Origin of the sequence: Acinetobacter sp. VT 511, assembly GCF_001077515.1 — a bacterium.
Lineage (GTDB): Bacteria > Pseudomonadota > Gammaproteobacteria > Pseudomonadales > Moraxellaceae > Acinetobacter > Acinetobacter schindleri.
In genome coordinates, this window is record NZ_LFRE01000052.1 from 57672 (window position 1) to 115342 (window position 57671).

General features: G+C 41.1%; 52 protein-coding genes and 1 pseudogene (1 of these 53 only partly in view). 37 read left to right on the top strand and 16 right to left on the bottom strand.

The features are described from left to right. The first annotated feature begins 586 nt into the window (after positions 1-586). The 3 genes from ACS72_RS05145 (at position 587) to ACS72_RS05155 (ending at position 5644) form a co-directional block, all read left to right on the top strand. Positions 587-1864, top strand: a complete 1278-nt coding sequence (locus ACS72_RS05145) for a sensor histidine kinase KdpD (protein ID WP_048881445.1) — start codon at positions 587-589, stop codon at positions 1862-1864. A gap of 78 nt (positions 1865-1942) precedes the next feature. After that, the gene (gene glnE / locus ACS72_RS05150) at positions 1943-4693 is read left to right on the top strand and encodes a bifunctional [glutamate--ammonia ligase]-adenylyl-L-tyrosine phosphorylase/[glutamate--ammonia-ligase] adenylyltransferase (RefSeq protein WP_048881446.1); all 2751 of its coding nucleotides are present in this window, start codon (positions 1943-1945) and stop codon (positions 4691-4693) included. A 24-nt stretch (positions 4694-4717) separates the two neighbouring features. Further along, entirely contained in the window at positions 4718-5644 is a 927-nt protein-coding gene (locus ACS72_RS05155) for a branched-chain amino acid transaminase (RefSeq protein WP_004813074.1), read from the top strand. A gap of 58 nt (positions 5645-5702) precedes the next feature. On the opposite strand, the gene ACS72_RS05160 is transcribed toward ACS72_RS05155, so the two are convergent. Together ACS72_RS05160 and ACS72_RS05165 are read right to left on the bottom strand one after the other, a co-directional pair. Next, positions 5703-6725, bottom strand: a complete 1023-nt coding sequence (locus tag ACS72_RS05160) for an NAD-dependent epimerase (protein ID WP_048881447.1) — start codon at positions 6723-6725, stop codon at positions 5703-5705. Beyond that, entirely contained in the window at positions 6722-7891 is a 1170-nt protein-coding gene (locus ACS72_RS05165) for a nucleotide sugar dehydrogenase (protein WP_048881448.1), read from the bottom strand. Before ACS72_RS05165 ends, ACS72_RS05160 begins: the two co-directional genes overlap by 4 nt. 183 nt (positions 7892-8074) lie before the next feature. Here ACS72_RS05165 and ACS72_RS05170 point away from each other — a divergent pair, with 183 nt between their 5' ends. From ACS72_RS05170 to ACS72_RS05185, 4 genes are read left to right on the top strand one after another with little or no spacing between them, the layout of a single operon-like run. After that, a complete protein-coding gene (locus ACS72_RS05170) occupies positions 8075-8848 on the top strand; it encodes a hypothetical protein (protein ID WP_048881486.1) in 774 nt (257 codons plus the stop codon). A gap of 54 nt (positions 8849-8902) precedes the next feature. Continuing rightward, the gene (locus tag ACS72_RS05175; RefSeq protein WP_048881449.1) at positions 8903-9877 is read left to right on the top strand and encodes a stealth family protein; all 975 of its coding nucleotides are present in this window, start codon (positions 8903-8905) and stop codon (positions 9875-9877) included. Positions 9878-9886: 9 nt separating this feature from the next. Then, positions 9887-10651 (top strand): glycosyltransferase family 25 protein, encoded by a 765-nt coding sequence (locus tag ACS72_RS05180; RefSeq protein ID WP_048881450.1) that lies wholly within the window; start codon positions 9887-9889, stop codon positions 10649-10651. Between the two features lie 10 nt (positions 10652-10661). Then, positions 10662-11438: a glycosyltransferase family 25 protein gene (locus tag ACS72_RS05185; protein ID WP_048881451.1), complete on the top strand. Its 777-nt coding sequence runs from the start codon at positions 10662-10664 to the stop codon at positions 11436-11438. Positions 11439-11480: 42 nt separating this feature from the next. Here ACS72_RS05185 and ACS72_RS05190 read toward each other — a convergent pair whose 3' ends face one another. After that, on the bottom strand, positions 11481-12371 hold the full coding sequence (locus ACS72_RS05190; protein ID WP_048881452.1) for a glycosyltransferase family 2 protein: 891 nt from the start codon (positions 12369-12371) through the stop codon (positions 11481-11483). Positions 12372-12680: 309 nt separating this feature from the next. Here ACS72_RS05190 and rfbB point away from each other — a divergent pair, with 309 nt between their 5' ends. From rfbB to ACS72_RS05230, 8 genes are all read left to right on the top strand, one after another. Continuing rightward, on the top strand, positions 12681-13748 hold the full coding sequence (rfbB, locus tag ACS72_RS05195; protein ID WP_048881453.1) for a dTDP-glucose 4,6-dehydratase: 1068 nt from the start codon (positions 12681-12683) through the stop codon (positions 13746-13748). Positions 13749-13751: 3 nt separating this feature from the next. Next, positions 13752-14645, top strand: coding sequence for a dTDP-4-dehydrorhamnose reductase (rfbD, locus tag ACS72_RS05200; protein ID WP_048881454.1), 894 nt, complete (start codon positions 13752-13754; stop codon positions 14643-14645). Further along, complete coding sequence (gene rfbA / locus ACS72_RS05205; protein ID WP_048881455.1) at positions 14642-15526, top strand: glucose-1-phosphate thymidylyltransferase RfbA; 885 nt, start codon at positions 14642-14644, stop codon at positions 15524-15526. Before rfbD ends, rfbA begins: the two co-directional genes overlap by 4 nt. Beyond that, the gene (gene rfbC, locus ACS72_RS05210) at positions 15523-16077 is read left to right on the top strand and encodes a dTDP-4-dehydrorhamnose 3,5-epimerase (RefSeq protein ID WP_048881456.1); all 555 of its coding nucleotides are present in this window, start codon (positions 15523-15525) and stop codon (positions 16075-16077) included. The genes rfbA and rfbC overlap by 4 nt, the downstream gene beginning before the upstream one ends. A 101-nt stretch (positions 16078-16178) precedes the next feature. Further along, the gene (locus ACS72_RS18980) at positions 16179-16583 is read left to right on the top strand and encodes an FdtA/QdtA family cupin domain-containing protein (protein WP_048881457.1); all 405 of its coding nucleotides are present in this window, start codon (positions 16179-16181) and stop codon (positions 16581-16583) included. Further along, positions 16580-17050 (top strand): acyltransferase, encoded by a 471-nt coding sequence (locus tag ACS72_RS18985; protein ID WP_048881458.1) that lies wholly within the window; start codon positions 16580-16582, stop codon positions 17048-17050. Before ACS72_RS18980 ends, ACS72_RS18985 begins: the two co-directional genes overlap by 4 nt. Beyond that, positions 17043-18158, top strand: a complete 1116-nt coding sequence (locus tag ACS72_RS05225; RefSeq protein WP_048881459.1) for a DegT/DnrJ/EryC1/StrS aminotransferase family protein — start codon at positions 17043-17045, stop codon at positions 18156-18158. The genes ACS72_RS18985 and ACS72_RS05225 overlap by 8 nt, the downstream gene beginning before the upstream one ends. Then, positions 18155-19111, top strand: coding sequence for a glycosyltransferase (locus ACS72_RS05230; protein ID WP_048881460.1), 957 nt, complete (start codon positions 18155-18157; stop codon positions 19109-19111). The genes ACS72_RS05225 and ACS72_RS05230 overlap by 4 nt, the downstream gene beginning before the upstream one ends. Positions 19112-19189: 78 nt before the next feature. Here the strand turns inward: ACS72_RS05230 and ACS72_RS05235 are convergent, their stop codons facing one another. The 5 genes and pseudogenes from ACS72_RS05235 to ACS72_RS05255 all read right to left on the bottom strand — a co-directional run bounded on the left by ACS72_RS05235 (position 19190) and on the right by ACS72_RS05255 (position 24630). Continuing rightward, on the bottom strand, positions 19190-20143 hold the full coding sequence (locus ACS72_RS05235; protein WP_048881461.1) for a glycosyltransferase family 2 protein: 954 nt from the start codon (positions 20141-20143) through the stop codon (positions 19190-19192). A gap of 299 nt (positions 20144-20442) precedes the next feature. Next, positions 20443-20661 (bottom strand): hypothetical protein, encoded by a 219-nt coding sequence (locus ACS72_RS05240; RefSeq protein WP_048881462.1) that lies wholly within the window; start codon positions 20659-20661, stop codon positions 20443-20445. A 114-nt stretch (positions 20662-20775) separates the two neighbouring features. After that, positions 20776-21643, bottom strand: a pseudogene (locus ACS72_RS05245) (lysophospholipid acyltransferase family protein). A 275-nt stretch (positions 21644-21918) separates the two neighbouring features. Next, positions 21919-23703, bottom strand: a complete 1785-nt coding sequence (gene aspS / locus ACS72_RS05250) for an aspartate--tRNA ligase (protein ID WP_048881463.1) — start codon at positions 23701-23703, stop codon at positions 21919-21921. A gap of 162 nt (positions 23704-23865) precedes the next feature. Next, positions 23866-24630, bottom strand: coding sequence for a DUF4184 family protein (locus ACS72_RS05255; RefSeq protein ID WP_044112820.1), 765 nt, complete (start codon positions 24628-24630; stop codon positions 23866-23868). Between the two features lie 140 nt (positions 24631-24770). Between ACS72_RS05255 and znuD the strand changes: the two genes are divergently transcribed. Both znuD and ACS72_RS05265 read left to right on the top strand, forming a co-directional pair. Then, on the top strand, positions 24771-26900 hold the full coding sequence (gene znuD, locus ACS72_RS05260) for a zinc piracy TonB-dependent receptor ZnuD (RefSeq protein WP_048881464.1): 2130 nt from the start codon (positions 24771-24773) through the stop codon (positions 26898-26900). 106 nt (positions 26901-27006) lie between these two features. Beyond that, positions 27007-28470 carry a phospholipase D-like domain-containing protein gene (locus ACS72_RS05265; RefSeq protein WP_048881465.1) on the top strand — a complete coding sequence of 488 codons (1464 nt, stop codon included), beginning with the start codon at positions 27007-27009 and terminating at the stop codon, positions 28468-28470. Positions 28471-28525: 55 nt separating this feature from the next. On the opposite strand, the gene ACS72_RS05270 is transcribed toward ACS72_RS05265, so the two are convergent. Continuing rightward, on the bottom strand, positions 28526-30166 hold the full coding sequence (locus ACS72_RS05270; RefSeq protein WP_048881466.1) for an acyl-CoA synthetase: 1641 nt from the start codon (positions 30164-30166) through the stop codon (positions 28526-28528). A gap of 481 nt (positions 30167-30647) precedes the next feature. Here ACS72_RS05270 and ACS72_RS05275 point away from each other — a divergent pair, with 481 nt between their 5' ends. The 5 genes from ACS72_RS05275 to ACS72_RS18145 all read left to right on the top strand — a co-directional run bounded on the left by ACS72_RS05275 (position 30648) and on the right by ACS72_RS18145 (position 36741). Further along, positions 30648-31928, top strand: coding sequence for a D-arabinono-1,4-lactone oxidase (locus tag ACS72_RS05275; protein WP_048881467.1), 1281 nt, complete (start codon positions 30648-30650; stop codon positions 31926-31928). A gap of 22 nt (positions 31929-31950) precedes the next feature. After that, on the top strand, positions 31951-33108 hold the full coding sequence (locus ACS72_RS05280; RefSeq protein ID WP_048881468.1) for an alanine racemase: 1158 nt from the start codon (positions 31951-31953) through the stop codon (positions 33106-33108). Positions 33109-33346: 238 nt separating this feature from the next. Further along, positions 33347-35269: a threonine--tRNA ligase gene (thrS, locus tag ACS72_RS05285; RefSeq protein WP_008303473.1), complete on the top strand. Its 1923-nt coding sequence runs from the start codon at positions 33347-33349 to the stop codon at positions 35267-35269. 5 nt (positions 35270-35274) lie between these two features. After that, positions 35275-35826 carry a translation initiation factor IF-3 gene (gene infC / locus ACS72_RS05290; protein WP_076753101.1) on the top strand — a complete coding sequence of 184 codons (552 nt, stop codon included), beginning with the start codon at positions 35275-35277 and terminating at the stop codon, positions 35824-35826. 243 nt (positions 35827-36069) lie between these two features. Continuing rightward, positions 36070-36741, top strand: a complete 672-nt coding sequence (locus ACS72_RS18145) for an HAD hydrolase-like protein (RefSeq protein WP_004813022.1) — start codon at positions 36070-36072, stop codon at positions 36739-36741. Between the two features lie 48 nt (positions 36742-36789). Here ACS72_RS18145 and ACS72_RS05300 read toward each other — a convergent pair whose 3' ends face one another. Beyond that, positions 36790-37263 carry an Hsp20 family protein gene (locus tag ACS72_RS05300; protein ID WP_004813021.1) on the bottom strand — a complete coding sequence of 158 codons (474 nt, stop codon included), beginning with the start codon at positions 37261-37263 and terminating at the stop codon, positions 36790-36792. 283 nt (positions 37264-37546) lie between these two features. On the opposite strand from ACS72_RS05300, the gene ACS72_RS05305 reads away from it, so the two are divergent. The 3 genes from ACS72_RS05305 (at position 37547) to ACS72_RS05315 (ending at position 38973) form a co-directional block, all read left to right on the top strand. Next, positions 37547-38167, top strand: a complete 621-nt coding sequence (locus tag ACS72_RS05305) for a glutathione S-transferase N-terminal domain-containing protein (RefSeq protein ID WP_048881469.1) — start codon at positions 37547-37549, stop codon at positions 38165-38167. Between the two features lie 75 nt (positions 38168-38242). Continuing rightward, positions 38243-38533 (top strand): hypothetical protein, encoded by a 291-nt coding sequence (locus tag ACS72_RS05310; RefSeq protein WP_048881470.1) that lies wholly within the window; start codon positions 38243-38245, stop codon positions 38531-38533. A 17-nt stretch (positions 38534-38550) separates the two neighbouring features. Next, positions 38551-38973 carry a YqaA family protein gene (locus ACS72_RS05315; RefSeq protein ID WP_048881471.1) on the top strand — a complete coding sequence of 141 codons (423 nt, stop codon included), beginning with the start codon at positions 38551-38553 and terminating at the stop codon, positions 38971-38973. 26 nt (positions 38974-38999) lie between these two features. Here the strand turns inward: ACS72_RS05315 and ACS72_RS05320 are convergent, their stop codons facing one another. Continuing rightward, positions 39000-39740, bottom strand: coding sequence for a TonB family protein (locus ACS72_RS05320; protein WP_048881472.1), 741 nt, complete (start codon positions 39738-39740; stop codon positions 39000-39002). Between the two features lie 411 nt (positions 39741-40151). On the opposite strand from ACS72_RS05320, the gene rpmI reads away from it, so the two are divergent. From rpmI to ACS72_RS05335, 3 genes are all read left to right on the top strand, one after another. Continuing rightward, the gene (gene rpmI / locus ACS72_RS05325; protein ID WP_004278281.1) at positions 40152-40346 is read left to right on the top strand and encodes a 50S ribosomal protein L35; all 195 of its coding nucleotides are present in this window, start codon (positions 40152-40154) and stop codon (positions 40344-40346) included. An 11-nt stretch (positions 40347-40357) separates the two neighbouring features. Continuing rightward, the gene (gene rplT / locus ACS72_RS05330; protein WP_004647525.1) at positions 40358-40717 is read left to right on the top strand and encodes a 50S ribosomal protein L20; all 360 of its coding nucleotides are present in this window, start codon (positions 40358-40360) and stop codon (positions 40715-40717) included. A gap of 78 nt (positions 40718-40795) precedes the next feature. Continuing rightward, positions 40796-41374 (top strand): adenylate kinase, encoded by a 579-nt coding sequence (locus ACS72_RS05335; RefSeq protein ID WP_048881473.1) that lies wholly within the window; start codon positions 40796-40798, stop codon positions 41372-41374. On the opposite strand, the gene ACS72_RS05340 is transcribed toward ACS72_RS05335, so the two are convergent. Further along, positions 41371-42393 carry a hypothetical protein gene (locus tag ACS72_RS05340; protein WP_048881474.1) on the bottom strand — a complete coding sequence of 341 codons (1023 nt, stop codon included), beginning with the start codon at positions 42391-42393 and terminating at the stop codon, positions 41371-41373. The two genes, ACS72_RS05335 and ACS72_RS05340, sit on opposite strands and share 4 nt — an antisense overlap. Before the next feature lie 160 nt (positions 42394-42553). Between ACS72_RS05340 and pheS the strand changes: the two genes are divergently transcribed. From pheS to ACS72_RS05355, 3 genes are all read left to right on the top strand, one after another. Next, the gene (gene pheS, locus ACS72_RS05345) at positions 42554-43534 is read left to right on the top strand and encodes a phenylalanine--tRNA ligase subunit alpha (RefSeq protein WP_004813006.1); all 981 of its coding nucleotides are present in this window, start codon (positions 42554-42556) and stop codon (positions 43532-43534) included. Positions 43535-43672: 138 nt separating this feature from the next. After that, positions 43673-46054 (top strand): phenylalanine--tRNA ligase subunit beta, encoded by a 2382-nt coding sequence (gene pheT, locus ACS72_RS05350; protein WP_048881475.1) that lies wholly within the window; start codon positions 43673-43675, stop codon positions 46052-46054. Continuing rightward, positions 46051-46347, top strand: coding sequence for an integration host factor subunit alpha (locus ACS72_RS05355; RefSeq protein ID WP_004813003.1), 297 nt, complete (start codon positions 46051-46053; stop codon positions 46345-46347). Before pheT ends, ACS72_RS05355 begins: the two co-directional genes overlap by 4 nt. Positions 46348-46451: 104 nt before the next feature. On the opposite strand, the gene ACS72_RS05360 is transcribed toward ACS72_RS05355, so the two are convergent. The 3 genes from ACS72_RS05360 to trxA form a co-directional block, all read right to left on the bottom strand. Further along, complete coding sequence (locus ACS72_RS05360) at positions 46452-46739, bottom strand: hypothetical protein (protein WP_004813000.1); 288 nt, start codon at positions 46737-46739, stop codon at positions 46452-46454. Positions 46740-47151: 412 nt separating this feature from the next. Then, positions 47152-48420, bottom strand: a complete 1269-nt coding sequence (gene rho / locus ACS72_RS05365) for a transcription termination factor Rho (protein WP_004812998.1) — start codon at positions 48418-48420, stop codon at positions 47152-47154. Positions 48421-48748: 328 nt separating this feature from the next. Continuing rightward, entirely contained in the window at positions 48749-49075 is a 327-nt protein-coding gene (gene trxA / locus ACS72_RS05370) for a thioredoxin (protein ID WP_004812997.1), read from the bottom strand. Between the two features lie 264 nt (positions 49076-49339). Between trxA and ppx the strand changes: the two genes are divergently transcribed. The 5 genes from ppx to ACS72_RS05395 are packed head-to-tail and all read left to right on the top strand — an operon-like array spanning position 49340 to position 54461. Next, positions 49340-50860 (top strand): exopolyphosphatase, encoded by a 1521-nt coding sequence (ppx, locus tag ACS72_RS05375; RefSeq protein ID WP_048881476.1) that lies wholly within the window; start codon positions 49340-49342, stop codon positions 50858-50860. Positions 50861-50890: 30 nt separating this feature from the next. Next, positions 50891-51715 carry an acetyl-CoA carboxylase carboxyltransferase subunit alpha gene (locus ACS72_RS05380; protein ID WP_004812992.1) on the top strand — a complete coding sequence of 275 codons (825 nt, stop codon included), beginning with the start codon at positions 50891-50893 and terminating at the stop codon, positions 51713-51715. After that, positions 51652-53025, top strand: a complete 1374-nt coding sequence (tilS, locus tag ACS72_RS05385; protein WP_081405830.1) for a tRNA lysidine(34) synthetase TilS — start codon at positions 51652-51654, stop codon at positions 53023-53025. The genes ACS72_RS05380 and tilS overlap by 64 nt, the downstream gene beginning before the upstream one ends. 2 nt (positions 53026-53027) lie before the next feature. Beyond that, positions 53028-53858 carry a pyrroline-5-carboxylate reductase gene (proC, locus tag ACS72_RS05390; protein WP_048881478.1) on the top strand — a complete coding sequence of 277 codons (831 nt, stop codon included), beginning with the start codon at positions 53028-53030 and terminating at the stop codon, positions 53856-53858. 33 nt (positions 53859-53891) lie between these two features. After that, positions 53892-54461, top strand: coding sequence for a YggT family protein (locus ACS72_RS05395; protein WP_004812988.1), 570 nt, complete (start codon positions 53892-53894; stop codon positions 54459-54461). A gap of 271 nt (positions 54462-54732) precedes the next feature. Here the strand turns inward: ACS72_RS05395 and polA are convergent, their stop codons facing one another. Beyond that, positions 54733-57489 (bottom strand): DNA polymerase I, encoded by a 2757-nt coding sequence (gene polA / locus ACS72_RS05400; protein ID WP_048881479.1) that lies wholly within the window; start codon positions 57487-57489, stop codon positions 54733-54735. Positions 57490-57650: 161 nt separating this feature from the next. Here polA and ACS72_RS05405 point away from each other — a divergent pair, with 161 nt between their 5' ends. Beyond that, positions 57651-57671 carry the 5' portion of a DUF2339 domain-containing protein gene (locus ACS72_RS05405; protein WP_048881480.1) on the top strand. 2682 nt of this gene lie beyond the right edge of the window, so 21 of the gene's 2703 nt are visible here — the first part of the coding sequence; its start codon is at positions 57651-57653; its stop codon lies beyond the right edge, outside the window.

The window sequence follows — 57671 nt, forward strand, 5'->3', positions numbered from 1 at the left end:
CATAACTTTTAAAGAAACAATTTATAAGAATTGTAGTGGCTGCTTACAATTAACAGTAAGGAAATCTCAGTCATTAACAAAAAGATTGGTACTTTATGCCAGTTTTATTGTGCGTGATTAACAAAAATTAGACATATCAAAGAATTAACTAAATTACATAGTTATTTAGAAGATTAATCATTTGAGCATTATGAAGCAAAAAAATAGGATATTTACTCGTAACGATTGGTTGGTGAAGAAATTCTTAACAATATTAATTTAAAGAATTTATTTTAGTGCTATTATTTTAAATTAAATTAATTATTTATAGGCTTGGCACTAGTATTTAGTTTAGGTGCATGTTACAAGTGGTGGTGAAAAAATAGACATTTCAGTGACATTATCAGGTTTGTTTATAGGTTTACAAATAACGGTTAATGTCAAATTTGTTTTACATTTTTTAAAGAAAAAATGAACGTATACGTAGTTAAATGTAATGAAATCAATTAATCTAGATGTTAGGAAATGTTGTTGAGACTGTTTAGATTCTTTGTTATTGATTGTATAAAATTGGTTGAATAAATAAACATAACCATGAGAGGCAGAGATGAAGCTTAACCTTCTGGAGATAGGTCAAAATACTGAACAGCTAAGCTCATGCCGCCTGTCTCTTATTTTGGGCGTAAATACTTCCAATAACCTAATTAATACATTTGCTCGAGTCGCACGTCGGCTACTCAAGACTGAAAAATGTTTACTGAGTTTTCATAAAGAACCTTATATCTGGTATTCCACTGCTTCAGAATTTTGGGGGTTCGAAACCCCGCACGAATTAAATTTGCTCAATTATCTTAAAAATGATGACTGTCTGGATCGTACGCATCCTGCCTATACAGAAATGTCAGAATATATTCGTAGTCTTGGCGTAGAGCATAAGCGCCTGATCTCCTTTAATCTGAAAGCCAGTGATACCCATTCAATTGGTCATGTGGTATTTTTTGATCAGGAAGAAGAGGGTTTTGATCAAGAAGATATTCGTCTGGTGCAGGAGTTTGCCGATGGGCTGGTCGGACGGATTCGCTTGCATGAAGACTATAATGAACTGAAGGAAATGTACGAGCAGCAATGCGCCATGAACTTCAGTAAGACGAAATTCTTCCAGATCATTGCCCATGACCTGCGTGCACCCTTTCATGGCTTACTTGGATTCTCGGAAGTATTGGCTGAAGAACGTCATACACTGGATGATTCAAGTGTTCAGAATATTGCCGATTATCTCTGTGAAAATGCCAAGTCAACCTATAACTTGCTGGAAAGCCTGCTGACTTGGGCAATGGCTGAGGGTGGACGTTTCGTTTACCATCCGATCAATTTTGAGCTAAAACAGTCCAGCAAAATTGTTTGCGATGTACTCAAAAGCTTAGCATTGAATAAAAAAATCGACCTGATTGACCGCATTCCTGAAGGAGTGAAAGTCAATGCGGATATCAACATGATTACTTCAGTGCTGCAAAACCTGGTCTCCAATGCACTGAAATTCACCCCAACCGATCAGCAGGGTCAGGTCATTTTGACTGCTGAAGCTGAAGACGAGCTGGTCAGAATCAGCGTGCAGGATGCCGGTCTGGGCATGACTGAAGAACAGATGCAAAATCTGTTTAAGCCAAATCTGACAGTAAGTGTGAAAGGCACAGATAATGAAAAAGGCGCGGGTCTTGGTCTGGTATTGTGTAAGCGATTTGTCGATCTGAATCATGGTCAAATTTATGTCGACTCTAAAGAAGGTCAGGGTACGACCTTTAGTGTATTGTTGCCAAAAGCCACCAATGAACATCAGGCACTGGCACTTGCTGAACCGGCAGGTGCATTAAAAGAAAAAAATTAATTTCCGTCCAAGGCATTCACAGGGCTGCCAGTCACCTGTTATAACTAGAAAAAATCTTGCAGGTGACAAGGACTGGAAATGAATGACGTACAATTGCAGAAAACTTTAAGGGCAAGCCAATATGCCGAGCAGGTATTGTCCAGACACGCTGCCTTGCTGCAGCAGGACTATGCAGTTGACCATTTTCAGCATGCTTTGAGTACTGAACAAATCAAGCAATCTGTCACAGATGCCCTTACCAATATTAGTGATGAAGAGCAATGGATGAGTACGTTACGTACTCTGCGTGCTCGCCTGATGTTTCGCTGGATCTGGCAGGATGCCAATCAACTTACTAATGTCATTACTCTCACTCGTGAACTTTCTGATTTTGCCGATGCCGCCATTTGTGCCGCCAAAGATTTTGCCCGTATTCCCTTGGTTGCAAAGTATGGCCAGCCGATTGGCTACAATGGAAAGGTGCAAGACTTAATTGTAATTGCTATGGGTAAGCTCGGTGCTCAGGAACTCAATCTTTCTAGCGATATTGATCTGATTTTTGCTTTTGACGAGCAAGGGGAAACCGATGGGCGAAAATGTATTGATGTGCAGCAGTTTTGCATTCTGTGGGGACAAAAGCTGATCTACCTGTTAGATCATATTACCTCAGATGGTTTTGTCTTCCGTGTCGATATGCGCCTGCGTCCTTGGGGGGATGGTTCACCATTAGCAATTAGCCATATCGCGCTGGAAAAATATCTCAGCCAGCATGGTCGTGAATGGGAACGTTATGCCTGGATCAAAGCGCGGATTGTTAATCCAACGTCTGAGGGTGATGAGTTACTGGAGATGACACGTCCATTCGTCTTCCGTCGCTATGTGGACTACAGTGCTTTCGCAGCTATGCGTGAAATGAAAGCAATGATCCAGCGCGAAGTGCAGCGCCGCAATATTGAAGATGATATCAAGCTTGGTGCTGGCGGAATTCGTGAAGTTGAATTCATTGTTCAGGTATATCAGCTGATTTATGGTGGCGCCAAGCTGGAATTACAGGATCGCCAATGTCTGGTCAGTCTCAAGCACTTGGTTACCGCTGAATTGCTGGATGAACAAGCAGTAGAAGATCTTGAGGATGCTTATTTATTCCTGCGCCGGGTTGAACATGCGATTCAGGCGCTGAATGACCAGCAAACTCAGTCATTACCAACCGAAGATGACCCTCGCCAGCGTATTGCTGATACTTTGGGCTTTACTGACTGGGCAGCATTTATGGATGTGTTGGATCAGAAGCGCGCCAAAGTGATTTACCAGTTTGAACATCTGATTAAAGAGAATGGTCCAGAAACTCAACTCTCAAGTTTTACCCAACTGGAACAGCAGTTAAATGCAGTACTAGATGTAAGTGCCCGAAATCTGGTGCATGAGTTCTGGAACAGTAATACTCTGAAAAAACTACCGGCCAAAGCCTTACAGCGTTTAAAAACGTTTTGGCCTTATCTGATTGAAGCAATTTTGCAATCAGATCAGCCGCAGACGGCTTTAGTACGTCTGATGCCATTGGTTGAATCAGTCATGCGCCGCACTGTGTACTTGGTCATGCTGATTGAAAGCAAAGGTGCACTTCAACGTCTGGTCAAGATGGCAACTGTCAGCCCATGGATTTGTGAGGAATTAACCCATTATCCAGTGTTACTGGATGAATTCCTGTCTATGGATTTTGAACTGCCGAAACGTCAAGATCTTGAAGATTCTCTACGTCAGCAGTTGCTGCGTATTGAACTTGATCAGGTGGAAGACCAGATGCGGGTATTGCGTCTGTTTAAAAAATCCAATGTGCTGGCTGTTGCTGCCAGTGATGTGTTGGCAGAAAGTCCTTTAATGAAAGTATCAGATGCTTTGACTGATATTGCTGAGGTGTCTGTAAATGCTGCCTTGCATTTGGCTTATCAAATTGTGGCCAAAAAGCATGGTTTCCCACTCGATGCCGAAGGGCAACGTTGTTCAGTCGATCATACTGCTTTTGCTGTGATTGGCTATGGCAAAGTGGGCGGGATTGAACTCGGTTATGGTTCGGACCTGGATTTGGTATTCATTCACTTTATGAATGAGCAGGCAGATACTGACGGACTGAAACCAATTAGTGGCTTCGAATTTGCCATGCGTGTGGCGCAAAAGCTGATGTCGCTGATGACTACACAAACCTTGGATGGGCGGGTTTATGAAGTTGATACCCGCTTACGTCCTTCAGGGGAAGCAGGTTTATTGGTTACCAGTCTGAAAGCTTTTGAACAGTATCAGTTTAAGAGCGCCTGGCTCTGGGAACATCAAGCCTTGGTACGTGCCCGTCCAATCGCAGGGGAAATGAGTTTACGTAAAAAATTCGAGATATTGCGCTGTGATATTTTGACCCAAAAACGGGATATCGGTCATGTGCGTGAAGAAGTATTAAAAATGCGTCAGAAAATGAAAGATCATCTGGGTTCTTCAAAAGAGCAAAAAAAAGATGGGATTTTTCATTTAAAACAAGATGCAGGTGGTATCGTTGATATCGAATTTATGGCACAGTATGCGGTGTTAGCTTGGAGTGGGACGAATAAAGATCTCGCCCATTACTCCGACAATGTACGAATCCTTGAGGATGCCGCAAAATCAGGTTGCTTATCCAGCGACGATGCGACTGCTCTGATTCAAGCTTATCTCCGTGAACGCGCCGAGAGCCACCGCTTAGCCCTTGCAAATCAATCCATGCAAGTGTCTGCAAGCGACTGGCACGATACCCGAAAGACCGTTTGCAAGTTATGGCAAAGACTGATTGATCCAAGTGCAGTATTTGCACTGGATAGTGAATAATTGTGAAAAATTGGAGTTTGTGGCATGAATTTGGCTGATCGTGATGGTTTCATTTGGCAAGACGGACAACTGGTAGATTGGCGTGAGGCAAAAACTCACGTATTAACACATACCTTGCACTACAGCATGGGGGTGTTTGAAGGTGTCCGTGCTTATGAAACCCCGAATGGAACGGCTATTTTCCGTCTGAAAGAACACACCAAACGTTTATTAAACTCTGCAAAAATCTATCAAATGAAAGTTCCATTTGATCAGGCAGCGTTAGAACAAGCTCAAATTGATGTCGTTCGTGAAAACAAATTAGCGTCTTGCTATTTACGTCCAATTATCTTTATTGGTTCTGAAAAACTAGGTATTGCCGCAACTGACAATACCATTCATGCAGTGGTTGCTGCGTGGAGCTGGGGCGCTTACCTGGGTGATGAAGCAATGGCGAAGGGTATTCGCGTAAAAACTTCTTCATTTACCCACCATCATCCTAACGTGACTATGTGTAAAGCCAAAGCATCAGGTAACTACACCTTATCTATCCTTGCACATCAAGAAGTAGCACATTCTGGTTATGACGAAGCAATGCTTCTAGATCCACAAGGTTATGTATGTCAAGGTTCAGGCGAAAACGTATTCCTGGTACGTGATGGCGTGATTCATACACCTGATATCGCAGGTGGTGCGCTTGATGGTATTACCCGTCAAACCATTATTACCATTGCCAAAGATCTTGGTTATGAAGTGGTTGAACGCCGTATTACCCGTGATGAATTCTATATTGCTGATGAAGCATTCTTCACCGGTACTGCTGCTGAAGTAACGCCTATCCGTGAATACGATGACCGTCAAATCGGTGAAGGCAAACGTGGTCCGATCACTGAGCAAATCCAGACTGCATTCTTCAATGCGGTTCAGGGTAAAGATCCTAAATATGCGCACTGGTTAACTTACGTAAAATAAGTTCAACAGATAAAAAAAGGACTCAAATGAGTCCTTTTTTTATGGCTAGAAGAATCTATTAAACCTGATAGAAATCCCGATACCAGTCAACAAACTGTTTTACGCCATCTTCAACAGAAACGGAAGGTTTGTAACCTACACTTTGTTCTAGTGCTGAGCTATCCGCGAAAGTATCTGGTACATCACCGGGTTGTAGTGGCAGTAGGTCCAGAATGGCTTCTTTGCCGACTGCTTTTTCAATGGCATGGATATATTCAATCAGTTTGACTGGCGAATTATTGCCGATGTTAAAGATCCGGAACGGGGCATTGCTGGTGGATGGATCAGGATTGTTGCTATCCCAGTCTGGATTTGGTGCAGCAATCTGGTCACTGGAACGGATCACGCCTTCAGCAATATCTGCAACAAAGGTGAAATCACGGGTATGGTTGCCGTGGTTAAAAACCGGAATAGATTTGCCTTCAATAATGTTCTTGGTGAACTTAAAGAGAGCCATATCCGGACGACCCCAAGGACCATAGACAGTAAAAAAGCGCAAGCCTGTGGTTGGCAGTTTGAAGAGGTGACTATAGCTATGTGCCATCAATTCATTAGCACGCTTTGTTGCTGCATAGAACTGAATTGGATGGTCGACACCATGTTTTTCGCTAAAAGGCATGGTGGTGTTGGCACCATACACGCTACTAGTACTGGCATAGGTCAGATGTGGTGTTTTGGCATAGCGGCAGGCTTCAATGATATTGGTAAAACCGACAATATTGCTTTCCACATAACTCATCGGATTTTCAAGCGAATAACGTACGCCTGCCTGTGCAGCAAGATGAATCACGCGATCAAATTGATGTTCCTGAAAACACTTGTCAACTGCGGCTTTATCTGCAAGGTTGGCATGATAAAAGTCGAACTGCCCCGACTGCTGTTCCGCGGTTTGAGTTAGCAGATCTACACGTGCCTGTTTTAAAGCTGGATAGTAGTAGTCATTCATGTTGTCAAAACCGACCACATCATCACCACGTTCTAAAAGCTTTTTGGAAACATGGAATCCAATAAAACCTGCTGCACCTGTTACCAGAATCTTCATTCATCGCCTCCAAAAATATCACGGGTATACACTTTATCTTCAACGTCACTCAGCTCTTTGGATTGACGATTGGTGATAATCACATCTGCCCGCTGTTTAAAGGCTTCTAAATCAGTAATCACTTCAGATTTAAAGAACTCGGTTTCTTTTAATGCCGGTTCATAAACAATGACTTCAACCCCCTTGGCTTTAAGGCGTTTCATTACTCCCTGAATGGCAGAGGCACGGAAATTATCTGAGCCACTTTTCATAACCAGTCGATAAATCCCGACCACCGACGGATTCCTTGCCAAAATAGAATCGGCAATAAAGTCTTTACGGGTACGGTTAGAATCCACAATAGCTTGAATCAGATTGCTAGGTACCTGACTATAGTTCGCCAATAGCTGCTTGGTATCTTTTGGCAGGCAGTAGCCCCCATAACCAAAGGAAGGGTTGTTATAGTGATTGCCAATTCGTTGGTCCAGACAGACACCTTCAATAATTTGCTGAGTATCTAAACCAAACGTTTGTGCATAGGTATCCAGTTCATTGAAGAAAGCTACGCGCATAGCCAGATAGGTATTGGCAAATAACTTGATTGCTTCTGCTTCGGTTGAGTCAGTGAACAGAACAGGACTGTCTTTTTTGATTGCACCTTCAATCAGCATATCTGCGAATTGTTGAGCACGTGCTGACTTCTCTCCAACAATAATACGTGATGGATAAAGGTTGTCATGTAAGGCTTTACCCTCACGCAAGAATTCTGGAGAGAAAATAATATTGTCTGTATGAAATTTCTCTTTAACCGTTTTGGTGAAGCCTACCGGAACCGTAGATTTAATAATCATGACTGCTTGAGGGTTAATCTCGGTCACATCACGAATAACGCTTTCGACGCTTTGGGTATTAAAATAATTGGTTTTGGTATCATAATCCGTCGGTGTCGCAATAATGACAAAATCAGCATTCTGATAAGCTTCATATTTGTCAGTTGTTGCACGGAAGTTTAGTGGCTTTTCACTTAAAAAAGTTGAAATGTCAGGATCCTGAATCGGAGAAATCTTCTGATTTAACATTTCAACTTTATTGTCAATAATATCTAATGCCACGACTTCATGATGTTGTGAGAAGATCATGGCATTGGAAAGGCCGACGTAACCGGTGCCTGCAACTGCTATTTTCATATCAACCTGATTATGTATTTTTAATAAGGGAGCCAGAGCCCAAGCCAATATTGGGGTTCTCAAGGCGGTTTCATATCATACCATAAAGTATTTTGAGTATTATGAAGGTGTTGAAAAGCGGGGGAGTAACTTTGCTTTAGAGATGGTATGATATGGCGCAGAATGCTGGTGGAAGATGAATACATGCAGGAAAACGTAAACGACTCACTGTCAGGTCAGGCTCATACACAGTCTGAACAGAATATTGTGCTATGCATGAAGTGGGGCACCAAATATGGGGCAGAGTACGTCAATCGTTTATACAACATGGTCAAGCGTCATACTACGGTTGACTTTAAAATGGTGTGTCTGACAGACCGTACCGAGGGTATTGATCCTGCTGTTGAATGTTTTCCTATTCCGCCATTGGCCTTGCCAGCAGGTAGTCCTGAACGTGGCTGGAATAAGTTATCGACCTTTGAACCTGATTTATATGGTTTAAAAGGAAATGCACTTTTCCTCGATTTAGATGTTGTGATTGTCGATAATATCGATAGTTTCTTTACCTATCCAGGTGATTTCCTGATTATTCATGACTGGAAACGTCCATGGCGTATTACTGGAAATAGCTCGGTTTATCGTTTCAAGCTAGGAGCTTTTCCTGGTTTGATGCCATATTTCCGTGAACATTTTGATGAAATCCGTCAGAAGTTTCGTAATGAGCAGGCTTATTTATCCTGGTATATTGATCAGGAAAAGAAACTGAGTTACTGGCCGGATTCCTGGTGCAAGAGCTATAAATATCACTGTCTGCAAAAAATTCCAATGGCTTATTTCAAGCCGCCTGTGAAGCCGGAAGGTGTCAAAATTATTATTTTCCATGGTGAAATCAATCCACCTGACGCAATTAACGGCGGCGGGGGTAAATGGTACCGTTATGTTCTGCCATCGCAATGGATCAAGGATGCGTGGCAATAATTATTAAGTGTAGTAATTAAGCAATCCGGTACCTATTTTAAAGTGATGAAGTAAATGCAGCAGCAAATTGATATTGTAATTGCCTGGGTGGATGGCAATGATCTGGAATTAAAAAAGAAACGGCATAAATATCTGACTGGTGAAGATGCATCCGATGCAGTCAGTGATACCCGCTTCGCCAGTAATAATGAAATCTACTACAACATTGCTTCAATCCTGAAATATGTACCTTTTTGCCGCAATATTTTTGTAGTGACCGATAACCAGCGCCCAGAATTTATCGATGAATTTGCTGCACAAGGCCTGTGTACTGCCGATAAAATTCGTGTAGTGGATCATCGGGAAATTTTTAGAGGTTATGAGCAGCATTTGCCCACTTTTAATACCCGATCCATTGAAAGTATGCTCTGGAACATTGAAGGATTATCAGACTACTTTATTTATTTGAATGATGACTTTTTCTTTAATTCAACTGCACAGCCAGAAGATTTTCTAAACGGTAATCATTTGGTGATCTATGGCCACTGGCAAAGCAGTTTTGCGTTGAAAACAAAGTTAAAATATCGCCAATTTTTGCAGCGTCAATTTGGCAAGCCGATTCAGCCGAAGCACATGATTGCACAAATGTTAGGGGCTGATATCCTGGGTTTTAAAAAGTTTTTCGAGATCCATCACTATCCACATATTGTTGATCGTCATGTTTTGAAAGATTATTTATTGGCACATCCGCAGCTACTGGAAACCCAGATTAAATACAAGTTCCGCAGTGTAGAGCAGCTTAATCCCATTTCACTGATGAATCATATCAAGATTCAAAAGCAGCAAGCTGAGCTGAAGCCGGATATTGAACTGGCTTATCTAAAAAATGAAGATAGCCTCGACAGTTTTATTTCAGCTTTAGATAATCCTGCAATAAAATATGGTTGTATGCAGAGTCTGGATCAATTGAAGCCAGCAGATGCAAAGCAAATCGGTAATGCCATGCAGCAAAAACTGGCTGGTTATTTACCAAATTCAATTTTAGCTTAGAGGTTCATGATGAAAGTAATTACTTATCTGATTAATCTGGATGGTAGTCATGAACGACTTGAACGGGCGACTCAGCAACTAGATGCAGTGCACTGGCCTTTTGAGCGTTTCTCTGCAGTCGATGGCCGCGGCAAGGCTTTAACTGAATTTACCAACTATGATGATCAAGGTGCGCAACAGATTCTTGGACGTAGCCTGATGAACTCGGAATTGGGGTGTTATCTGAGTCATTATGGTTGCGCAAAGAAGTTTCTGAATACTGATGCAGATTATCTGGTTGTACTTGAAGATGATATGAAAATTAATCCAGACTTTAAAACAAAGCTGGATGGTATATTAAAATATCTAGACCAGCATAAAGATTTAGATTGGTACTTAATCAATATTGCAGCCAAAAAGAAAAAGCTGGCGAAAGATATTACCCAGATTGAAGATATGAGCATGTGGCATGCTTTTTATTTTCCAATTCGCGGATTAGGTTTGATCTGGTCACGCCAAGGTGCTCAAGCATTTTTAGAAGCTGGTAAGTATATAAATATGCCTGTCGATATTTTCTTCCAGACCTGGCTGAGTAAAAATGGAAAGGGATTAGGTGTGTGGCCAGCCTTGGTTCGACCTGTAGGCTTAGACAGTGATATTTTAGGAACAGTCGCTTCCCAAGGGGTATCACGTAAACAAAAAGAAAATCGTGGGGTGTCCCATGGTTTGAAAAAGCAAAAGCGGATGTGGCGTGATCGCTATTACGCACTTAAACACTTGATGGCTTCAAAGTAAGTAAATCTGTATGAAAAACATTGTAATTAGCCTAAAAACAGCAACTGCACGTCGTGAACATATTCAAAAAGAATTTGGTAAACAGAATATCGGTTTTGAATTTTTTGATGCATTGACACCAGATTTAGCTAAACCGCTGGCTGAAAAAATGGCACTGCAGGTGCACGAAGATTTTCTGACTTCTGGCGAGTTAGCTTGTTTTATAAGTCATGTATCTATCTGGCAAAAAATAGTAGATGAGCAGATTCCGCATTTGGCAATTTTTGAAGATGATGTATATTTGGGAAAAAATGCTGACTATTTTCTGAGTCAGGATGACTGGATTCAAAATGACTGGGATATTATCAAACTTGAAGCATTTGCTAAAAAAATTCTGCATGTCCCACAGGGAATGCCTGTAGGAAAAGATCGTAGTTTGTTTAAGCTAAAAGGACGACACGTGGGCGCTGCCGGTTATATTTTGAGTTTAAAAGCTGCTCAATACCTTATAAAACTATTGAAGCAAAATTTGATCACAGAACCATTAGATCATATTTTATTTGATCCTAAATACCATCAACAGAATATGAGCTTGTATCAAATGAAACCGGCTTTATGTATACAAAGCTATTTATATGAGCAGGCTCAGGAAAATCAATTTGGTAGCATGCTGGAAGACCAGCGTGTACAGCGTCGCCAGACTGAAAGTCAGGCACGTACATTTGGTGAAAAAATTAGTCGAGAGTGGCAGCGTCTAAAACACCAAATACATACATCAAAGTATAAAAAAACCATTGAATTTAAATAGAAAAAACCGCAGATATTGCTGCGGTTTTTTCTATTTAAATTATTAATTATTTAAAAAAAGCCATTGAATTGATTCATTTTTTGTTTTTTGCACACAGTCCAGCATAGCCTTCCATTTATCTTTTCTCGATTGATACTTTTTAATACCAGTTATTGCCACGATGCTATAGAGTCGTGTCTTGTCTTTTGCCTTATTTTCTATCTGATTTAAAATTTGATTAAATATGTTGGTAGGATAGTGTTTATGAGCAAATAAAATTTTTGATTTAAACCAGCGATGGTAAAAAGCGTAATTATGATAAGGCTCACTTGAACCACCTTTATGATAAATAGCTAATTCATTAATTTTTATTAAAGGAAGTCCTGTCTTTTTAATTCGTACACTTAAATCTTCATCTTCACAGTACATAAAAAAATCAGGATCAAAGCCGTTGATTTGATCAAATACAGATTTTTTAATTAACAGAAGGGCTCCACAGAACCAGTTGGTCGATTGACCATCGATCAAGTTTTCATGAAATTCATAATTTTTATATTCTGAAGTATCTTTATTATCGTCATTAAGCTGTCGAGTTGTAATCAGACCATAATTTTCTGACTGTTTTGAATAGGTAAGTAATTGTTCTAAATAATCAGTTTGCATCATACGAAGATCAGGATTGGCGATCAGTAATTCTTTCCCTTGAGCATGTTCAGCACCTAGATTCATAGCGCGGCCAAAACCTACATTGCGTTCAGAATCGATAATTCTGATATTTAAACCGTTTAGCTCATGACTCTGTTCAATAACTTCATTAAGATGTTTATTTTGAACGTTATTTACTAAAATAACTTCAAAATTCTTATGTGAAAGAGTTTGACTTTTTAAATCAAGCAGAAAGCTTTTAATAAAAGATTCAGTATTATAGTTAACAACAAGAATTGAAAGTTGCATAGGAAAAATTATGTGAGAAAAAATTACTGAATCAAGTATACAAGGGTTAGCTGAAAAATTATTTATCTATTATTAAATTTTAGACTATAAATTCATTGGAATTAGGTAATAAAAAATATTCCTGCTTTATCTCTAAAATTTAATTGTAAAAAAATTGTGATTGCAATCATCTCTTGATAGTTCAATTTGATTGGTCCATCGGTAAATATAGAATTAATGTATGAAACTATCAGAGCAAAGATAGGTAAAGATGACATATATGGTAAAATCCCGAAAAATTTAATATCGAAAGATATATCTGGAGGGCCCTTGAGAATTCTTGTAACTGGTGGAGCTGGATTTATTGGATCAGCAGTTATTCGCCACATTATTCAAAATACTGAGCACCATGTTCTAAATATTGATAAATTGACTTATGCAGGAAATCTTGAATCTCTTGCACTTGTTGAAAATAATAAAAGATATCAATTCAGTCATACTGACATTTGTGATCGTTTAACACTTGATCGCATCTTCACTGAATATCAGCCTGATGCAGTAATGCACCTTGCTGCAGAATCGCATGTAGACCGTTCGATCTCAGGCCCTTTTACTTTTATAGAAACCAATATTATTGGGACTTATCAGCTACTTGAAGCTGCTAGAAATTATTGGTCAAATCTGTCTAAAGAATTAAAAAATAAATTCCGTTTTCATCATATTTCAACTGATGAAGTTTATGGTGATCTGGAAGGAACCACAGATCTGTTTACTGAAACAACATCTTATTCACCAAGCTCGCCGTATTCGGCATCTAAAGCAAGTTCAGATCATCTAGTAAGAGCCTGGCATCGTACTTATGGACTGCCAGTTGTAGTCACGAATTGCTCCAATAATTATGGACCTTATCATTTCCCGGAAAAGTTAATTCCTTTAATGATCTTAAATGCGTTACAAGGTAAATCTTTACCAGTATATGGAAATGGTCAACAAATCCGTGACTGGCTATTTGTGGAAGATCATGCTCGTGCCTTATATAAAGTCGTAACAGAAGGTATGGTAGGTGAAACCTATAATATTGGTGGTCATAATGAAAAAGCCAATATTGAAGTAGTACATAGTATTTGTGCTTTACTTGAAGAGCTAGCCCCGAACAAACCACAAGGTATACAGCAGTATACCGACCTGATTACCTATGTTACAGATCGCCCAGGGCATGATGTACGTTATGCTATTGATGCTTCTAAAATTAAAGAAGAATTAGGATGGGTTCCTGAAGAATCATTTGAAACCGGCCTGCGTAAAACAGTTGAATGGTATTTGAATAATCAGGAATGGATTTCACATGTACAAAGTGGTGAGTATAAATCCTGGCTAGAAAAACAATACCAAGGTTAAACCATGAAAATCTTATTACTAGGAAAAAATGGTCAGGTAGGCTGGGAGCTGCAACGTGCTTTAGCTCCATTAGGAGAGGTTATTGCACTTGACCGCAATGGCATGAACCAATGGTCTGGAGATTTAACTCAGCCGGACCAGATTTATCAAACAATCTTAGAGTTGTCCCCCGATGTTGTAGTGAATGCGAGTGCTTATACTGCGGTAGATATAGCTGAAAGCGATCAGGAAACGGCTGATCTGGTCAATCATCAGGCTGTTAAAAAAATTGCCAATGCATGTGCTGAAACTGGTGCACTCTTTGTGCATTATTCTACCGACTATGTATTTAATGGTGCGGGCCAGCTCGCATTTAATGAAGCAGATGTAGTTGAACCACTTAATGTATATGGCAAAACCAAAGCCTTGGGTGAACAGGTAATTCAGAATTCTAAATGTCATCACCTGATTTTTAGAACCTCTTGGGTATTTGCACAGAAAGGTAAAAACTTCCTGAAAACAATGCTTGCTCTAGCGCAGCAGCGTGAAGAGTTATCCATTATTGATGATCAGATTGGTGCACCTACTTCAGCCGAGTTAATTGCTGATGTCAGTGCTCATGCGATTATTCAAACTTTGCAGGATCCAACTAAAATAGGTATTTATCATTTAGTAGCCAGTGGAGAAACTTCGTGGTTTGAATATGCAAGTTATGTATTTGAACAGGCAAAGAGCTTAGGTGCTGAGCTGGCTATTCAAAAAGTGAATCCAATCTCAACAACTGCATATCCTACACCAGCAAAACGGCCACATAATTCAAGATTAAATAATCAAAAAATTCAGCAGGCTTTCCAAATTAGCTTACCAGATTGGAAACTACATGTACAAAGAACAGTGATAGAGGTACTGGGGAAATGAGTTTAAAACGTAAAGGTATTATATTGGCAGGTGGTTCAGGAACCCGATTGCACCCGATTACCAAAGGTGTATCGAAGCAGCTCTTACCAATTTATGACAAACCGATGATCTATTATCCTCTATCGGTGTTAATGCTGGCTGGTATCCGTGAAGTACTGATTATTTCAACTCCTGAAGATTTACCAAATTTTGAGAAATTATTAGGAAATGGCTCACAATTTGGGATTGAACTTAGTTATAAAGTGCAGCCTTCGCCTGATGGCTTGGCACAGGCATTTTTAATTGGTGAAGAGTTTATTGGTGAAGATCATGTTTGCCTGATTTTAGGTGATAATATCTACTATGGACAAAACTTCAGTAAGCAGTTGAAAGCAGCGAGTGAAGTTGAAAATGGTGCCACTGTTTTCGGCTATCATGTGACAGATCCAGAACGTTTTGGTGTGGTTGAATTTGATCCTTCTGGTAAGGTGTTGAGTATTGAAGAAAAACCAGCTCAACCGAAATCTCCTTATGCTGTAACAGGTCTGTATTTTTACGATAATCGCGTGGTTGATTTTGCTAAGCAGGTTAAACCTTCGGCACGTGGTGAACTTGAAATTACAGATATTAATAATGCTTATTTGCAAGACGGTTCCCTAAACGTAGAGCTCCTGGGGCGTGGCTTTGCTTGGCTAGATACCGGTACACATGAATCTTTGTTAGAAGCCGGCCAATTTGTTTATACCATTGAAAAACGTCAGTCTCTCAAAGTTGCATGTCTTGAAGAAATCGGTTTTCAACAAGGTTGGATTTCGAGAGAGCAGCTTACTGAAAGTGCAAATGCTCTAAAGAAAACAGAATACGGTCAATATTTATTTAAGTTGCTGGAAGAGTCGAAGTGAAAGTTGAAACAACGAAAATTGAAGGTCTAGTCATCATACACCCAAATGTATTTGGAGATGATCGTGGCTGGTTTATGGAAAGTTTCAATCAGCAACGATTTGAAGCAGCTCTTAAAGAGTTGAATTTACCGATCCCGAATTTTGTTCAGGATAACCATTCTTTATCGCAAAAGGGTGTGTTACGTGGTCTACATTATCAAAATGCTCCTTATGCACAAGGTAAGCTTGTACGTGTAGTGCAGGGTAAAGTATGGGATGTAGCTGTAGATATTCGTCCTGAATCAAAAACCTATGGTCAATGGGTAGGTACCGAGCTGAGTGCAGAAAATAAAACCATGTTCTGGATTCCAGAAGGATTCGCACATGGCTTTATTGCACTGGAAGATAATACTCAGTTTCTTTATAAAACTACCAATTATTATAATAAAGAAAGCGAAGGGGTGATTATCTGGAATGATCCAGCACTTGCAATTGAATGGCCTTTAGATGAAGTAGGGGAAGTCTTGTTGAATAAAAAGGATGAGTTGGCAGCTTCTTTTTCAAATATTTAAGTTATATTTCCTTAGGAACTTTTTATATGTATTTCAATAAGTAAAAATACATAGTTAGTTTATTATTAAATCATTTTATATAGCATTTATATGTAGGTTTTATGCAGATCAAACTTATACCTTTACAAGCACATGGTGATGATCGTGGATCATTAATAGCTTTAGAGCAAGATAAAAATATTCCTTTTCCAATCAAACGAGTGTATTACATTTTTGACACACAAGAAGGTGTAACACGTGGTTTTCATGCACATAAAGAATTAAAACAGGTTGCTATTGCGGTAAAAGGCTCTTGTCGTTTTCTTTTAGATGATGGCAAAGAAAAAGTATCTTTTTTATTAGATAATGCTGCACAAGGATTGCTAATAGAGTCTTGTATATGGCGAGAAATGTCTGATTTTTCTGAAGATTGTGTTTTAATGGTTTTAGCAGATAATTTTTATGATGAGTCGGATTATATCCGTGATTATGATGAATTTTTAAAAACTATAAAGGATAAAAAATGAGTTTTTTTATTCATCCATTGAGTGATGTAAGTTCAGAAAAGATTGGTGACAATACACGTATATGGCAGTTTTCCGTTATATTAGAGCAGGCAATAATCGGGGAAAATTGTAATATTTGTGCTCATACATTAATTGAAAATGACGTCATTATTGGAAACAATGTGACTATTAAATCTGGAGTTTTTCTTTGGGATGGAATCACCATAGAGGATGATGTATTTATTGGACCAAATGCAACATTTACTAATGACAAAAAACCTAAATCAAAACAGTATCCTGATCATTTTTTATCAACATTAGTAGAAAAAGGCGCATCTATTGGTGCTAATGCTACTATTTTACCAGGTTTAAAGATTGGTCGATATAGCTTAGTCGGTGCTGGTGCTGTAGTAACAAAAGATGTAGCTGAGTTTTCAATTGTAGCTGGTAACCCTGCAAAAGTTATAGGACAAGTTCAACGTGATTAACTTTCTAGATTTAAAAAAAATTAATGCTCAGTATCGTGAAGAGCTAATCACAGCTTGTACACGTGTAATTGATTCAGGTTGGTATATTAATGGCAATGAATTGAGCCAGTTTGAAAATAATTTTGCAAATTATTGTGGTACCAAACATGCTATAGGGGTTGCAAATGGCTTGGATGCTTTAACTTTAGTTCTTCGCGCATGGAAAGAGCTTGGAAAGTTAAATGATGGGGATGAAGTTATTGTTCCTGCTAATACATATATTGCAAGTATCTTAGCAATTTCTGCGAACAATCTAAAGCCTGTTTTAGTCGAACCAGATATTAATACATATAATTTGGATCCTAAGTTAATTGAGCAAAAAATAACTTCAAAAACTAAAGTTATACTTGCTGTTCATTTATATGGTCAATTGGCAGATATGCCAAGTATTACTCGACTTGCTAAAAAATATAATTTATTAGTTTTAGAAGATTCAGCTCAAGCTCATGGTGCTGAAATTGAAGGTAAACGAGCTGGTAATTGGGGTGATGCATCTGGTTTTAGTTTTTATCCAGGTAAAAACTTAGGTGCGTTAGGTGATGGTGGTGCAGTTACAACAAATGATGATCAACTAGCAGAACTTTTGAACGCTTTGAGAAATTACGGTTCACATGAGAAATATGTGAATAAGTATAAAGGTGTGAATAGTCGCTTAGATGAGATTCAGGCTGCATGTTTGAATATAAAATTAAAATATCTTGACAATACTATTAAGGCAAGACGTAATATTGCTCATATATATCAAACGAATTTACAAGATATTAGTAGTCTGATATTACCAAAAGTTGAAGATATTACTAATAACTTAAATCATGTTTGGCATCTCTATGTCATTCGCTGTAAACAACGTAAAAAATTCCATCAATATTTAAGTCAAAATAATATTCAAACATTAGTTCATTATCCTATACCCCCCCATCAACAATATGCTTATAGTGAATGGAATAATTTAAGATTTCCAATAACTGAGAAAATCCACAATGAAGTTTTAAGTTTACCAATTTCACCATTTTTGAATGAAAATGAAGCAATGTTTGTGTGTGAAAAAATTACGAGTTTTTGTAAATGATGGATATTCAATATAAGCGTTCAGCTCCCTCTGTAACAATGGTACTCATTTGCTATAACCAAGAAAAATATATAAAAGAAGCAGTTCTATCTATATTAAATCAAGATTATAGTCCTCTGAAAATCATTATTTCAGATGATTGTTCAAAAGATAAAACTGTTTCGATCATTGAGGAAATTTTAGAAACATATGATGGACCTCATGAAGTTTTTTTTAATAAGAATCTTATAAATCAAGGGTTAATCAAACATATTAATCTTTTAAATAATTTGGTTGATACAGAACTTCTTGTAATTGCTGCTGGTGATGATATTTCTCATTTTAATCGTGTGACTGAAACAATAGAAGCGTATAGGTTAGCTGAACACCAGCCAACATCTGTTTACTCTTCTGTAAATAAGATAACTCCTGATGGAGAGCTGCTTGATATTTTTATTCCACCTATAGAGCAATTAGGGCATGCTGTTTCAGATTGTGCACTAAGTAGAAGTTTAATTATTGGTGCATCTCATGCTTGGCATAAATCTTTATTCACAGTATTTGGTGAAATAAAAGAGTTAAGTGCATATGAAGATCTTATTTTAGCCTACCGCAGTGCTATTTTAAATGGCTTACTATATATAGATAAACCTTTAGTAGATTATCGAATAGATATCGGTATATCTAATGTCATACAGCATAAAGATTTAAGTAAAGCTCAAAAATTAGAAAAATCACTGAAAATTATGAAGCCAGTATTGCTACAACGTCTATTAGATTCAAATTTTATTCAAGATGATAGCTTAAAAAAAGCTGTAATCCAAAAAATAAAAGTAAAATTATTAAAAATGGATCTCGAATATGCTTTTGTGAAAGGTGAAAAAACTTGTCCTTTACTCCTTCAAGCTATAAGAACATCTACGTTACCATTATTTTTTAAATATTTAGGTAAACGTTTTAGAGGAAAAATTTAATAATGAATTAAATACATCCTACTCTTAATAGTTATAGAGATAAGCCCTTAAACTCTATGGTTTATCTCTATGATAGAGCTAACAATATTTTTTCAATTTTGATATATAAAATTTTATTTTAAACCAAGAAATTTTACCTCTTTTTTGACTTTTTATATATATATCAAATATTTCCTTCTCGATTTGAATTAATCTATGCAAAAATTCTTCTTTTTCATGTTGATTAAGGATATCAAATTTTTTATTTATATTTTTTAATAACTTATATGTCTTTTTAAGGGTTTTGTCATAATATTCAAAAAATAAAGATTCTTTATTATAATTGTTTCTTATAAAATCTAATAAAATTAAATCTCCCGTTATAAAATCAACTAAATTTGGGCGAAGCTTTCTTGTCAAAGCATTGGCATTATCTATTCTATAATAAAAATTTGTATCACAAAAAATTATTTTTTTTGATTTAAAATAAAAAATTCTTGTTGTTATTTCATCCCCAATGAAGTAAGAATCATCAAAACCAATTTCTCGGAGTAATTCTATTTTTCTTAAACTAAATCCATGTATTTTCCAATCTAAAGATAATTCGAAAGCTTCTGATCCATTTAAGTAATAATTATAGTCATTATTAGGTGGCAATATTATATTATTTTTTCCTTCCTCTTTAAACCAAATCATATTTGGTATAACAGCATCTGCATTTGACTCTTTTATTTTTTTATACAGTTTCTCAAGAAAATCTCTATCAAAGAAATCATCTTGTGATAAGTAAAAAAAATATTTACCTTTACAATATGGCAAAATATATTTCATAGCTGAAACAGCATTCCCGCTTTTTTTATCTCTACGAATTAGTTTAAATCGAATATCATTTTGTACTTTTTTTTCTAAAAATTCATAACTTCCATCAGTAGAAAAATCATCTATTAATAAAATTTCTAAGTTTTTAAAAGTCGAATCTAAAAGACAATTTACTAATTTTTCAAGATATTGAATACCATTGTAAATAGGAACAACAACAGAAATTTCTACCATTAATATAAACCATAATTTATTTTTAAACTTTTGGAATATATCATATAAGACTTTATAAATTTTAGAAAGATACTGTATACATTAAATAAAATGAACTAATCGTATTTAGTGGATTTCTCATAGGTTAAGCAAATGACATAATATTGATTCTTAGCTAAAAGCTTAAACAATAGGTTGGAAGATAACTCATTTTGTCATAAAAAGGTAATTATATGACTGCTGCTTTAGTAAAATTTTGAATGAAACTCAGTAATAACTTTAAAAATTTTTTAAGCCATATATAAATAGTTGCAAAAGATTTAATCCTTCTCAGGATTCCCTTTCAACACCATATAAATCAAACCCACAAAAATCAGAAATGCACCAATGATACTGCTAAGGCAGAAGTAGACAATACGATCATTGGTGTCTAAAGAGAAAAGATTATTGGCAAGGATATAGCGCATAAATAGCCATTGAACGACTGAGAATACAATCAGCATGATGCCACGGTTACGGACAGCAGGACGCATCGCCATGGGAGACAATCCACATCTTAAAAGAATAACAAGATTATGCCATTATTAGGCCTGAATCTCAATTTATTCTATTTTTCTAAAATTATACATTAGTTAGAAATTACCTAGGGAAATTTAAGCTTTATATGGGTTATGATTACCATAGCAGTTTCTGAAGCGTTTATATGACCAAATATATTGTGCAGGTATTGTTGCAATCATTTGTTCCATATGTTGATTCAGGCAAAGTACGCTGGTTTGTAGATCCTTAGACATAATATTATTCGATATAGAACTACAGTGAATATCAAAACAGCTGTGTCGATTGGTACGAATACAGCTTATGACTACCACATTACATTGTGTTTTTTGAGCTAATTTGGGAACAATAGTTCCTGAAAGAACGTTTTGTTTAAAAAAATCTGCATAGATGCCGCCCGAAGGCTTAGGAATATGATCTGGCAAAATAACAGTAAGACCACCTTGTTTTAAATGTTTATATATAGCTCTTATACCAGTTTCATCTGCAGGGACTAAAATAGCATTCGTTTTCTGGCGAGCCTGCAAAATATAGCGATTGATGTCTTTATTTCTATTCGGTTTATACATGATCATGGGTTGTGTTTGTGAGCAAAGCCATGCATTTAGTAATTCCCAGCTTCCCAAATGTGGAACTACGACAATCACACCTTTTTTCTCATTGATGGCATGGTTGAAATGTTCAATGCCATAAATTTGATTGATACGTGAAAGGTTGTAATCAGTAGACATTCCCCAAAACTTGATACATTCTAAGTAACTTAAACATTGGCTTTGAATACTTTTTCTAATGGTTTTTTTGTTGTTGTTTACCATTTAGTTCAGGATAAGCAAGTTGAATATTAATATGCGTGATACGGTGAATAGATGAATTAGTTTGATATAAAAACCAAGCAATGATGTACCCGAATAATTGTAAAATGCGTAAAGGTAATATAGCTAAAAAAGTTAATAGAAAATACATATTTTAAAAAAGACTCTTTAATAGGCGGGTTTAATCTTGAAAATTATATAAGTTCCTAAAAATCTAAGAGATTATCAAAAATAGCAAAGCAACTTAATAGTTAATATAAAATATTGTGAAAAATAGCTTAAAAAAATTTATCTATATTTTCATACTGAGAGGATAAGATTTTTTTATACTCAAAGCCCTAGTTAAAAATATAAAAAATGAGTCGCTAACATAGTGATAAAAAAGCCCTGCACAGAGCAGGGCTTTTTTACTTAAATCTTCAAGAATTATTCTTGAGATTCAGCTTTTGGTTTTTCGCGTAAACGAATACCAAGGTCACGCAGTTGATTTGATTCAACTGGCGCTGGCGCTTGAGTCAATGGACATTCAGCCGTTTTAGTTTTCGGGAATGCAATCACGTCACGAATAGATGATGCACCTGTCATAAGCATCACTAAACGGTCAAGACCAAATGCCAAACCACCGTGAGGAGGCGCACCGTATTTCAAGGCATTTAACAAGAAGCTGAATTTCTCTTCTGCTTCTTCTTCAGAAATACCAAGTGCTTCAAAGATCGCTTTTTGCATTTCTAGGTTGTAAATACGTAGTGAACCACCACCGATTTCAGTACCGTTAAGCACCATATCGTAAGCAACAGAAAGCGCTGCGCCTGGGTTGTTCTTCACTTCTTCAACGCTAGATTTTGGTAACGTGAATGGGTGGTGAACAGAGGTCCATTTGCCATCATCAGTTTCTTCGAACATTGGGAAATCAACAACCCAAAGTGGCGCCCACTCACAAGTTGAAAGTTTCATGTCATGACCAATTTTCACACGAAGTGCACCCATGGCATCGTTTACAACTTTCGCTTTATCTGCACCGAAGAATACGATGTCGCCATTTTCAGCGCCAACACGTTTCAATAGATCCAGCACGATTGGCTCGATGAATTTTACGATTGGAGATTGAAGACCTTCAATGCCTTTTTCAAGTTCGTTGACTTTAATGTAAGCCAAACCGCGTGCGCCGTAGATGCCAACAAATTTAGTGTATTCATCAATTGCACTACGTGGCAGTGAACCAGCGCCTGGTACGCGAAGCGCAACGATACGACCTTTAGGATCTTTTGCAGGACCTGCAAATACTTTGAACTCAACGTCTTGCATGAGGTCTGCAACGTCAACTAGTTTCAAAGGAATACGTAAGTCTGGCTTATCAGATGCATAGTCACGCATTGCATCTGCGTAGGTCATACGTGGGAATTTTTCGAATTGAACGTCTAGAAGTTCTTTGAACATCTTGATCGTCAATGTTTCCATCAAATCCATAATGTCATCGTCACTCATGAACGATGTTTCAACGTCGATCTGGGTGAATTCTGGCTGACGGTCAGCACGCAAGTCTTCATCACGGAAACATTTTGCGATTTGGTAATAACGATCGATACCGCCCACCATCAACAACTGTTTGAACAGCTGTGGAGATTGTGGAAGCGCATAGAAGCTACCGTTAGAAACACGACTTGGTACTAGATAGTCACGTGCACCTTCAGGAGTCGCGCGAGTTAAGATCGGAGTTTCAACGTCTAAGAAACCATTTTCTTCGAAGTAGTTACGAATCAGGTTAGTCAGTTTAGAACGGAAACGTAAACGGTCTAACATTTCAGGGCGACGGATGTCCAGGAAACGGTACTTTAAACGTACTTCTTCAGAAATGTTGGTATTTTCGTCATTCAATGGGAATGGCGGAGTTTCTGACGCAGCAAGAACTTCAATTTCTTTACCAAGAACTTCGATTTGACCGCTGGTGATATTTGCGTTTTCAGTCCCTGCATAACGACGACGTACGCGGCCTGTAATTTTTAATACAAATTCTGAACGTGATTTATCGGCAGTTGCGAATGCTTCAGGAGTATCTGGGTCAATAACCACTTGAACAAGACCGTCACGGTCACGCATGTCAAGGAAGATTACACCACCGTGGTCACGGCGACGGTGAACCCAACCGCATAATGTTACGGTTTGGTCAATTTGAGCTTCGGTTAATGAACCGCAGTAATGAGTTCGCATCATAGCGTTAAAAATCCAACTATATGGTTTAAGGTCAGCGAATACGTAAACAGCGTACCGCTTTTCGTAAAGGTAGGATTATGCCTCTTTGGGCATGTAGTCACAAGAACCTGGGTCAAAAACAATATCATTTTAAAGTGAATAGACGAAAAGCCAGCGCTTTATCTAACCCATCCTGCGACCTCTGTCCAAAAATAAAAACAGTAAACAGCCTAGGCTGCATGTGATTAGGAAGCCCTGACTAAATTCATTAATAGATCGTCCAGTAAAATAATAGAGGTCCGATTGCCAGACCTCTGTAGAGATATAACGTGCATAATCCCAAACAGAAAATAGGCCGGTGAATATCGAAAAGAGCAATAAGCCCCAAGCAAAAGACTTGATTTTTAGGCTGACTGCGAGATATTGGCGATGCTTTTTATAGTAATGCACACTCATCCACAGTATAAAAGGTAAGGCTAGAAAAGAGGTGCCAATCTGTAAAATCCGGTGCAGCGGATAAATTTGTCCAAATAACTGAAACTGTTGCGCTAAGATTTCATGGAAGGCAAAAGTCCGAAAATCGACATGGGTCAGACCATCCCAGATTAAATGAGTGGCTGTGCCGATGATCAGTGCTAGACACATCGCCAAGATGAATCTTAAAGCTGAAAGGATGCTGTAAATATTTAAATCATGCTGAATGCCGATGAAACGGTAAGTTACTGGCCGGTAAACCAGATACCAGATGCTACAGAAAGCCAGCCCAATCCAGAGGTCTGGATGAATCAGCGAAGACCATAAATGCGTGATATTTGAATTGCTCGAAGTAAACAGTCGATGTAAATCGGGCACCATACAGCCAATCGCTAACGCAGCAACAGGTAGCCTATTACCGCTTAAACGTGAAATAGGTGGAGCAAGCACAGCATGCGATAAGGTAAAGGGCATAAAAATAATGTTTTAATGTAATAAAAAATATTCAAAGAGCATTCTAATAAAATATATCACTGGTTATCGTAAACGATTGCAAAAATAATGAAATGTTATATTATAACATTATTCTATTTTAGTCATTTTGAGCTTGGGTCATGTCTTTTCATAAGAATTTAATAACACTCTCTATTTTTGCGGTTATTACGCCATCAGCATTCGCACAACAAGAAGAAGCGACAGTAGCTGTACAAACGCTGGAAACCATCCAGGTTCAGGCCCATCCATTGATACAAACCGCAGCAGATTTTGCGGTTGCGGATCATGTGGTGGATCAAAAAGCATTATCTGAGCGTGCGACGACTATTGGTGATGCACTGGCAGATGAATTGGGTGTCTATTCAAATCAGTTTGGTACAGGTGCAAGTCGTCCGGTCATTCGAGGTCAGGATGGCCCACGTGTGAAAGTGTTGCAGCATGCTTCAGAAACTGCTGATGTTTCGACCTTGTCTCCGGATCATGCTGTCACCGTCGATCCGATTCTGGCGAAGCAGGTAGAAGTGATTAGCGGTCCATCTACATTACTTTACGGTGCCGGTACAGTCGGTGGGTTGGTGAATGTCACCGATCAAAAAATTCCGACCCAGATGCCTGAAGATGGTTTGGAAGGTACAGTCGGCCTGCGTTATAACTCAGGTAGTGACGAAAAACTGGCAAGTGCTGGTGTGACAGCGGGTATTGGTGAAAATTTTGCTTTGCGTGTAGAAGGCTCAAAGCGTAAAGCCAATGATTATATTGCGCCGGATTATGTGGTCGAAGAGCCGCATGGAGATCACTCCCACTTTCATAAAGAACGCCGTGTAGATAATACTTTTGCAGAAGGACAAACAGTCAATATTGGCGGATCATGGATTCATGATCGTGGTTTTGTTGGTCTATCTTATAGTAACCGTCAGGATCAGTATGGCTTGCCCGGTCATAGTCATGAATATCATGGCTGTGTCTTACATGGTGATCATTTTCATGGTTGTCCAACACCTGATGATTCAGATGCACCAGCCCATGAAGAGCATGGTGGACCATGGGTAGATTTAAAATCTGAACGTTATGAAGTACGCACCGAGCTGGAACAGCCTTTTGCGGGTTTTGAGAAATTACGTGCCCATGCCAGCTTCACTGATTATGAACATGATGAGCTAGAAGAAAATGAAGTCATCAGTAACTTTAAAAGCAAAGGTTATGACGGTCGTTTAGAATTGGTGCATGTGCCAGTTGCAGGCTGGGAAGGTGTAATTGGAACCCAGATTTCACAGCAAAAAATTAATCTTGCCGCTTCAGAGCATGACCATCATGAAGATGGCGATGAAGATGATGAAGAACATCATGTTCATGGTTCAGGTGTGGTAATGCCGGACACAAGAACTCAAAAATACAGCTTATTTGCTTTGGAACATAAACAACTTGGCGATGTGCATGTTGAACTTGGTGCGCGTGTCGATCATCAAAAAGTGAAAATAGATTCAGAACAGAAAGATTATTCTGGAACAGGCGTATCTGCTTCAGCAGCAGCAAATTGGGAGTTTGCTCCGAACTATAAATTTTCAATCGTAGGTTCACACCAACAGCGTTTACCTTTAGCTCAGGAGCTCTATGCTGATGGCTTACATTTTGCCACCAATACCTACGAACTCGGTAATCCTGATCTTGATAAAGAAACTTCAAATAATCTCGAATTAGGTCTGCATTATGAAGGGGATAAACTGGATTACCATGTGCATGTCTATCACAACTGGTTTGATGATTATATCTATGGCGAAACGGTAGCGCAGAAAGGTAATTTACGTGGCGTGCAATATACCCAAGACAAAGCCAGATTCTATGGTACAGAAGCACAAGCCGGTTATCAGATCAATGATATGTATAAAGTCAGCGTCTTTGGGGACTATGTGCGTGGCAAGATTGAAGCTGAGAATGCACCACGTGTACCTGCAGGTCGCTTAGGCACCAAAGTAGAAGCAGACTTTGCCGATGGCTGGTCAGGTTTGGCTGAGTATTATCATGTCTTTAACCAGGACAAGATTGCCAGCTATGAAGATGAAACTCAGGGCTATAATATGGTGAATGTTGGCTTAAGCTATGCCAATAGCCTTGCAGATAATAATGCGTATCGCGTGTATTTCAAAGCCAATAACCTGCTGGATGATCAGGTCTATTCACATACCTCATTCCTGTCCAATATTCCGCAAGTCGGTCGCAACTTTACTGTCGGCGTGCAGTATGATTTCTAACAGGTCTACGAAAATAATCGACCAAATCATCTAGATCTCACTGAAATCTACTTGAAAAATCATAAGATTAAACCTAGCCTGAGCCTATTGGGTTAGGTTTTTTCTTATGCGTATCTTTCAACGAATTCACAATAAATTGAACTGGTCGAATCGCCGTTATGCGGCTTTGATCATTAGTATGCTGGCTGTGGGTTATCTAGCTTCGGCGATCTACCACACGTATAAGCCGTTGCCGGAAGGTCTGAATTACACAGGCAAGCTTCGCCATGCCGAAGTCAAGTTTCTGGCCGATCAGACTTATCTGGATGCCGAAGGAAAACAGCATCTGGATCATCGCATTTTTAATGAAATACTGAAAATGATTGAAGAAGCCAAATCGCTGATTGTGCTGGATATGTTTTTATTTAATCAGCAAACAGGGGCATCTACGCAGGAACATCAGGCATTAAGTCAACAACTGACGGATGCTTTAATCAGTAAACGTCTGTTGCAACCTGAAGTCGAAATCAAGTTTATTACCGATCCGATTAATTCGGTCTATGGCGGAATCCGATCCGAGCAGTATCGAGCCCTACGTCAGCACGGTGTTGATGTGATTGAAACCAATCTGACGCCATTGCGGGCTTCCAATCCAGGCTGGTCCGGCTTCTGGTATATCTGTTGCCAGGGCATTGGCAATAATCCGGAAACAGGCTGGTTGCCGAATCCATTTGGAACAGAAAAAATTACCCTGCGCAGTTATTTTGAGCTGTTTAACTTTAAAGCCAATCATCGTAAAACCATGGTGGTGGATACCGATCAAGGCTGGAAAGCACTGGTCACATCCATGAATCCGCATGATGGCAGTTCACGCCATTCCAATATCGGTTTATTGGTCTGGGGTAGCACCGCTGTGGATATCCTGAAAACCGAGCAATCTGTCGGCATGATGTCACAAGCCAATATGCCTGCCATTGTCGCCGGGGATTTTCAGGCAGACAGCAGCCAGCCACAAGTTCAGGTGCTAACTGAAAAAGCTATTTATGATGCGATTTTGAATCTCATTCAGACCGCCAAAGCCAATGAGCAGATTGATCTGGCGATGTTTTATCTGTCTGAGCGCAAAATTATTAAAAGCCTGATCGCGGCACATGAGCGTGGTGTCAAAGTCCGGGTTTTACTCGATCCAAATAAAGATGCTTTTGGCCGTGAGAAAAACGGAATTCCAAACCGGCAAGTGGCTTGGGAACTGCATAAAGCAGGTATTGATGTGCGCTGGTGCCGTACTCAGGGTGAGCAATGTCATAGCAAAATACTGATGAAGCGCAATGCTCAGCAAGCTGAAATGATTTTAGGCTCGGCTAATTTTACCGTACGGAATCTGAAAAACTATAATCTGGAAACTAATATGCGCGTGCTGGGGCTGCCTCAGGCCGAAGTGTTCAAGGATGCCCAGCAATATTTTGACGGTGCATGGTCAAATCTGAATGGTCGTTCCATGAGCGTGGACTATACGCAATATGCAGAAGATTCGTTCTTTAAATACTGGCTATACCGTTTTATGGAATGGAGTGGCTGGTCGACGTTCTAGATCAGAAATCAAAAGGAAGTCGAGATGACTTCCTTTTTTATTGCATAACAATGGATTAACTAAACTCACCAGTTGAGCGTTCTTTGGCCCATTCACGCAGGACAAATTTTTGTAGCTTGCCAGTCGAAGTTTTTGGAATCTCAGTAATCACCACATCTTTTGGCACTTTGAAACGCGCCAAATGTTCACGGCAGAATTCAATAATTTCTTCTGGTGTAACTTCGAAGCCCTGTTTGAGTTCAATAAAGGCACACGGCACTTCCTGCCAGCGTGGATCTGGTTTGGCGACTACCGCTGCAGTCAGAATCGCAGGGTGCTGATACAGCACTTCCTCTACTTCTAGCGAAGAAATATTTTCACCACCTGAAATGATGACATCTTTAGAGCGGTCAGTGATTTTGGCATAACCGTCTGGCTGGCAAACAGCAAGGTCACCGGTATGGAACCAGCCACCGGCAAAGGCTTCTGCCGTAGCTTCCGGATTTTTCAGATAACCTTTCATGACGATGTTACCGCGGAACATGATCTCGCCCAGCGTTTTACCATTATGTGGCACTTCCTGCATGGTTTCAGGATCAAGTACTTTCATACCATCCTGCAATGGATATGGTACACCTTGACGTGAGTGCAACTGGGCCTGTTCCTGGATGGTGAGATCGGACCAGCCAGCTTGAGATGCACATAGGGCAGAAGGGCCATACGTCTCGGTTAAACCATAAACGTGCGTTACATTGATACCAATATTGCGCATACCTTCAATGATGGCTGCTGGAGGCGCAGCACCTGCCACCATAACTTCTACACGGTGATCAAATTTGGTTCTTTTCTCTTCCGGTGTGTTGATGAGCATCGACAGGACAATTGGTGCACCACAGAAATAATCGACTTTATGTGTGGCAATCAGCTGGAAGATCAGTTCAGGATCAACTTTTCGTAAGCAGACATTGGTTCCGCCGTTGGCCGCCATGGTCCAGGCAAAACACCAGCCATTACAGTGGAATAATGGCAGGGTCCAGAGATAGGTTGCACGTGGCATCATGCCACAGGCAATGATGTTACTGGCTGCGTTGATATACGCGCCGCGATGATGATAAACCACGCCTTTCGGGTTGCCAGTTGTACCTGAAGTATAGTTCAGGCTGATTGCGTCCCATTCATCTTGTGGCAGGTGCCATTCAAAATTGGCATCGCCTTGAGCCAGCCAGCTTTCATATTCAATCTGACCAATACGATCAGCAGCTTCTTCATAGTTCTCATCTGCTACATCGATGATATAAATATCCTGCTTGATCAGTGCCAGCGCTTCCTGCGCCACAGCAGTAAATTCAGGATCGACGAGCAGAACTTTAGTTTCCGCGTGTTCTAGCATAAAAGCCAAAGTCTTGGCATCTAAACGGGTATTTAAGGTATTCAGTACAGCACCTGCCATCGGAACAGCGAAGTGCGCCTCGATCATGGCTGGGACGTTAGGTAAAAGGACAGATATGGTATCATTTTTGCCTACACCAAGCTGTTGCAACTGGTGAGCGAACCGACGACAGCGCTGATAAGTGTCACGCCAGGTAATTTCACGCTGGCCATGAATAATGGCATTCTGGTTGGGATAGATATAGGCCGCACGTTCTAGATAGCGTAAAGGTGAAAGCGCTACAAAGTTTGCTGGTGTGCGTGGTAATTCATCATATGCACTGACCATTGTTCTACTCCATGAATAAATAATTATTATGTAATTACTCTAAATCTAGCAATTTTTAGTGATTGTGACATTTATGCTTTAGTCGAGCGTGAATGAAAGATCAAGCTTTTAATATCTATATTTTTGTTTTTATTAAACTTTAATAAATAAAATGAACTGTTACTTTCCATGTCTGTCATCATAATAAACAGAATACAGTTGGCTCAAATAGAATCCGGTGTGCAATTTAGCTTCCAAGACCAGTGCAAATAGATAAAATGACTGGCTTTTATTTTTGTGGATTAGTGACTGATAAAATCAAATTATTTTGCAAGTATTTATAAAAAAACGAGTTTTACAAATTTACATAGACTTTAAAATTGACTTGTTTCTCTAAATGACTGCATGATGATTTCTAAATAGAAAGATATTCATAACAACAAAAATAAGAGCAATTATGTCCGGGTTTTATTGACTTAAAACCAGGTAAAAGGAAGCCGCTATGGAGATAGCACGTGCAGAGATGTGGGCCAACTGGTCAGGTTCCCAGCGATCCAGTCCCAGTATTTTTCATCCTTACAGCATTGAGATGCTGCAGGGGCTTGTGCGTGTCTATCCAAAATTACGTGTTGTGGGTGCAGGCCATTCCTTTAGTGCCTTGGCAAAAACCAGCGACGTGCTGGTTTGTCTGGATCAGCTTAAAGGGATGTGTGACTATGATCGAGAACAGTGTCGCAGTACCTTTTGGGCCGGGACCCGTTTGTATGATGTAGGCGAGAAGTTGGCCACCATTGATCAGGCATTGGCAAACCAGGGGGATATTGACCGGCAAAGTCTGGCAGGTGCCATTGCTACAGGTACGCATGGAACCGGGGTGGAGTTACCTTGTCTTTCTGCTCTGGTTTCTGAATTTGAATTGCTGACTGCGGACGGTCACTTGCTATGCTGTAACTCTGAGCAGCATGCAGATATCTTTGCTGCAGGACGGGTGGCATGTGGCAGTCTGGGCATTATGACCCGTATCCAGCTACAAAACCGGCCTATGTACCGGTTGCAGGAGCAGATTCGACTTTGCTCACTCACCGACCTATATGCAAACATCGACAAATGGAAGCATCAGCACCGGCATATAGAGTTTTGGGCCTTTACCCATAGTGATAATGTCATTCTAAAAAGTCTGGACGAGACCCAGGAAGAAGCACAGGCGAAGCCAGATGGGTGGCTGGATGAAGACTTCATGTTGAACATGTGCTGTGAGCTGAATCGAATTTGGCCAGGACTCAATCCCTGGTTACAGCGTCTGTTAAATATAGCGATCCGGCCATCGAAAGCAGTGGACTGGTCCAGCCGTATTTTTCCTAGTGTACGTAATACCCGTTTTAATGAAATGGAATATCAGTTGCCGGTGAAACAGGGACTGGCCTGTTTTGAGGAGGTTATGGAAGTACTACAGCAACAGAAAGCGCCGGTATTTTTTCCAATTGAATTTCGTTATGTACGTGGGGACGATATCTGGCTAAGTCCATTTTATCAGCAAGATTCAGTTTCGATCTCGGTACATCAATTTTACAAGCAAGATTATCAGGTGATTTTTGATCTGGTAGAACCGATTTTCAGAAAATACGGAGGACGCCCGCACTGGGGCAAGCTGCATTCGCTGGAAGCCCGACAGCTTTGTGAACTCTATCCGAAATGGGATGAGTTTATGCAGTTACGAAAATCCCTTGATCCACAGGATAAATGGCTCAATCCTTATCTGGAGCGCCTGTTCATTCCATCTTGAATGAGCTGAGGAGGAATACAGTATGCTATATCTTGACTACTTTCAGGAACTCCAGAAAACTCTGCATGAGCAAGGAAATGGACAACCTCAATTGATTCTGGATCTGTCTAAGCTAGAACAGAATGTTGACTGGTTGCAGTATAAGATGCCGATCCATCTGAAACCGCGTCTGGTGGTGAAATCATTAGCGAATTCAATGTTGCTAAAACGAATTGCTAAAGCCTTTAATACCCAGTCTTTTATGGTGTTCCATCTTCCGCATGCGATCCATATCCTGCAAGCCTATACGCAAGCAGATATTCTGATGGGCAAGCCAGTACCTTTGCAATGTCTGAAAAGCTTTATCGCAGATCAGGCTGAGCATCTGCCGAAAGTGCAGTGGCTGATTGATTCAGCTGAGCGTCTGAAAAATTATCTGGCATATGCCAAGGAGCGGAATCTACAGCTGCGGATCAATCTTGAAATTGATATTGGCCTTCATCGTGGTGGGCTGTCAGATCTAGAGCAGTTTATGCACTGCCTGGCGATTATCAAAAGCCATTCGGAATATCTGAGTTTAAGTGGTCTGATGGGTTACGATGCTCATGTTTCTAAGTTGCCTAGTGCATTATTTCCTCCCATCCAGAGCTATCAGAAATCTCAACAGTGTTATATGAACTTCATTAATGTCATGTGCCAGATGCTGCCTGAACTGGATCTGTCTGCTCTTTGTTTGAATGGAGCGGGAAGTGGCACCTTGCATCACCACTTTATCCAGACGGTCTGTAATGATGTGTCCTTCGGTTCGATGCTGCTCAAGCCAACTGATTTTGATCTGGAAGGCCTAGAGCCCATGCAACCGGCTTTATGGATTGCTGCACCAGTATTGAAAGTGCTGGACCAAATTCAGTTACCTGGATTAGAGCGATTAAAACGATTTCAACCACGGCAACGGGCGGTATGTATTTATGGTGGCTACTGGCGCGGGAAATGCATCTATCCACCAGGTACGAAACCGCATTTACTGTATGGGCGCAGTAGTAATCAGGAATTGTTGCAGATTCCATCTGGTTGCCGGATTCAGGTCGATGATTATGTATTTTTCCGACCAGCCCAAAGTGAATCGATTCTGCCACAATTTGCTTCGCTGTATGCTTATGAGCAGGGACAATATCAAAAGTGGGAGAATTTTAGGGAATAACAGGATAGATCATGGTGGTTATCTTCCAAGTCATCCTGAACATACTGCAAAGGATTGGCAGCAAAGCATGTTTTCAGCCGAGAAAAAAGGATTAACGGTTTATTAAATGGCCCGAGACGTGTAAAATTCTAGGCGATTTTTTATTTATCCACCGTTTTTATCTTTTGAGGTTCTCCTCGATCATAATCTCGCGGTGACATGCTCCATTGTACGGGGCATCACTCCTTAAGGATTTCATATGCCAATTATCACTTTGCCAAATGGCGATCAAAAACAGTTTGATCAAGCCGTATCTGTGATGGAAGTTGCTCAAAGCATCGGTCCTGGTCTAGCAAAAAATACTGTTGCAGGTCGTGTGAACGATCGTTTAGTAGACGCTTGCGATCTTATTACTGAAGACGCAACCTTACAGATTATTACGCCGAAAGACGAAGATGGTGTGCATATCATTCGTCACTCTTGCGCACACCTAGTGGGTCATGCTGTTAAGCAATTGTTCCCAGAAGCAAAAATGGTAATTGGTCCAGTCATTGAAGAAGGTTTCTACTATGACATCTGGATGCCACGTCCATTTACTCTAGACGACATGGCAGCGATTGAAGAGCGTATGAAAAAGCTCATCGACCAAGACTACGATGTCATCAAAAAAATGACACCACGTGATGAAGTGATCAAAGAATTTACTGCACGTGGCGAAGAATACAAACTCCGCCTGATCGAAGACATGCCTGAAGAAACGCAAATGGGCCTGTACTACCATCAAGACTATCTGGATATGTGCCGTGGTCCGCACGTTCCAAATACTAAATTCTTAAAATCGTTCAAGCTGACTAAAATCTCGGGTGCTTACTGGCGCGGTGATGCGAAAAACGAACAGCTGCAACGTATTTACGGTACAGCCTGGGCAGACAAGAAGCAGTTAGCGGCTTATATCAAACGTATTGAAGAAGCAGAAAAACGTGATCACCGTAAAATCGGTAAAGCGCTAGACTTGTTCCATATGCAGGAAGAAGCACCGGGTATGGTGTTCTGGCATCCGAATGGCTGGACCATTTACCAGGTTCTTGAACAGTATATGCGTAAAGTTCAGCAGGACAATGGCTACGAAGAAATCCGCACACCACAGGTGGTTGATTTCACGTTATGGGAAAAATCAGGCCATGCTGCCAACTATGCAGACAACATGTTTACGACTCATTCTGAAAACCGTAACTATGCGGTGAAGCCAATGAACTGTCCTTGTCACGTACAAGTGTTCAACCAAGGCTTAAAGTCATACCGTGATCTTCCGGTACGTCTGGCAGAATTCGGGTCATGTCACCGTAACGAACCATCCGGTTCTTTACATGGGATTATGCGTGTTCGCGGCTTTACCCAAGATGATGCACATATTTTCTGTACCAAAGAACAAATTGGTACTGAAGTTGCAGACTTTATCAAATTGACACTCGATGTATACAAAGACTTTGGCTTCGAAGAAGTACAAATGAAGTTGTCGACTCGTCCTGAAAAACGTGTTGGTGATGATACACTTTGGGATATGGCAGAAAAATCTTTGGCGGATGCCTTAGATGCTGCTGGTCTGGAGTGGGAATTGCAGCCAGGTGAGGGTGCGTTCTACGGTCCGAAGATCGAATTCTCATTGAAAGACTGCTTGGGTCGTGTATGGCAATGCGGTACCATTCAATGTGACTTCAACCTTCCAGAACGTCTAGATGCATCTTACGTGACCGAAGACAACGACCGTGATCAGCCAGTAATGTTGCACCGTGCAATTCTTGGCAGTTTCGAGCGTTTTATTGGTATACTTATTGAACACTACGCAGGCTTTATGCCACCTTGGTTATCACCAATTCAGGCGTGTGTCATGAATATTACCGATTCTCAAGCTGAGGCTTGTGAGTCAGTCGTCGCAAAACTTAAAGAAAGCGGTATCCGCGCGATTTCCGACTTGAGAAATGAGAAAATCGGCTTTAAGATTCGTGAACGTACTTTAGAGCGTATTCCTTATCTACTGGTACTTGGGGACCGTGAAGTAGAGGAAGGTACGGTAAATGTCCGTACCCGCTCAGGAACAAATTTGGGTACCATGTCAATCGATGCTTTCGTTGATCTGGTAAAAACAGCCGTTGCCGAACGCGGCCGGTACATTGTGGAGTAACAGCGATTAAACAGCCTGACCGTAATCAACAGGGCGGTAACAAATCAAACCGTCCTGCGTTGAATGATGAAATTCGTGCAAAAGAAGTCCGTCTTGTAGACGAAAATGGTGAGCAAAAAGGTATCGTAAGCTTAACTGAAGCTTTACGTGCAGCAGAAAGCGTAGAGCTTGATCTTGTAGAGATCGTAGCAAATGCTGAGCCACCTGTTTGTAAAATCATGGACTTTAACAAGCATTTGTTTGATCTTAAACAAAAGCAGAAAGAAGCGAAGAAAAAACAACATCAAGTACAGGTGAAAGAAATCAAGCTACGCCCTGGTACTGATGTAGGTGATTACAACGTAAAACTACGTGCAATTATCAAGTTCCTTGAAGAAGGCAACAAGGTAAAAATCACGCTTCGTTTCCGTGGTCGTGAGATGGCTCACCAACAGTTGGGTCTGGCTCAATTACAAAAAATTGAAGCTGATGTAGCGGAAATTGGTGTAGTTGAACAGTCTCCAAAAATGGAAGGCCGTCAAATGGGTATGCTGCTTGGTCCTAAAAAGAAAAAGTAAGCATTCATTGAGCGAAAAAAGCCCTGCACTTGCAGGGCTTTTTTATTTTATAGCCATAAAATAGACAATCTAGTTTCTGCTATCGGTTTCAAGCCTAAAAAATAACTCAACTATAATGCACATTATTTGTGCCGAAATAATTTTGATCAGGATTACAGTTATAAACATCACAAATATGAGTGAATATGAGTAGAGGAAAGATATACTTTTAAAACTTGGTATAAATTGCTGGATGACTGGCTTATGGCTTTTTTAAATAATCGCGTTGTACCGTATCAACTGGTCATTTTTGATATAGATGGTACTCTGGTTGATTCCTTTGAACAGTTTATCGAATTGCTGAATTGCTTTGCCGGTAAATATCGCTATGCATTGATGCATAAAGATCAGGTCGAGCATTTAAGAGCTTTACCACCACGACAGATCCGTCAGGCACTCAACCTGTCAATATTTCAGACCTTTCGCTTAATGTATGACTGTAAACGGGAGATGCGTCGTAGTGGCAAGACTCCAGAATTATTTGAAGGCATTGCGGATCTACTTCACCATCTCAAACAGCAGGGAGTTCGCCTGGCAATTGTCACCTCAAATACTCCGAATAATTGCCGAAAGTATCTAGGTGCGGAACTGTTTCAGCTATTTGAGTGGGTCGAAAGCAATGCTTCAATTTATAGCAAAGCCAAACAGATTAGAAAAATTGTGCAGCAATCCAAATCGCATCCAGAACAGGTCATCTATATTGGTGACCAGATCATTGATATAGAATCAGCTCATCAGAATGGAATTGCTGTCGCTGCGGTGACTTGGGGTTTTAATAGTGAATCTGCATTGGTGGCTCATCAGCCACATTACTTGATTCATAGCGTTCAGCAGTTAGAAAGTCTGTTATTAACTCCACAATCCAGATTGGCCTAAAAACAAAAAAAGGCCCCGAAGGGCCTTTTTAGAACATTTTATATATACTTATTCCGCATTGACAGTTTTTTCAGTGACTTCTTCCGGATTTTCCAGCAACAACTTTTTGCCAATCGGAATTTGTCTTGGCAATTTTTCTTCCGGAATTACACGCTGCAGGTCAATTACGAGTAGACCGTTAGCATAATCTGCCTGCTGTACTTCAATGTGTTCGTCTAAACGCAGTGATAGTTTGAAGGCACGACGGGCTATACCTTTATGTAGATACTCAGTACCTTCAACCTGAACAGCTTCAGGTTTTCCAGAAATTGTCAGCAAGCGATTTTCAAGAGAAATACTCAACTCTTCCTGGTTAAAACCGGCGGTGGCTACGACAATTCGGTAACGGTTTTCACCATGTTTTTCGATATTGTATGGCGGATAATTTGGCGCATCGCTTTGCATGGCATAATCAATGAAATCATTGAGGCGATCAAAGCCAATGCTGCGGCGGAATAATGGATGAAGATTGATATTACTCATTATTAGAACCTCCTGAGGTCAGCAAAGTTTTAAAAATAAGAAAACACCGCTGTCATGATGATCATCGACAGGGCAAAAGATGCATGGACCATCCTTATGCAGAAATAAATATGTGTTCAGGCCAGGAATTTTCAAGAAATTTAAGTGAAATTTTTTTAAAAAATTAATTAATTTATTGAAATTACATTAAAAAATTATTTTATTAAGCATTGCTTGTTGTTTTTGACCAGATCCATTATTTTGTTGGAACACCATAATAAAGGTGTATGGAGTATAGGCACGAATGATTGATTTATATTACTGGGGTACACCCAACGGTCATAAGATTACAATCGCATTAGAAGAAATGGGGCTATCTTATCAGATCCTTCCAGTCAATATTCTGGAAAATGACCAGTTTCAGCCAGACTTTCTGGCAATCTCACCGAACAATAAAATTCCAGCTATTGTCGATCAGGATGGACCAGATCATCGGTCGATTTCAATCTTTGAATCGGGTGCCATCTTGCAGTATTTGGGACGTAAAACCGGACTGTTTTATCCGACCGATGAGATTAAGCGGATTCAGGTGGAACAATGGTTGATGTGGCAAATGGGTGGGCTAGGCCCGATGCTGGGACAGAACCATCACTTTAGCCGTTTTGCTCCAGAGCGGATTCCTTATGCAACAGAGCGCTATGTGAATGAGACCAAGCGCTTGTATGGTGTACTGGACAAACAGCTGGTCGGTCAGGACTATGTCACTGGCGAATATTCAATTGCCGATATGGCGATTTTCCCCTGGTTACTTCGTTATGAGTGGCAAGGTATTGATTTAGCGGATTATCCGGAAGTAAGCCATTATATTGAGCGTATGCAGGCACGTCCTGCAGTGCAAAAAGCATTAGCGATTCAGGTCAGTTAATCTGCGGTTGTTATGTTAAGATGTACAAAAGTTATTAAAACCACCGATTCAGGTGGTTTTTTATTGGATATGAGCATGAAAGCATTTTTCCTAAACTTCACTCGAATTGTGGAAACTAATCCACGAATTTACTGGAGCATTATCTTTGGTCTAGCTGCCTGTTTAGCCTTGTTTGTGGCTGAGATTGTGCATATTCAGTTGGTTATTAATGAGCTGAATACCAAGGATCAGAATGTGTTAGCTGAGGCAATTTTGCCCTTGGCAACCAAATATAAATGGTCTCGTATTTTTGCAATCATACTCGCTCTTTTCTGGTCAAATATGGAATATCTGAAAGCTAAAAGACAATTAAGACTGACACGCTAAACAGTCGGATCACTTAGATGGCATTACTGATTCTGTTTTTGTCTGCCTTTGGCGCAGCAACTTTATTGCCTTTGCAGTCAGAAGCGGTATTGTTAGGATTACTGGTCAATAGTAGCTATTCAGCATTTACTTTGATCGCTGTTGCCAGTGTAGGGAACATTCTCGGTTCTTGCGTGAATTGGTATTTAGGTCTAAGAATTGAGCAGTATAAAGGCCGGAAGTGGTTTCCAGTCTCTGAACAGCAGATGCAAAAAGCACAAAGGAGCTACCAGAAATACGGTTATTGGTCCTTGTTGCTGAGTTGGGTGCCCATGATTGGTGATCCAATTACCTTAATTGCAGGATTGCTTAAGGAAAACTTTGCTCGATTCTTACTGATCGTGAGTATTGCGAAAATCGGACGTTATCTGTTTATTTACATGGCTTATAGCATGATTTAAAAAAGAGGCTTGAAGCCTCTTTGGGTTTATTTGCATTCATTCAGTTTAAACTGAATTTGATCCTTAAAGCTGGATGGTTTATACAACCATAGGGTACTTGCGCGGCGTTTAGTACTGATTTGTGTACCTTTTAATGCACTTGTTACTTGCTGATCTAATTGATAAATGCCTGAACCTTTTTTGATATTGACCTTTTTAATCTCGCCTTTGCGATTGGCTTTGATCTGAAACTCTACTGTTCGGTCATGTTCATTCAGTAAATCTGTATCAACGTTGAACTCAGGCTGGTTTACATACTGAAATTTAGTTTTTTGATGCTGTTGTTGTGCTTGCCAATTTTTAGAGTTGAAACTGTATTCACAAAATTCCTGATCCTGATCAGTCAATTTCAGGTTAAACACCTGATAGCCAATGATCGATAGTGCTGTTTTATTTTCAATATGTGGTCTAACTTCAGCAGATTTCACGGCATTAAGTAGTAGCTGATCCAGCTGCTGGTAACCGGTACTGTCCTGAATGGCAGCCTGTTTGATGTGTCCCTGCTCATTGGCATAGATACGTACCACCGCAGAACGGTCCTGACCTTTTAAATCTTCATTGCTATATTTTGGTTTGGGAAACTTGGTCCACTCAATGCGTGTCGTCAAATGTGTTGGCTGCACATCAATGGTCTGTGTGGGCAATTGCGGTGCTTTTTTTGTTGATGCGCTATAGCTTGCTGCAAAAGGGAAGCTCAACAACAGGGTCATACACAGAATACGTTTCATAAGTTTCGGTCTTGAATCAAGCAAAGAGGATGTTCAATTTTGAAGCGCAGTATTTCCTGAATTGGCAATACTGGCAAGTATCTAATTCAAAATAATTTATTTTTCTGCCTTATAAATATTGAAGGTGATAATTAAAAAATCATAATGAAGCCAAGCTATACATGTATTGCTGCAGGAGTCAGAAGTTTTTTGTGAGAAAGATTCGTGGATTATAAAAAGCTTGGATTAGTCAGCTTGATATTTCATCGCGCAATATTTATGGGAAATAGGATTAAGTACCTGTTATCTATCTTTTACTTTTAATACTGCTTTTGTTTTAAACAAAGATGCTTTAGAATATCGGCTCCCTTACCTGCAGGGCGTCTTTGCAATGGTGCAGACGTGCCGAACAGGTGTTCAAAAGAGGTTGTTATGCCTAAGATGAAAACTCGCCGTGGTGCAGCTAAACGCTTCAAAGCGACTGCTAACGGTTTTAAGCGTAAACAAGCGTTCAAACGCCACATTTTGACCAAAAAATCTGCTAAGCGTATTCGTCAATTGCGCGGCTGTGTAATGGTTCACGTAAGTGACGTTGCTTCAGTTCGTCGTATGTGCCCGTACATCTAAGGAGATTATAAATGGCTCGTGTAAAACGTGGTGTACAGGCTCATCGCCGTCACAAAAAAATTCTTGCTCGCGCTAAAGGTTACTATGGTGCTCGTTCACGCGTTTACCGCGTAGCGTTCCAGGCGGTAATCAAAGCTGGTCAATATGCTTACCGTGACCGTCGTCAGAAGAAACGTCAATTCCGTGCTCTATGGATTGCGCGTATCAACGCTGGTGCTCGTCAAAATGGTTTGTCGTACAGCCGTATGATCGCTGGCTTGAAAAAAGCTCAAGTGATTATCGACCGTCGCGTACTTGCTGACATCGCTATGCATGACGCAGTTGCGTTTGCAGCTCTAGCTTCTAAAGCTAAAGATGCATTGGCTGCATAAGTCTTTATGACTTAGAAAAAGGATCGCTTTTAGCGGTCTTTTTTTTTGTCTGATGAAAAAGTATAAGCTATTTAAAATATGACAAATGACTTAGTGCTGATGAATGAGAAAGATGAAGTACGAGATTTTCGTAGAATAAATGTGGTCGGTACCTCTGCCTCGGGAAAATCTACTTTTGCTCGTGCTTTAGCGGCAAAATTAGGCCTCAGTTATATCGAGCTGGATAATTTATTCTGGCTGGATAACTGGCAGGAAACTGTGGATCGAGAGTTCTTTGATAAAATTCAAGCAGCCATCGATCAGGCCAAAGATGGCTATGTGATTGATGGTAATTATACCCGTAGTATTCCCGTCAAATGGGCTGAGATCGACAGTGTGATCTGGATTGATTTACCGTTCCATCTCAATCTATATCGTTCCATAAAAAGAGCCATACAGCGGGCAATTAGCAAACAACCGCTTTGGCCAAACTCGAATAATACAGAAAGTTTCAGCCAGATGTTGAGTCGTGATTCCATCATCTGGTGGATGATTAAAACCCACCAAAAAAATCGTCAGCATTATTTAAAGTTGATGCATGCGCCTGAATATCAGCATATCCACTGGATCAGATTAAGATCGCCCCGAGAAATTGACGCTTTTCTGGCACAGCATTAAAGTCCAAAATAATAACCAATCAAACAGATAATTACCGTAATAATAATCAGGGTAATAACGTTACCTGAATTGGATTTGGCAGCATCGTGAGGCTTATGTGCTTTAGATGGTTTGGTCACATGCTCGTCGGTAGTCATTCCTGCAAATGGATCAGCGCTGATTTTCGGACTCAGTTTTGCAGTCTTGTAGTGATTCGCGATTTTGACAATAAACTTCGCTTTCAGATCATCGATTTTCTGCGCAAAATGACGTAGGTCAAGCTGTTGGTCCGGTGTCAGCACTTCACCGTTTTCATGATAAGGATGCTGGATTTTAGCTTCGATTAGTTCTTCCAGCGCATCCAGACGGTACAGCATGTCATGGGCAAAGTCAGCTGTATAATCGGTTGGCAATAATGCCAGTCTATTACCGATAGCTGTATCCGCAGTAGAAGAAACCCCATAATAAGGTTGTCCAAGCTGGGCAGGTTGAACAAAACCTTGCGCAAATCTGGTATCAAATAATTCATGATCCATAAAGACCTGAATATCGTCCCAGTTTGGCTGTTCCAGATCTGCCAGTACACGTCTGGCCAGTTTGCTGTTGAGTTCGTATTGCCAGAAGGTTTCATGACGTAGAGAAGATCGCTGTGTAACAGGTGCTTCATAATCATTGTCTGCGGTATACCATTCTGGTAATTCCTTGCCAATAATCCAGGCATTTTTTTTCTGGGCTTCATGACTGACAATGAAATATTCAAATGGCAGCAGTTCAACATTTACATTGGGATTCTGCTCATCTTCAAGCAGGGTGGAGCGGTGCAGACTTAGACGTTGTACGCCCTGTTTTTTCAAACCTTCCAGCCAGACTTGAAAATGCTGCGCTAAAAGATGCTGTGAAATCAGATCACGAAAGGCAAATTGATGCTGATTAAAGATGGAATGCTGAAGCCAGCGATTGAAACTTAAGTCCTGAGACAGGTACTCATTTCCATAAGTTACTAAAGTAAGTTGCTGTTTCCAAATTTGATCGATTGCCATAATGATTTGATCTAATTGATATCATGTTTATTTTATACTTTTTATTTTTACATCTGCCAATCTAATTTTCATTACATGCCATCTTCATCAACGTGCCTAAAAACTGTTAGAATACGGGGTTTTTTAAAAATATTTCTAACCTGTTGCTTTGAGAGTTACTATGTCACTGGAAGCCCTGACCACTGAAGCGCTCGCTGCGATTGCAGCAGCTCAAGACCTTGCTGCACTTGATCAAGTACGAGTGCAATTTACGGGGAAAAAAAGCCAGCTCGCGGAACAATCTAAGTCGCTGGGTAAAATGGATCCGGAACAACGTAAAGAATTCGGTGCAAAAATCCATGCTGTGCGTGAAGCGATTACAGCTGCACTGACAGCACGTCAGGCAGAACTGCATAAAGCTGCGCTGGAGCAAAAGCTTGCCAGCGAAACTATTGATATTACATTACCCGGTCGTGGCCAGCAGGTGGGCAGTATCCACCCAGTGACCCAAGTACAGGAACGTATCTGCCAGTTCTTTACCAAAGCAGGTTTTACAGTGGCAACTGGCCCGGAAGTTGAAGATGACTATCACAACTTTGAAGCCTTAAATATTCCAGGCCATCACCCTGCACGTGCCATGCACGACACGTTCTATTTTGATGTAAACCACTTGCTGCGTACGCATACTTCTGGTGTTCAGATCCGTACTATGGAAACGCAACAACCACCAATCCGTATCGTGTGTCCAGGCCGTGTATACCGTTGTGACTCGGATCAAACCCACTCACCAATGTTCCATCAGATTGAAGGTTTATACGTTGCTGAAAACACCAGCTTCGCTGAACTGAAAGGTTTGCTGGTCAACTTGCTGAATGAATTCTTTGAAAAAGATCTGAAAGTACGTTTCCGTCCATCTTATTTCCCATTCACAGAGCCAAGTGCAGAAGTGGATATTATGGATGAGCGTGGCAAATGGTTGGAAGTTCTGGGTTGCGGTATGGTGCATCCGAATGTATTGCGTTCTGCTGGTATTGATCCTGACAAATACAAAGGCTTTGCATTTGGTCTAGGGGTAGAGCGTTTTGCAATGTTGCGTTATGGCATTAACGACTTGCGTATGTTCTACCAAAACGATGTGCGTTTCTTACGCCAGTTTGCTTAAAACTTTTTATTAAATCCTCTCCTAACCTCTCCTTTAAAAAAGGAGAGGGACTCCACGAAATCAGTTGGGGTTCTCCGCCTTTCTTAAAGGGGGAGTTAGAGGGGGATTCTAGAGATTTGAATTACAGGTTTTATATCAATGAAAATTAGCGAAAATTGGCTACGCACATGGGTTAACCCAGCCATCGACAGCGAGAAACTTTCTGATCAACTGACCATGCTTGGTCTAGAAGTCGATGATTTATCTCCTGCCGCCAAACCATTTACAGGTGTAGTGGTTGGTGAAGTTCTGACTGTTGAACAGCATCCGGATGCAGACCGTTTACGTGTAACTACCGTGAATATCGGTTCAGATGAACCACTCCAAATCGTGTGTGGTGCGCCAAACGTACGTGCAGGTATGAAAGCGCCTGTGGCTACCATCGGTGCAGTATTGCCGGGCGATTTCAAAATCAAGAAGGGCAAACTTCGTGGGATCGAATCCCAAGGTATGCTGTGTGGTGCGTCTGAAATTGATTTAGAAGACAAAATTGATGGTCTTTTAGAATTACCAAACGATGCACCTGTAGGCGTGAATATTCGTGAATATTTAGACTTAGATGACAACGTGATTGACATCAGCATCACACCAAACCGTGGTGACTGCTTCAGTATTCGTGGTATTGCACGTGAAATTGGTGTGATTAACCAATTGCCAGTGACTGCGCCAGAAATTCAAGAAGTGGCTGCAACTATTGCTGATGAAAAGAAAGTGGTGGTGTCGACTGAAGGCTGTCCACGTTACTTGGGTCGTGTGATCAAAAACGTCAATACCAAAGCGCCAACCCCGGAATGGATGGAGCGTGCGCTTGCTCGTTCGGGTATCCGTCAACACAGCATTTTGGTCGACATTACCAACTATGTATTGATCGAGCTAGGTCAACCGTTGCATGCATTTGATGGTGGCAAGGTTCAAGGTGCAGTTCACGTTCGTCAAGCAACAGCCGGTGAAAAGCTGGTGCTATTAAATGAACAGGAAGTTGAACTGAACGAAAAAGTGATGGTGATTGCTGATGATGAAAAAGCATTGGCAATTGCAGGCATCATGGGTGGTCTGTCTTCATCTGTAACGGATGCAACCACTGAGATCTTCCTGGAGTCTGCATTCTTTGCACCTTTACACATTGCAGGTCGTGCGCGTAGCTTCGGTTTACATACGGATGCTTCTCAGCGTTATGAGCGTGGTGTGGACTTTGAATTGCCAGTGATGGCAATGCACCGTGCGTCTCAGCTGATTGCTGAACTTGCAGGCGGTGAGTTTGGTCCAATTACAGTTGCAGAAAATCCAGCAGTATTGCCTAGACGTGAAGCAATTGAACTTGAACAGGCACAAGTAGATCAACTTCTGGGTTATAAAGTTGAATCAGACTTCATTACCGATGCGTTAACGCGTTTGGACTGTGAAGTGACTGTGAAAGCAGAAGGTCAATGGTCTGTGGTACCACCGTCACACCGTTATGATATGGCAATCTACCAGGACTTGATCGAAGAAGTTGCACGTATTCATGGTTATGACAATATTCAAATCAGTTTGCCTGTAATTGATGTCAAACTTGCAAAATACCAGGATCAGTTCGAAGTGGCTCAGCTTCGTCAGACTGCGGTGACTTTGGGTTATCGAGAGGCGATCAGCTTTAGCTTTGCGGACTTGAAACTGGAAAAACAGCTCAACCCTGCAGTAAATCCATTGGCATTGGCAAACCCGATTTCAAGCGATTTAGCGGTAATGCGTTCAACCCTGTTATCAAGTTTGATTCCATGTGTGCAATATAACGTCAATCGTCAGCAAAACCGCGTACGTTTCTTTGAGCTGGGTCTGCGTTTCGATTATCAGGATGCTGCATCGATTCATGACCTGAAACAGATTCCAACTTTTGCCCTGATTGCGACTGGTTCACGTATCAATGAATCATGGCATGGTAAGCCACAGCCAATGGATTTCTTTGACTTTAAAGGTGATGTGGAAGAAATTCTGGCAGCAGCTCGTCTGAATGTTGAATATGTTCGTTCAGAGCGTGCATGGTTGCATCCTGGTCAATCTGCTGAAATTATGGTTGATGGTCAGTCGATTGGTTATTTAGGTCGTTTACATCCATTGCTTGAAGATGAGCTGGATTTAGCAACCACTTGGGTCGCTGAACTCGATCAAAAAGCCGTTTTGCAAACTTATGTATCTAATTTTACACAATTATCACGTTTTCCGTCGGTTCGACGTGATATTGCGCTTTTAATTAGTGATAAGATTAATGTTAGCGAAATTCAGAGACTTATCGAAAAGACTGGTGGTGAGCTCCTGGAGTCAACCTGGTTGTTCGATGTGTACACTGGACAAGGGGTAGAAGAAGGCAAGCGTTCTCTAGCATTTGCTCTTCTCTGGCAGCATCCAACCCGCACCCTGGAAGATGCTGAAATTAAATCAGGCATGGATAATATCCTGCAAGTGTTAGAAAACACTTATCAAGCGACATTGAGGGCTTCATGACAGCACTAACTAAAGCAGAGATGGCTGATCATTTAAGTGAGCTCACGAGTTTAAACCGTCGTGAAGCAAAACAAATGGTCGAATTGTTCTTTGATGAGATTAGCCAAGCGCTAATCTCAGGTGAGCAAGTCAAACTATCAGGTTTCGGTAATTTTGAGTTGCGTGACAAGCGTCAACGTCCAGGCCGTAATCCGAAGACTGGTGAAGAAATTCCGATTTCTGCACGCCGGGTCGTAACCTTCCGTGCGGGACAGAAGTTCCGTCAACGTGTGGGAACTGAGCAGGTCAATTGATCTGCTTTTTTTCTTGATAGAGATTGTCTGTAGAAATTTCGATTTTTATAGGCATAAAAAAAGAGAGCCATTGGCTCTCTTTTTCGTACTGAATAATCGTTAGATTATTGAGCAGCAGCTTCAGAAGCAGCAGTAGCGTCAGCAGCAGCGTCAGTAGCAACTGCAGCAGCAGCGTCAGCTTCAGCAACAGCAGCAGCGTCAGAAGCAGCAACTTCAGAAGTAGCTTCTACAGCAGCAGCGTCAGCAGCAGCTTCAGCTTCAGAAGCAGCTTCTACAGCTTCAGATGCAGCTTGGTTAGCGTCAGCAGCAGCATCTTCAGTTTTTTTAGCACAACCAACGAAAGCTAAAGTAGTAGCAACTGCAGCAGCAATAGCGATTTTTTTGAATAACATGGCATCACTCTCTAAAAATTGAGATTAAAAAAAACCGACGTTAGCCTGTTATGTGCTTTTATTATTCCTAATTTTGTTAGGTACTAACAACGCAGGAGCAGTCTAACTGGTCTGCAAATATGCTATCACTGCGCATTTTTAATTGCTACAGGGCAAGTTCAAAAAAGTGCAAAAAACGCATGAAATTCATGGTTTTTTTAACAGAAAATAACAATTAAAGGAAAGACTTATATGGGGTAAAGGCGATTTAAGCCCCTAAAACTTATACAATTTTTCTTACCATTATTTTATTAATCATAAACTTGCAAATAAGTTTACAAATCATCGTGGACTTTGTTTCTTTGTGTAATCAATGTCAACCCCAATAAAAAAGGTCATCGTTTTAGATGACCTTTCTATAATTTTTGAGGATTTAGTTAGATGCCTTGCGCTTCATCTGATCGAAGAAGTCATCATTGGTCTTGGTTTCTTTCATGCGATCAAGCAGGAATTCCATTGCTGCCAGTTCGTCCTGGGTATGTAAAAGCTTACGCAGAATCCAGACTTTACGCAGATTATCTTCTGACATCAGACGTTCTTCACGACGAGTGCCTGATTTCTTGATGTTCATTGCAGGGAATACGCGTTTCTCAGCAATGCGACGGTCAAGCGTGATCTCCTGGTTACCTGTACCTTTGAATTCTTCGTAGATCACTTCATCCATTTTACTGCCGGTTTCAATCAGTGCAGTAGAAATAATGGTCAGTGAACCGCCTTCTTCGATATTACGAGCCGCACCGAAGAAACGTTTTGGACGTTCAAGTGCATGTGCATCCACACCCCCTGTCAATACCTTACCAGATGAAGGAATTACAGTGTTGTAAGCACGTGCCAGACGGGTAATTGAGTCAAGCAGAATCACTACGTCTTTTTTATGTTCAACCAGACGTTTGGCTTTTTCAATTACCATTTCAGCCACTTGTACGTGACGCGCCGGAGATTCATCAAAGGTTGAAGCGATAACTTCACCACGAACCGTACGTTCCATTTCCGTTACTTCTTCAGGACGTTCGTCAATCAGCAGTACAATCAGGAAACATTCAGGGTTGTTACGAACAATTGACTGTGCAATGTTTTGCAGCAACATGGTTTTACCGGCTTTCGGGGGTGCAACGATAATAGAACGCTGACCTTTACCGATTGGGGCAACCAGATCGACTACACGCGCTGTCAAATCTTCAGTGGTACCATTACCCAATTCCATGACCAATTGCTCAGTTGGGAATAACGGGGTTAAGTTTTCAAACAGAATCTTGTTGCGAGAGTTCTCAGGTGTGTCGTAGTTAATCTGGTTCACTTTTAAAAGTGCAAAATAACGTTCACCCTCTTTAGGTGGGCGAATGGTACCAGTAATGGTATCGCCTGTACGGAGGTTAAAACGACGAATCTGGGAAGGGCTGACATAGATGTCATCAGGACCTGCCAGATAAGAGCCTGCCGCAGAGCGTAAGAAGCCAAAACCATCTGACAGAATTTCCAAAACGCCATCACCAAAAATCTCTTCACCATTCATCGCATGGCGCTTTAAGATGGCAAAAATAATGTCTTGCTTGCGGTTACGGGCCATGCCTTCTAGGCCCATAAACTCGGCAATCTTGATGAGTTCGCCAATCGGTTTTTTCTTGAGTTCGGTTAAATTCATAGGTGGTCGGATAGAATCAAAGTTCTGAGGTACAGGTTAGAAAGGGAGTAACATTCGGCCGCATACAAGCATTCAAACGACAGCAATTGAATTTGTACAAGAACAATTCAGAGGTTTGTTTGATTGTTTCAAAGAGAAATGTGAAAAAACAATTTCTATTGCCGAGCGGCATCTTATGTATTGTGTCTTGTAAGAAATTGACAGGATTTAGTATTCCTGATCTCTTGAATGAGCAATATAAGAGAGAAACAGGCGTTTGTCAATTTATTCTAGGCGAAAAAAATACGCGATATCTGATCACGTATTTTTATCTTTAAAACAGCGTTAATTAGATGTTTTCTTCAATGAACGCAGTTAATTTAGATTTAGGTGCTGCACCAACTTGAGTCGCAACCACTTCACCATTTTTGAACATCAATAAAGCTGGGATGTTACGAATGCTATAGTTCACTGCAGTGGCTTCGCAAGAAGTCACATCAACTTTTACGATTTTTACTTTACCTTGGTATTCGTCAGCAAGTACTTCCAGTACAGGAGCAATTGCTTTACATGGCGCACACCAGCCAGCCCAGAAGTCAACCAATACAGGAACGTCTGATTGAAGAACGTCTGCTTCGAAGTTTGCGTCAGTAGTATTTACGATGTTGCCAGACATGGAATGCTCCAGAAAATAATTTTTTAAAGATGGCTATAATTCTTAGTATTACATAGCCTTCTTTAACAATGTAGGGGAATATGCAAATTTTCAACCTATATTGTCAATTTGTCTAATGGATGATCACGATAGAGATAATCGTGTAACACAATTGTCACATAGAAAGAAAAAACTAAAAGGGATTAAATTGTCGATACAAATGGCTTTTAAATTGCATGGTTGTGAATTACTCTAAGCACAATTCGTTAAAGGTTTATTTCTGGAATGTCTGACTTTTTGATTGATGAAGAATTACTTGCCGCCATCGATATGGGATCAAACAGCTTTCATTTGGCCATTGCTCGAGTGGACCACGGCGAAGTCAAAAAAGTGGCATCAATGTCAGAAAAAGTTCAGCTTGCAGCAGGCCTGGACGAAAATAAGAATTTGACTGAAGCTGCGCAGCAACGTGGTCTAGCCTGTCTGGCGCGTTTTGTGGGGCGTTTGGGTTCGGTTCAGCCCAACCGTTTACGTATTGTAGCGACCAATGCCTTGCGTCAGGCAAAAAATGGCCATGAATTTATTCAAAAGGCAGCAGAAATTTTACCGAAACCCATCGAAATTATTGCAGGTCGAGAAGAAGCCCGCCTGATCTATTTAGGTGTATCACATACTATGGCCAATAGTGGCCGTCGTCTGGTAGTAGATATTGGTGGCGGTTCAACTGAACTGATTATTGGTGAAGAATTTGAACCGATTCATACCGAATCCGTGCAGATGGGTTGTGTTGCCTTTACCAAAGCTTATTTTGAAGATGGCGATATTAATCAAAAGGCCTTTGACAAAGCCGTCACGGCAGCACGTAAAGAAATTTCCGGTATTGCCAATACCTATAAAGCAGCAGGTTGGGATGCTGTGGTCGGTTCGAGTGGCACCATCAAAGCCTGCCGCCAGATCTGCGTCAATATGGGCTGGAGTAACGAGCGCGAGGAGTTGACGCGTGAAGGCCTGGAAAAAATCAAAGATAAATTGCTCAAATATAAACATGTCACGGACATGGAGTTTGAAGGACTTAAAGAAGACCGCCGTGCGGTGTTACCAGCAGGAATTGCCATTCTGTATGCCGTCTTTGATGTTCTGAATATTGATTACCTGACCTATTCTGACGGGGCATTACGTGAAGGCGTGATGTATGACCTGCTCGGGCGTTTCCAGCACGAGGATATTCGTGACCGTTCTGTGCATGCCTTGATGGGGCGTTATAATGCCGACACCAAACAGGCAGAACGTGTGGTAAAAACCGCGCAAAAACTGTTTGATGATGTGAAACAACCTTTAGCTTTAAATAGCGAAGACAGTGATCTGTTACGTCGTGCAGCTTATCTGCATGAAATTGGTCTGGCGATCAGTCATAGTGGTTATCATCGTCATGGGGCTTATTTGTTACAGCACTCGGACATTGCCGGTTTCTCGCAAGTCGACCAAAATCATCTGTCACATTTGGTCGCACATCATCGTCGTAAATTGCGCGCTGATGCCAGGATAGATGTCAACAAAGTCGGTGGTTCTCGACTTTTGTACCTGTGTTTACTGCTTCGTCTGGCGGTTTTGGTCAATCACAGTCGTAGCGATGAGATGCTTCCTGCCATTGAACTGAAGGTGAAGAATGCGCAACAATGGCAACTCAGCGTAGCCGGTGATGCCCGACAATGGCCTTTACTGGTGGCTGAACTGCATGATGAACAGGTGCAGTTTAGGAATTGGGAAATTGATCTCGAAATTCAGTCTGAACAATTTGTTGATTAACACCTTTATAGGGATGAAAACGGTTAACCTATGAAAAATAAAGCGACTCCATCAAAAGCATGGAAGACCGTGCAAATTGCACGTCATCCTGAACGTCCACAATTCCTGGACTACGTGGGTGAAATATTCACTGAATTTGATGCTTTACATGGTGACCGTCTCTATGGTGATGATGGTGCAATGATTGGTGGTCTGGCGCGTTTTGACGGTCAGCCTGTGATGATTGTTGGCCAGCACCGTGGCCGTAGTACCCGTGAAAAATTACAGCATAACTTCGGGATGGCGAATCCTGAAGGTTACCGTAAGGCACAACGCCTGCTCGATATGGCAGAGCGTTTTAATCTGCCTGTATTTACCTTTATTGACACGATGGGCGCTTATCCAGGCGTAGGTGCAGAAGAGCGTGGTCAGGCTGAAGCGATTGCTACAAGTCTGGCACAGTTGTCTAACCTGAAAGTACCGGTAATTGCGACTGTACTGGGTGAAGGTGGTTCTGGTGGTGCACTGGGTATTGGGGTGGCAGACCGTGTAGTGATGCTATCTCATAGTATCTATTCTGTGATTTCACCAGAAGGCTGTGCATCGATCCTGTGGAAAACTGCGGACAAAGCTGAACAAGCCAGTGAAGCATTGGCACTGACTGCAGAAAAATTGCAGCATATGGGCATTGTGGAATATGTAGTAGATGAAGGTGAAGGCGCTCATTTAAATCCTGATCAGGTAATGCAAGACCTGAAAGCAGTACTGAAAGAAGCACTGAATGAACTGCAACCGATGGAAGCCGAGGCACGATGCGAAGCACGTTACCAGCGTTTAATGAAGTTTGGCAGCGACAATTTAGGTCTGGTTTCTTAAAACAGCTGCAGGACTTTCCTGCAGAGACAAAATTTCTCATCGGATGCAGTGGCGGCGTGGATTCCATGCTGTTACTGCATCTGATGTTTTTTTTGTGCCCGGAAAAAATCCGTGCGATTTATGTCGATCATCAGCTGCAAAGTGGTAGCGCTGAATGGGGTAGATTTGTTCAGCATGAATGCCAAAAGCTGAGTATCCCCTGTATTGTCCAGCCAGTTATTGTGACACAAGGTAATCTGGAAAATCAGGCCCGGGAAGCACGTTATCAGGCCTATCTGAAGCATCTACAGTCCAATGAAATTCTAGTTCTTGCGCATCATCAGCAGGATCAGGCAGAAACACTGATGCTGCGTTTGCTATCTGGGGCAGGAGTCGATGGTCTGTCTGCCATGAAGCGGGTAGATATACGAGAAGATTTAACCATCTGGCGTCCACTTTTGGATATTTCCCGTGAGCAGATTTGCCAATGGGCCGCTGACCTGAATATTCAGAATATTGAAGATCCGAGTAATCAGAATAACGATTATGATCGTGCCTGGGCACGTCAGATTTTGTGGCCGCTATTAAGTGAGCGCTTTCCAAAAATGCAGGCAGCTTTAGCCCGGACCACGGATTTGATGCAGGATGCTCAGGAAATCTTGCAGGATGTATTGCGACAGGATACAGCTGTTTGTATTCAAGATAATATTTTAGACTTATCTAAATTTTCTGAACTGTCTTTAGCACGCCAGCGCCAGCTGCTATCTAATTGGATGAAAGGAGAAGGACAGTATCGGCCTGCACTGGATATGGTACAGCGCTTGCAATGTGAAGTCATTCATGCCCGTGCAGATGCTCAGGCGGCATTGCATTGGCAAGGTTTTTATTATGTGCGTTATCAGCAGCTGGTCTATAAGCTCAGTAAAGAAATTTATCTGGCAGGTCAACAGCCATTTTCTGGCGAACAGCAGATGATTTTCAGACTTCAGGATCGTATTGATTTGCCTTCAGGACAGTTTCAGGTTCAGCCTGCGGCAATCGGTTTATCATTGGATTTATTGAATCAGCACTTGAAACTGACACAGCGCCAAGGTGGCGAAAAGATTCATTTATGTGGACGTGTCGGTTCCTGGCCACTGAAAAAAGCCATTCAGGATGCGCAAATATTTCCATGGATGCGGCATACAATTCAAATATTAAGCATAGATGATGTTATGCTAGGCGTGTTTACGCCCAAAGGATTTTGGTTGGCTGAATCTGCCTATTGTGAGGTGGAGGGGTGGCAGCCAGTTTTAGCCTCTTCAATTTCAGAACACAAAGACGAGCATTAAAAATGAGTGCAGCTTTAAATTGTAATATCAGTTTCATTGGTGGTGGTAACATGGCTCAAGCCTTAATTGGTGGCTTGATTGCACGTGGTTTGCCGGCGACCCGTATTACAGTTTCTGATCCAGTCGAAAAAGTACGTTTACTGCTTGCTGAAAAAGAAGTGAATGTTACTGATGATAATATTGCTGCAATCAAAAATGCCGATATTGTGCTTTTTGCGGTGAAGCCGCAGGTGCTAGCGGATGTGCTTAAACCGCTCCACGGTTTGTTGGACGGTAAATTGATTATTTCTATTGTAGCAGGTGCTGAAATTGCGACTTTGTCTAGCTTACTTGGTACCGATCGTATTGTTCGTGTGATGCCAAATACACCAGCATTAGTACAGACTGGCGCGCATGGTTTATTCGCCAATGCAGACATGAGTACAGCAGACCGTGAGCTGGCGAGTCAGGTTTTAGCTTCAACCGGCCTGACAATTTGGGTAAACTCTGAAACGCAAATTGATGCTGTAACGGCGGTTTCTGGCTCAGGTCCGGCTTATTTCTTCTATATGATGGAAAGTATGATCCGTGCAGGTATGAACCTGGGGCTAGATGAGAAAGTTGCAACTGCATTGACCTTGCAAACTGCATTAGGTGCAGCGCAAATGGCAATTACCAGTGCAAATACACCAGCTGAATTACGTAAAAATGTGACTTCACCGAATGGTACGACTCAGGCTGCACTTGAAGTCTTTGATCAGGCCCAGATTTCTCAAAACATTCAGGCAGCTCTGGCTGCTGCTGCAAAACGCAGTCAGGAGCTCGCTCAAGAGCTTAGCGACAGCAGTAAGTAAATTTTCAAATTTAATATTTAGGAACCTTCAGGTATGGGTGCAAATTCTGCGCTAATTTTTGGCATTATCATTAACGTCGCAATTTTGCTCGTATTTTTCCGCTTCTTAATGCAGCTGGCTTCGGTAACTCCTTATAATCCAGTGGTACTTTCGACTGTAAAGGCTACCAAGATTGTAGATGTATTTAGTCGTATTCTGCCAACCCTGGCAAAGGGACGGGTAAATACTGCCGCGCTGGCATTATTGGTGGTGCTGTATTTGCTGAAAATATTTGGCATGATGTACCTGTCTGGTGGTATGCCAAATGGTCCAATTCATCTGTTAATACTGACTTTTGTGACCATGATTCAGGACCTGATCCGTTTCTGTCGTTATCTGATTTTCGCGACCATCATCTTGAGCTGGGTGGTGATGTTTACTCAATCCCGTTCACCTTATATTGAAGTGGTTCAGGAACTGGCAGAGCCATTATTGGCACCATTCCGTCGTATCATGCCGAATATCGGGATGATTGACCTGTCTCCAATTCTGGCGATTCTGGCACTGATGGTGGTTGATCTGATCATGCGTGAAGTGGCCATGGTGTTGTTGACTGGTTTCTAAGATTTAAGAATATAAAAAAGGACGCCTAAGCGTCCTTTTTTATTTGTTATGAATTTCAAAAGAGGTTTTACCTCTTCCTACCTCTCCTGAGAGGAGAGGTAACTTCCTGGAAATTCATCTCTGAGAAGTAATAGTCTTCTTTATCTTAAAAAGAGAAGAAGGAATTGGTAAGACTATTCATGGTAATTAATTAGGTGTAACTTCCTCTCCCTTGGGGAGAGGGCTAATATAAATCTCCTGAAACTCCTCTGAAAGAGGGGTTCAAAGCACTTTAGTGCGCTTCATCCCAATTCTTGCCTTTGCCTACCTCTACCAGTAAAGGCACAGAGATCTGCACTACAGACTGCATTACTTCAGCCAGCTTAGGTGCCAGTTCGTCAGCAATCGCTTCATCAACTTCAAATACCAATTCATCGTGGACTTGCAGCAGCATTTTGGCCTGGTCTTTTGGCAACATCTTGTCGACTTCAATCATCGCCATCTTGATGATATCGGCAGCTGAACCTTGCAGTGGGGCATTGATTGCAGCACGTTCAGCAGCTTTACGTATCATCATATTGCGCGCATCAATATCCGGAGTATACAAACGGCGGCCAAGAATGGTTTCCACGAAGCCCTGTTCCAGCGCAACCTGACGGGTACGCTGCATATATTCATAAATACCCGGATAACGGTGGAAATATTGCTTGATGTATTCCTGTGATTCCTGGCGGGTGAAACCAAGCTGACGAGTCAAGCCAAACTCGGACATCCCGTAAAGCAGACCGAAGTTGACTGCTTTGGCTTGGCGACGTTGATCATTGGTCACATCTTCCAGGGCAATACCGAGGACTTCTGCCGCGGTACGACGATGGACGTCCTGACCGTGAATAAAAGCATCCACCAGTGCATCATCCTGAGACAAATGTGCCATCAGACGTAATTCAATTTGGGAATAATCGGCTGCAAGTAAAATACGACCCTCTGGCGCGACGAAGGCTTTACGGATCTGACGGCCAATTTCTTCACGAATTGGAATATTCTGCAGGTTTGGGTCGGTTGAGGATAAACGACCGGTTGCAGTTAGTGCCTGATGATAGCTGGTATGTACACGATGAGTATTATTATTGGCCTGTTTACAGAGCCCATCAGTATAAGTACTTTTCAGCTTGGACAGACCACGGTAGTTCAGAATTAGCTCGGCAATTGGATGCTCAAGCTTTTCCAGAATGCTTTCGCTGGTGCTGTACTGACCTGTTGTGGTTTTCTTGCCACCTTTTAGCCCCAGCTTATCAAACAGGATTTCACCAACCTGTTTCGGTGAGCTGACATTAAAGGATTCGCCCGCCATTTCTTCAATCTGCTGTTCCAGATTTTTCATGGTCTCCGCAAAGTCACAGCCCAACTGATCCAGGAAAGCCAGATCTAGCTGAATGCCATTTTCTTCCATGCTGGTCAATACACGTGCAACCGGCATTTCAATATTTAGCAGAATGTTGAGCAGCTCTGGATGTAATTTGAGTTTTTCATACAGCACTTCATACAGACGATAAGTGACATGGGCGTCTTCTGCGGCATAGTGTGCTGCAGTTTCAATATCAATCTGATTAAAGGTTTTTTGTTTCGCACCTTTACCGGCAATCTGTTCAAAGGTCGTGGTCAGGTGGCTTAAATAAAGACGTGCTACGTCATCCATACCGTGACGGGTTGCCACTGAGTTCAGCACATAAGACGCCAGCATGGTATCGAAGTACCAGCCTGCCAGCTGGATTCCATGATTTTCTAGGACATGTGCATCATATTTCAGGTGATGGCCAATTTTCTGAATATTGTCGTCTTCCAGAATGGGTTTGATTTGCGCAAGGATGGTTTCACGATTTAACTGTTCAGGCGCATTCTCATAGTCATGTGCCAGCGGTACGTAATAGGCATCCTCTGCATCAAAAGCCACTGAGAAGCCCACGATCTGAGCAATACGATAATCCAGACTAGTCGTTTCAGTATCAAAAGCAAAACGTTTGGCAGTATTTAAACGATTAAATAAAGCATCCCAATCTGCCTGATTCAGCACGGTGTGATAAGTCGCCTGTCCCAGTTGATCATCGCTGCTGGTCAATGACGCATGATCTTCTTCTATTGGCGCTACAGGTTTGGTTGTAATCGACTGAGCTGCCTGCTTGTAATTGCTATTGTTTGGATTGTTTGGATGATCCAGAGATTGCAGTTGGTTACGGAATTCAAGCTCGGTATAGAGTTCACGTAATTTGGCAACATTTGGCTCAGCAAGTTTTAAATCGTCATAACCAAAGCTTAAATCCAAATCGATCACAATACTGGCCAGCTGATGATCCAGCGTAATGCCTTCCACATTGTCTTTGATATTTTGTCCGACTTTGCCTTTGATCTTGTCGACATTTTCCAAAATGCCACCAATTGAGCCATATTCATTCAGTAATTTGGCTGCGGTTTTGGCACCGACGCCAGGTACACCCATAATACCGTCTGAGGCATCGCCCATGAGGGTCAGGTAATCGATGATCTGATTTGGCCAGACCCCAAACTTTTCAAATACACCATTTACATCGAGTGGCTTTTCTTTAAAGCTGTCTTCCAGGGTTACTTTTTCTGTCACCAGCTGGGCCATATCTTTATCACCCGTAGAGATCAGTACCTGATGTCCCATGGCTTCAGCACGTTTTGCCAGTGTGCCGATAATATCATCGGCTTCTGCGCCTGGCAGGGCGTGTAGTGGAATTCCTAAGGCTTTGATCAATGCATGCAGGTAGGGGATTTGCTCGGCAAGCTCGCTCGGCATGCTTGGGCGGTCACCCTTGTAGATGGGTGACAGTTCATGACGAAAAGTGGGTTCAGGGGTATCGAAAATCACCGCCATATGTGTAGGCTGGACACGGCGCATCAGTTTTTGAATGGCAGAAATTGCACCACGAATTGCATTGGTGTGTAAACCGGTTGACGTGGTTAACGGTGGCAGCGCGTGAAAGGCACGAAATAAAAAGTAAGAGCCATCGACCAAGACAAATGGTGGCATGTATTCAATTCCTTATTCAAATAATAGCGCTATTGTACGTGATTTTTAGCGTGCCCGCTGAGCAAGTCTGTGGCAACAGCTTAGCGAATAATGACCGAAGATGAAATAACCGGCAGCGGCATGTTGTATGATGGAGTGGTATGGGACTGGAAAATATAAGAATGACAACAGGGCAAAATGAA

Excerpts from the sequence above, each read along its gene's own strand:
- ACS72_RS05145 (WP_048881445.1), top strand. The coding sequence starts at position 587 with ATGAAGCTTAACCTTCTGGAGATAGGTCAAAATACTGAACAGCTAAGC.
- glnE (WP_048881446.1), top strand. The coding sequence starts at position 1,943 with ATGAATGACGTACAATTGCAGAAAACTTTAAGGGCAAGCCAATATGCC.
- ACS72_RS05155 (WP_004813074.1), top strand. The coding sequence starts at position 4,718 with ATGAATTTGGCTGATCGTGATGGTTTCATTTGGCAAGACGGACAACTG.
- ACS72_RS05160 (WP_048881447.1), bottom strand. The coding sequence starts at position 6,725 with ATGAAGATTCTGGTAACAGGTGCAGCAGGTTTTATTGGATTCCATGTT.
- ACS72_RS05165 (WP_048881448.1), bottom strand. The coding sequence starts at position 7,891 with ATGAAAATAGCAGTTGCAGGCACCGGTTACGTCGGCCTTTCCAATGCC.
- ACS72_RS05170 (WP_048881486.1), top strand. The coding sequence starts at position 8,075 with ATGCAGGAAAACGTAAACGACTCACTGTCAGGTCAGGCTCATACACAG.
- ACS72_RS05175 (WP_048881449.1), top strand. The coding sequence starts at position 8,903 with ATGCAGCAGCAAATTGATATTGTAATTGCCTGGGTGGATGGCAATGAT.
- ACS72_RS05180 (WP_048881450.1), top strand. The coding sequence starts at position 9,887 with ATGAAAGTAATTACTTATCTGATTAATCTGGATGGTAGTCATGAACGA.
- ACS72_RS05185 (WP_048881451.1), top strand. The coding sequence starts at position 10,662 with ATGAAAAACATTGTAATTAGCCTAAAAACAGCAACTGCACGTCGTGAA.
- ACS72_RS05190 (WP_048881452.1), bottom strand. The coding sequence starts at position 12,371 with ATGCAACTTTCAATTCTTGTTGTTAACTATAATACTGAATCTTTTATT.
- rfbD (WP_048881454.1), top strand. The coding sequence starts at position 13,752 with ATGAAAATCTTATTACTAGGAAAAAATGGTCAGGTAGGCTGGGAGCTG.
- rfbA (WP_048881455.1), top strand. The coding sequence starts at position 14,642 with ATGAGTTTAAAACGTAAAGGTATTATATTGGCAGGTGGTTCAGGAACC.
- ACS72_RS18980 (WP_048881457.1), top strand. The coding sequence starts at position 16,179 with ATGCAGATCAAACTTATACCTTTACAAGCACATGGTGATGATCGTGGA.
- ACS72_RS18985 (WP_048881458.1), top strand. The coding sequence starts at position 16,580 with ATGAGTTTTTTTATTCATCCATTGAGTGATGTAAGTTCAGAAAAGATT.
- ACS72_RS05230 (WP_048881460.1), top strand. The coding sequence starts at position 18,155 with ATGATGGATATTCAATATAAGCGTTCAGCTCCCTCTGTAACAATGGTA.
- ACS72_RS05235 (WP_048881461.1), bottom strand. The coding sequence starts at position 20,143 with ATGGTAGAAATTTCTGTTGTTGTTCCTATTTACAATGGTATTCAATAT.
- ACS72_RS05240 (WP_048881462.1), bottom strand. The coding sequence starts at position 20,661 with ATGGCGATGCGTCCTGCTGTCCGTAACCGTGGCATCATGCTGATTGTA.
- aspS (WP_048881463.1), bottom strand. The coding sequence starts at position 23,703 with ATGATGCGAACTCATTACTGCGGTTCATTAACCGAAGCTCAAATTGAC.
- ACS72_RS05255 (WP_044112820.1), bottom strand. The coding sequence starts at position 24,630 with ATGCCCTTTACCTTATCGCATGCTGTGCTTGCTCCACCTATTTCACGT.
- znuD (WP_048881464.1), top strand. The coding sequence starts at position 24,771 with ATGTCTTTTCATAAGAATTTAATAACACTCTCTATTTTTGCGGTTATT.
- ACS72_RS05265 (WP_048881465.1), top strand. The coding sequence starts at position 27,007 with ATGCGTATCTTTCAACGAATTCACAATAAATTGAACTGGTCGAATCGC.
- ACS72_RS05270 (WP_048881466.1), bottom strand. The coding sequence starts at position 30,166 with ATGGTCAGTGCATATGATGAATTACCACGCACACCAGCAAACTTTGTA.
- ACS72_RS05275 (WP_048881467.1), top strand. The coding sequence starts at position 30,648 with ATGGAGATAGCACGTGCAGAGATGTGGGCCAACTGGTCAGGTTCCCAG.
- ACS72_RS05280 (WP_048881468.1), top strand. The coding sequence starts at position 31,951 with ATGCTATATCTTGACTACTTTCAGGAACTCCAGAAAACTCTGCATGAG.
- thrS (WP_008303473.1), top strand. The coding sequence starts at position 33,347 with ATGCCAATTATCACTTTGCCAAATGGCGATCAAAAACAGTTTGATCAA.
- ACS72_RS18145 (WP_004813022.1), top strand. The coding sequence starts at position 36,070 with ATGGCTTTTTTAAATAATCGCGTTGTACCGTATCAACTGGTCATTTTT.
- ACS72_RS05300 (WP_004813021.1), bottom strand. The coding sequence starts at position 37,263 with ATGAGTAATATCAATCTTCATCCATTATTCCGCCGCAGCATTGGCTTT.
- ACS72_RS05305 (WP_048881469.1), top strand. The coding sequence starts at position 37,547 with ATGATTGATTTATATTACTGGGGTACACCCAACGGTCATAAGATTACA.
- ACS72_RS05310 (WP_048881470.1), top strand. The coding sequence starts at position 38,243 with ATGAAAGCATTTTTCCTAAACTTCACTCGAATTGTGGAAACTAATCCA.
- ACS72_RS05315 (WP_048881471.1), top strand. The coding sequence starts at position 38,551 with ATGGCATTACTGATTCTGTTTTTGTCTGCCTTTGGCGCAGCAACTTTA.
- ACS72_RS05320 (WP_048881472.1), bottom strand. The coding sequence starts at position 39,740 with ATGAAACGTATTCTGTGTATGACCCTGTTGTTGAGCTTCCCTTTTGCA.
- rpmI (WP_004278281.1), top strand. The coding sequence starts at position 40,152 with ATGCCTAAGATGAAAACTCGCCGTGGTGCAGCTAAACGCTTCAAAGCG.
- rplT (WP_004647525.1), top strand. The coding sequence starts at position 40,358 with ATGGCTCGTGTAAAACGTGGTGTACAGGCTCATCGCCGTCACAAAAAA.
- ACS72_RS05335 (WP_048881473.1), top strand. The coding sequence starts at position 40,796 with ATGACAAATGACTTAGTGCTGATGAATGAGAAAGATGAAGTACGAGAT.
- ACS72_RS05340 (WP_048881474.1), bottom strand. The coding sequence starts at position 42,393 with ATGGCAATCGATCAAATTTGGAAACAGCAACTTACTTTAGTAACTTAT.
- pheS (WP_004813006.1), top strand. The coding sequence starts at position 42,554 with ATGTCACTGGAAGCCCTGACCACTGAAGCGCTCGCTGCGATTGCAGCA.
- pheT (WP_048881475.1), top strand. The coding sequence starts at position 43,673 with ATGAAAATTAGCGAAAATTGGCTACGCACATGGGTTAACCCAGCCATC.
- ACS72_RS05355 (WP_004813003.1), top strand. The coding sequence starts at position 46,051 with ATGACAGCACTAACTAAAGCAGAGATGGCTGATCATTTAAGTGAGCTC.
- ACS72_RS05360 (WP_004813000.1), bottom strand. The coding sequence starts at position 46,739 with ATGTTATTCAAAAAAATCGCTATTGCTGCTGCAGTTGCTACTACTTTA.
- rho (WP_004812998.1), bottom strand. The coding sequence starts at position 48,420 with ATGAATTTAACCGAACTCAAGAAAAAACCGATTGGCGAACTCATCAAG.
- trxA (WP_004812997.1), bottom strand. The coding sequence starts at position 49,075 with ATGTCTGGCAACATCGTAAATACTACTGACGCAAACTTCGAAGCAGAC.
- ppx (WP_048881476.1), top strand. The coding sequence starts at position 49,340 with ATGTCTGACTTTTTGATTGATGAAGAATTACTTGCCGCCATCGATATG.
- ACS72_RS05380 (WP_004812992.1), top strand. The coding sequence starts at position 50,891 with ATGAAAAATAAAGCGACTCCATCAAAAGCATGGAAGACCGTGCAAATT.
- tilS (WP_081405830.1), top strand. The coding sequence starts at position 51,652 with ATGCGAAGCACGTTACCAGCGTTTAATGAAGTTTGGCAGCGACAATTT.
- proC (WP_048881478.1), top strand. The coding sequence starts at position 53,028 with ATGAGTGCAGCTTTAAATTGTAATATCAGTTTCATTGGTGGTGGTAAC.
- ACS72_RS05395 (WP_004812988.1), top strand. The coding sequence starts at position 53,892 with ATGGGTGCAAATTCTGCGCTAATTTTTGGCATTATCATTAACGTCGCA.
- polA (WP_048881479.1), bottom strand. The coding sequence starts at position 57,489 with ATGCCACCATTTGTCTTGGTCGATGGCTCTTACTTTTTATTTCGTGCC.